A 48,983-nucleotide genomic window follows, 5' to 3' on the forward strand; every position below is an offset into this window, starting at 1 on the left:
CCTCAACGCCCACAAGGCCGGCACCATCAAGGGGCTCGCGGCGGAGGTCGGCAACTCCGTCACCTCCGGCGCGGCGATCTGCGAGATCAAGGACTGATTCCTCGCCGGCACCGTGGACCGCTGTTCCTCTGTCATTCTTCTGCAGAAAGCTGACGAGTTCTGACAATGCTCTGACATTGCGTCCGTTGAAACCGTCACCCGATGTTCTCGATAATTATCGTGAATCAAATGGTCAGCTTTCCGCGACCGGGTCGTGAGGAGAAAAACGTATGCACAGCACGCTGATCGTGGCTCGGATGGATCCCGGCTCGAATGTCGATGTCGCCAGGATCTTCGCCGAGTTCGACAGGACAGAGATGCCCCACCGAATGGGCACGCGCCGACGTCAGCTCTTTCAGTACCGGGGCCTTTATTTCCATATGCAGGACTTCGACTCCGACAACGGCGGCAAGCTGATCGAGGAGGCGAAGGCCGACCCGCGCTTCATACGCATCAGCGAAGATCTGAAGCCGTACATCGAGGCCTACGACCCCGCGACGTGGCGCTCCCCGGCCGACGCCATGGCCCAGCGCTTCTACACCTGGGAGGCCTCGGAGTGACCGCCCGACGCGTCGTCATCACCGGCATCGAGGTACTGGCCCCGGGCGGCGTCGGGGCGAAGGACTTCTGGAGCCTGCTGAGCGACGGCCGTACCGCGACCCGCGGCATCACCTTCTTCGACCCGACCCCCTTCCGTTCCCGGGTCGCCGCGGAGATCGACTTCGATCCCGAGTTCCACGGCCTGACTCCCCAGGAGATCCGCCGCATGGACCGCGCCGCGCAGTTCGCGGTGATAGCGGCCCGTGGCGCCGTCGCCGACAGCGGCATCAACCTGGACGCGCACGATCCCTACCGCGTGGGGGTCACCATCGGCAGCGCCGTGGGCGCCACCATGGGGCTGGACGAGGAGTACAACGTCGTCAGCGACAGCGGCAGGCTCCACCTGGTCGACCACGCCTACGCGGTGCCGCACCTGTACGGCTATCTGGTCCCCAGCTCCTTCGCGGCCGAGGTCGCGTGGGCGGTCGGCACGCAGGGGCCCTGCACCGTGGTCTCCACGGGGTGCACCTCCGGGATCGACTCCGTCGGGTACGCCGCCGAGCTGATCCGCGAGGGTTCCGCCGACGTCATGGTCGCCGGTTCCTCGGACGCTCCGATCTCGCCGATCACCATGGCGTGCTTCGACGCGATCAAGGCGACCACACCCCGGCACGACGAACCCGAACACGCCTCCCGGCCCTTCGACAGGACACGCAACGGCTTCGTACTCGGCGAGGGCTGCGCCGTCTTCGTCCTGGAGGAGCTGCACAGCGCCAGGAAGCGGGGCGCGCACATCTACGCGGAGATCGCCGGCTACGCGACGCGCTCCAACGCGTACCACATGACCGGTCTGCGACCGGACGGCGCGGAGATGGCCGAGGCCATCCGGGTGGCCCTCGACGAGGCGCGGATGAACCCCACCGAGATCGACTACGTCAACGCCCACGGCTCCGGCACCAAACAGAACGACCGCCACGAGACCGCGGCGTTCAAACGAAGCCTGGGCGACCACGCGTACCGCACGCCGGTCAGCTCCATCAAGTCGATGGTCGGACACTCCCTCGGTGCCATCGGCTCCATCGAGATCGCGGCGTCCGCGCTCGCCATGGAGTACAACGTCGTACCGCCCACGGCGAACCTGCACAACCCTGACCCGGAGTGCGACCTGGACTACGTCCCGTTGGCCGCCCGTGAGCAGCTCGTCGACGCGGTCCTGACCGTGGGCAGCGGTTTCGGTGGATTCCAAAGCGCCATGGTGCTGGCGCGGCCCGAGAGGAGCGGCGTATGACCGCGTCGGTGGTCGTGACCGGCCTGGGCATCGCCGCTCCCAACGGGCTGGGCACGGAGGACTTCTGGGCCGCGACCCTCACGGGCAAGAACGGAATCGGCCGCATCACCCGCTTCGACCCGTCGTCCTACCCGGCGACACTCGCCGGCGAGGTGCCCGGCTTCGTCGCCGAGGACCTGTTGCCCAGCCGGCTGCTTCCCCAGACCGACCGGATGACCAGGATCGCGCTGGTCGCCACCGACTGGGCGCTGGCCGACGCGGGCGTGAGCCCGAAGGACCTCGCCGAGTTCGACATGGGCGTGGTCACGGCCAGTTCGTCGGGCGGATTCGAGTTCGGCCAGGGCGAACTGGAGAAGCTGTGGAGCAGGGGCGGCCAGTACGTCAGTGCCTACCAGTCCTTCGCCTGGTTCTACGCCGTCAACAGTGGACAGATCTCGATCCGCAACGGCATGAAGGGCCCGAGTGGTGTCGTCGTCAGCGACCAGGCCGGCGGTCTGGACGCGGTGGCTCAGGCCCGCCGTCAGATCCGCAAGGGCACCGACCTCATCGTCTCCGGATCCATCGACGCCTCGATCTGCCCCTGGGGCTGGGTCGCTCAGCTGTCAAGCGGCCGGTTGAGCACCAGCGAGGAGCCCTCGAGCGCGTTCCTGCCCTTCGACGCCGATGCCGCAGGGCACGTGCCGGGTGAGGGCGGCGCCATCCTGATCCTGGAGTCCGGCGAGTCGGCCCGGAGGCGCGGCGCTCGTGTTTACGGTGAGGTGTCCGGGTACGGCGCGACATTCGACCCCCGTCCCGGGAGCGGACGTGAGCCCGGGCTGCGCAAGGCCGTCGAACTGGCCCTGGCCGACGCGGACGTCGAGCCCGCAGACGTCGACGTGGTGTTCGCGGACGCGGCGGCCGTGCCCGAGCTGGACCGCGTGGAGGCCGAAGCCATCACCGCCGTCTTCGGGCCCCACGGAGTTCCGGTCACGGCCCCGAAGACGATGACCGGGCGGCTGTACTCGGGCGCCGGCCCCCTCGACCTCGCGGCCGCGCTGCTGTCCGTCAAGGACAGCCGGATCCCCCCGACGGTCAACGTCGAACTCGCCGCCGAGTACCCCCTCGACCTGGTCGGCCCCCGGCCCCGCAGCGCCGCGGTGCGTACCGCGCTCGTACTCGCCCGCGGCCATGGCGGCTTCAACTCCGCCGTCGTCGTCCGGGCCGCCGGCTGACCACATCCGACCGGCGTCCCGCACAGACCTTCCTCCGGTGCGCGGGGCGCCGTCCGTCCCGAGAACGCGTCGCGCAGACGCAGAAAGTGAGACCCTTCCATGGCCACCCGGGAATTCACCGCCGACGACCTGAGGCGCATCCTGCTCGAGGGCGCGGGCGCGGACGAGGGCGTGGACCTCGACGGCGACATCCTCGACGTGCAGTTCGAGGCACTGGGCTATGAGTCGCTCGCGCTGCTGGAGACCGGCAGTCGCATCGAGCGCGAGTACGGCATCACCCTCGACGAGGACGCTCTCGCCATAGCGGACACGCCGCGTGCGCTCATCGCCACCGTCAACTCGCAGCTGCGCATGGCCACCGCCTGACCGGACCCGCCGCGGGCCGGGCCGGGACCTCGGCCGCCTCGCACGGATCCCACTCGCACCAACGCAGCTCCACGCACAGTGCCACCACCGACCAGTGGAGAAGGAACCATGTCGCAGCAGGACAATCGCGTCGCTCTGATCACGGGTGCGACCAGCGGAATCGGTCTCGCGGTCGCTCGGCTCCTGGCCGACCGGGGCCACCGGGTGTTCATCGGCGCGCGCAACGCGGAGAACGTCGCCAACACCGTGAAGCAGCTGCGAGAGGAGGGGTACGAGGTCGCCGGGACCACCGTGGACGTCCGGTCCGACGACGACGTCAAGACATTCGTGCACGCCGCCGTCGAAGCGTTCGGGACCATCGACGTCCTGGTCAACAACGCGGGCAGGTCCGGCGGTGGCGTCACCGCCGAGATCGCCGACGAGCTGTGGCACGACGTCATCGACACCAACCTCAACAGCGTCTTCCGACTGACCCGGGAAGTGCTCACCACCGGTGGCATGCGGGAGAAGGAGCGCGGACGCGTCATCAACATCGCCTCCACAGCGGGCAAGCAGGGCGTGGTGCTCGGTGCCCCGTACTCCGCCTCCAAGCACGGCGTGGTCGGCTTCACCAAGGCGCTCGGCAACGAGCTCGCCCCCACCGGCATCACCGTCAACGCAGTCTGCCCCGGCTACGTCGAGACCCCCATGGCCCAGCGGGTGAGGCAGGGCTACGCGGCCGCCTACGACACCACCGAGGAGGCGATCCTCGACAAGTTCCAGGCGAAGATCCCCCTCGGTCGCTACTCCACCCCCGAGGAGGTTGCCGGCCTGGTCGGCTACCTCGCCTCCGACTCCGCCGCCTCCATCACCGCGCAGGCCATGAACGTCTGCGGCGGCCTGGGCAACTTCTGAACCCCGACAGGAGGACCGACGATGACCGTGCGTGAAGTGGAGCACGAGATCACGATCGCGGCGCCGGCCGCCGCCGTCTACCGGCTGATCGCCGAGGTGGAGAACTGGCCTCGCATCTTCCCGCCCACCCTTTACGTCGACCACGTCGAGCGCCACGCGAACGAGGAACGCATCCGCATCTGGGCCACCGCCAACGAGACGGCCAAGAACTGGACCTCGCGCCGCACACTGGACCCCGAGGGACTGCGGATCACCTTCCGCCAGGAGGTGCCGGCGCCGCCGGTCGCCGCCATGGGCGGCACCTGGGTCATCGAGCCGCTGTCCGGCACACGGGCCCGGGTCCGGCTGCTGCACGACTACCGGGCGATCGACGACGACCCGGCCGGCCTGGCCTGGATCGACGAGGCCGTCGACCGCAACTCGCGCTCGGAACTCGCCGCGCTCAAGACCAATGTGGAGGCCGCGCACGCCGCCGAGGGGGTCACCTTCTCCTTCGAGGACACCGTGCAGATCGACGGCGCGGTGAAGGACGTGTACGACTTCGTCAACGAAGCGGGGCTCTGGGAGGAGCGGCTGCCGCACGTGGCCCGTGTGCGCCTGGAGGAGCTGTCACCTGGGCTGCAGAGCCTGGAGATGGACACCCGGGCCAAGGACGGCTCCACCCACACCACCAAGTCGTACCGGGTGTGCCTGCCGGTCCAGAAGATCGCGTACAAGCAGGTCACGCTTCCGGCGCTGATGACCCTGCACACCGGTTACTGGACCTTCCGGGAACACCAGGGCGGCGTCGCCGCCTCCTCCCAGCACACCGTAGTCCTCAACACCGCCAACATCGCCCGCGTCCTGGGCGAGAGCGCGACGGTCGAGGACGCCCGCGACTACGTGCGGACCGCGCTCAGTACCAACAGCCGCGCCACGCTCGGTCACGCCAAGAGCTATGCGGAGGGCCGGCGCTGACCCCGCTCGAAGGAACGAAGGAATTCCGTTCTCCGATGGGAGGGAGCCGGTCCATGTCCTCGCCGTCCGCTTCGCGCCGCTGGTTCCAGCGGCTGCCGGGGCTGCTGTCTGCCGTGGGGCCCGACGCACGCGCCGGGATCATCGAGCAGCACATCTGCCGCGCGCTGGGGGAGTTCCTGAGGGTGCCGCCGGGGCACCGGCTCAGCGCGAAGGAACCCCTGGGCCACCAAGGAGTGGACTTGGTCACCGCGCTGTTCCTCCAGCGCGGCCTGGAGCAGGCGCTGGGCGTCACCGTCCGCCCCGCGGACCTCCTGCGCGGCGAATCGGTCCGGGCACTGGCCGAGAACCTCGCGACGAGGATTCCGCCCGTGCCGTCCCCGGTGGCGGACGACGCGGCATGAGCGACGGCCCCGTCCTCTTGGAGGGGACTGCCCCGCTGCCCCTCGGTCCCGGGGAGGCGCACCTCTGGGTGGTGCGCGCTCCCCGGCCCGGCCGGGAACCACCGCCCGCGGTGATGGCGGAGCTCGACCAGCGGGAAAGGGAACGCGCCGCCTCGTACACGCGTCCGCGGGACCGGATGCTGTACCTGTCGGCGCATCTGGCGCTGCGCCGCGTCCTGGCCCTCTGCCTGGGCGTCGCGCCGGCCGAGGTGCGCTTCGGCCGTGCCCCCTGCCCGCGCTGCTCGGCACCGCACGGTCGGCCGGTGGTGCGGGACGCCGTGGCCCCGCCGCATTTCTCCCTCTCCCACAGCGGGGGCGTGGCCCTGGTCGCGCTGGCGGCGGTGCCGGTCGGCGTCGACGTCCAGGGCGTTGTGTCCTTGGAGACCGTCGAGCTGTGCGCACCGGGTCTGCACCCGGCGGAGCAGCGGGACCTGGCCGAACTGGCGCCAGGCGACCGCCCGTGGGGCTTCGCGCGGCTGTGGACACGCAAGGAGGCCTACCTCAAGGGCCTGGGCAGCGGGCTGCACCGGAACCTCGCAGCCGACTATCTCGGCGATCGCGAGGACGACCCCGCCCGGCCCGTCGGCTGGCTCGTGCACGACCTGCCGGGCGACCCCGGTCATGCCGCCGCGGTCGCCCTGCGCACCCAGGACGACCACCGCGTCACGCTCCGCGCGGTGCCGACCGGCTGTCTCTACGCGGAGGATGCCACGGTCCTCGTCACGAGGGCCGAGCCGGCCGGCGCGCTGACGCTGAGCGCTCGACGGACGACAGATGCACGGACGAGAGGAACGGACAACGTCATGCCAGGTGTGGCCCCATCGTCGGAAGGCTCCGGGCCCGGGTCCCTCGACCGGTTGGCAGAGCTGACCGAGTTGAAGGAGATGATCCGCGGCGGACCGGATCCCAAGGCCACCGAGCGCCAGCACGCCAAGGGCAAGCTGACCGCGCGGGAGCGCATCGAGCTCCTCCTCGACAAGGGGAGTTTCACCGAGGTGGAGCAGCTGCGCCGGCACCGGGCGACCGGGTTCGGCCTGGAGGCCAAGAAGCCCTACACCGACGGTGTCATCACCGGGTGGGGCACGGTGGAGGGCCGGACGGTCTTCGTCTACGCCCACGACTTCCGCATCTTCGGCGGCGCGCTGGGTGAGGCCCACGCCACGAAGATCCACAAGATCATGGACATGGCCATCGCGGCCGGGGCGCCCCTGGTGTCCCTCAACGACGGCGCGGGCGCCCGTATCCAGGAGGGCGTCTCGGCGCTGGCCGGCTACGGCGGCATCTTCCAGCGCAACACCAAGGCCTCCGGGGTCATCCCGCAGATCTCCGTGATGCTGGGCCCGTGCGCGGGCGGCGCGGCCTACAGCCCCGCCCTGACCGACTTCGTGTTCATGGTCCGCGACACCTCGCAGATGTTCATCACCGGCCCGGACGTGGTCAAGGCCGTCACCGGCGAGGAGATCACCCACAACGGCCTCGGCGGCGCCGACACACACGGCGGGATCTCCGGCGTCGCGCACTTCGTCCACGACGACGAGGAGACCTGCCTCGCAGAGGTGCGCTACCTGCTGTCGCTGCTTCCGTCCAACAACCGCGAACTCCCTCCGGCGGAGCGCGGGGACGACGCCGTCGATCGCCGTGGCGACGCGCTGCTCGACCTGGTCCCGGCCGACGGCAACCGCTCGTACGACATGCGGTCGGTGATCACCGAGCTCGTGGACGACGGCGACTTCATGGAGGTCCACGCGGCGTGGGCGACCAACCTCGTGTGCGCGCTGGCCCGGCTGGACGGGCAGGTCGTCGGCATCGTCGCCAACCAGCCGGCGTCCATGGCCGGCGTGCTGGACATCAGGGCCAGCGAGAAGGGCGCGCGGTTCGTGCAGTTCTGCGACTCCTTCAACATCCCGCTGGTCACGCTCGTCGACGTGCCCGGCTTCCTGCCCGGAGTGGACCAGGAACACGAGGGGGTCATCCGCCGCGGCGCGAAGCTGTTGTACGCGTACTGCAACGCCACCGTGCCCCGGGTGTCGGTGGTCCTGCGCAAGGCGTACGGGGGCGCGTACATCGTCATGGACTCGCGTTCCATCGGCGCGGACGTCGCGTTGGCCTGGCCGACGAACGAGATCGCGGTGATGGGTGCCGAAGGAGCGGCGGGTGTGGTCTTCCGCCGGGAGATCGCGGCGTCCGAGGATCCCGCGGCCATGCGCGCGCAGAAGATCGAGGAGTACCGGACGGAACTGGTCCACCCCTATTACGCGGCGGAGCGAGGGCTCGTCGACGACGTCATCGACCCGCGCGACACCCGCGCGGTGCTGATCCGCTCCCTCGCGATGCTGTGCGCCAAGGACGCCGGTCTGCCGCACCGCAAGCACGGAAACCCACCCCAGTGAGAAGGACAGGAGCGCGCATGAGTGACCCGCACACGAAGTACGTCCGCGTGGAGAAGGGCAACCCGAGCGAGGAGGAACTGGCCGCGCTCACCGCGGTCCTGCTCGCCCGTGCGGCCACGCTCGCCACCGCCACCGCGCCGGTGCCGATACGGGCCGTCGCCCGCTGGCGGCGCCTGGAACGCGCCCCCGGTTTCGGCGGGCCACGGACCTGGCGTCGTGCCGCATGACCCGGCCCTCGTTCTCCTTCGAGGTCTTCCCGCCCAGGACGGCCGCCGGTGAACGCCTCCTGTGGAACACCGTCCGCCGGATCGAGGCGCTGGCCCCGTCCTTCGTGTCCGTGACGTACGGCGCGGGCGGCTCCTCCCAGGACCGTACGGTCGAGGTGACCAGGCGCCTGGCCGCCGAGACGACGCTGCGCCCCGTAGCCCATCTCACCGCTGTCGGGCACTCGGTCGCCGAGCTGCGGCTGCTCATCGGCAGGTACGCGGACGCGGGCGTACGGGACGTGCTCGCCCTGCGCGGGGACCCGCCCGGAGACCCGAACGCACCGTGGGTGGCACACCCCCGGGGGCTGACGTACGCGCACGAGCTCGTCTCCCTGCTGCGGAGCTCGGGTGACTTCCGCATCGGGGTCGCGGCCTTCCCCGAAACGCATCCGCGCTCCCCGGACCGGGACACGGACATCCGGCACTTCGTCGCCAAGTGCCGGGCGGGCGCGGACTACGCGATCACCCAGATGTTCTTTCACGTCGAGGACTATCTGCGGCTACGCGACCGGGTGGCGGCCGCCGGCTGCCACATCCCGATCATCCCTGAGATCATGCCCGCGACGGACGTCCGCCAGATCAGCCGTTTCGCCGAGCTGAGCGGCGCGGCCTTCCCGGACCGGCTGGCCCACCGCCTCGAAGGGGCCCGCGGCAACCAGGCGGAAGGGCATCGCATCGGGGTCGAGTACGCCACCGCCATGGCGGAGCGGCTCCTCGCCGAGGGCGCCCCGGGCCTGCACTACATCACGCTCAACCGCTCGTCGGCGGCGCTTGAGATCCACCGGAACATCCGGGGCGCGAAGGCCGTGAGCGTGCCGGCCGCGAGCTGAGGCCCGGGCACGGAGCCGCCCGACGCCGCAGGCCGGACCGGTCACTCGGTCGCCGCGGACTCCGCGGCCCCTTATCCGGTCGACGACGCCGGCCGGACGCGCCCGGTCGTCCGGCGCGACGTGCTTGTCCAGGCGCCCAGACTGCAGTGTCCGCGTCCGACGTCCGCGAACAGGTGCGGGACCAGGTGGGACAGGGCGATGAGCGCAGGAGCCGGAGCCTCCGGGCGCCCCTCGACGACATCCACCGCACCCTCCGGTCCGCAGCCCACCGACGTGTGCCTCTCCGGGGCCCCGGGTTGTCCGTCGCACCCGGGCCAAAGGTGACGGGCGGCCACATACCGGTCGCAGGCGGGCTTTCGGCTCCCAGTACACACGGGGCGCGACGCTAACTGTTCACAGTACGAACTGAATCCGGGAGGATGCGATGACTGCGACCGTGGCCGTGATCGGCGGTGGATACGGGGGAGTCGCCGTGGCGAAAGCCCTGGACGATGTCGCCGACGTCATCCTGATCGAGCCGCGTGACGCGTTCGTCCACAACGTGGCCGCACTGCGTGGCGTCACGGACCAGAGCTGGACCGACAGGCTCTTCATCCCCTACGACAAACTCCTGACCCATGGCACGGTCCGCCGGGACCGGGCGGCCGAGGTCACGGCGAACACGGTCAGGCTCGCATCCGGCGACACGGTGGAGGCCGACTACATCGTCCTGGCCACTGGCTCGAACGCGCCCTACCCGGCGAACCTCGACACCCTCGACAGCCGGGCCGGGAGGGCGAAGCTCAACGCCACGCGCGCGGAGCTGGAACGCGCCTCGCGGGTCCTGCTGCTCGGCGCCGGACCGGTGGGCCTCGAGTTCGCCGGGGAGATCAAGGCTGCCTGGCCGGACAAGGCCGTCACGGTCGTCGAACCACAGTCCAGGCTGCTCGCCAACGGCGTGTTCCCAGAACACTTCCACGCCGAACTGCGCGCTCAACTGGAGCAGTTGGGCATCGAGCTGCTGCTTGGGACCTCGTTGCGCGAACTGCCGTCCTCCGCACCGGGTGTGGCCGGTGAGTTCACCGTCACCACGGACTCCGGCACCGACGTCACCGCCGACGTCTGGTTCGCCTGCTACGGAGTCACCGCCAACAGCGACGTCCTCGGCGAGGACCTGGGCGGTGCCCTGCGGCCCGACCGGCGGATCGCCGTCACCGCGGAACTGCGGGTTCAGGGGCAGGAGACCGTCTTCGCCGTCGGCGACATCACCGCCGTCCCCGAACTGAAGATGGCGCGGCTGGCGCAGAAGCACGCCGAGGTTGTCGCCGCCAATATCAGGACTCTGATCGAGGGTGCCGGCGAGCTCACCGCCTACGAGACGGAGGACACCGATTCCATCGTCCTGCCGCTCGGGCCCCAGGGCGGCGTCAGCTACGTCCCCGGCCTGGGCGTCCTCGGCGCGGCCGGGACGGCGGATATCAAGGGAACCTTCTTCCTCGACTCCTACCGCGAGTTGTTCAACCAGAAGTGACCTCGCCCAAGCGGAGAACAGCGCCCGGCCGTCCCCCGTGCCACCGGGGGACGGCCGGGCGCCCTCATGATTTTTCATTCGCCTGACATTTCTTGTGAATGTTCTGGAGTTGAGCCCTTGAATCGGGTTCGGAATCTCGTGAAAGATACTGGCCGAGGGTGATTCCGTAATTCTCTTTTTCGCTGCGGGTACGTCGGGAGAGGTGCATGGATCCGTCGGTGGTCATTGTCGGAGCAGGGCCCGCAGGGCTGATGCTCGCCGGGGAACTACGCCTCGCGGGAATTAGCGTGGTTGTTCTGGAACGCCATTCACGGCGCACCGGAGAATCCCGTGGAATAGGTCTGGCCACCCGTACCATGGAGATATTCGACCAGCGCGGACTGCTGCGCCGCCTCGGCGACTACCAGACGAGCGACATGGGCCACTTCGGCGGTCTGCCCCTCGATGTCGGCCTGCTCGGGGCCGCGCATCAGGCAGCCCGCACGGTGCCCCAGTCGGTCACCGAGGAGGCTCTGGAGGCCTGGGCGACCGAACTCGGCGCCGACATCCGTCGCGGAACCACCTTCCGGTCCCTGCGGGACACCGGGGAGTCGGTCACCGTACGGGTTGATGGAGAATTCGGCGAGGAGGACATCGAGGCCCGCTATCTCGTCGGCTGCGACGGCGGCCGCAGCACCGTTCGCAAGGCAGCCGGATTCGACTTCCCCGGCACCGCCGCGACGACCGAAATGCTGCTGGCCGACATCCGAGGTGTCGACCTGGAAGCCCGCATGACCGGCCAGCAGACCGGCGGCGGCTTCGTGATGGTCGCCAAGCTCGCCGGAGGGGTGCACCGCGTCATCGTCGGGGAGCGGGGCATCCCTCCGCAGCGGCGCACGTCCCCGCCCGCCTTCGCGGAGGTCGCCGACCTGTGGAAGCGGCTTACCGGAATCGACATCTCGCACGCCGAACCGGTCTGGGTCAGTGCCTTCGGCGACGCCACACGGCAGGTGACGGAGTACCGCCGCGGCCGGGTCCTGCTCGCCGGCGACGCCGCCCATGTGCATCTGCCCGCGGGCGGCCAGGGCATGAACACCAGCGTCCAGGACTCCTACAACCTCGGCTGGAAGCTCGCCGCCGTAGTGAAGGGCACCGCCGACGCGTCACTGCTCGACACCTACCACTCCGAACGCCACGAGGTCGGCCGCCGGATGCTGGCCAACACCCGGGCGCAGAGCCTGCTCGTCCTCGGTGGCACCGAGGTGCAGCCGCTGCGCGACGTGCTGTCCGAACTGATGGAGTATCCCGACGTGGCACGGCACCTGGCCGCCAAGGTCAGCGGCCTGGACATCCGCTACGACGTCGGCACGGGAACCCACCCCGTGCTCGGCAGGCGCATGCCCCACCTGCCCCTGACCGTCAACGCCCGCACCACCAGCAGCACGGAACTCCTGCGGCCCGGCCGCGGCGTACTGCTCGACCTCGCCGACAACGCCGTACTGCGCCGCCGTACCGAGGGCTGGCGCGCCCGCGTCGACATCGTGACCGCCACCCCCGGTGACCTGCCCGACGACAGCCCGCTGGCCGGCACCAGTGCCGTGTTGCTGCGCCCCGACGGTCACGTCGCCTGGGCCGCACCGGGCAGCCATCACGCGGTGGGCACGGCACTGCACCGCTGGTTCGGTCCTCCGAGCGCCGGGCGTCCCCGGGGGGCACGCCCGTGACGCGGCGTGCCGCGGCCCACGACGTCATCGTCGTCGGCGCCGGGCCGGTCGGGCTGCTGCTCGCCGCCGAACTGCACGCGAACGGTGCGCGCGCACTGGTCCTGGAGAAACTGTCCGAGCCGACCGGCGAATCGCGGGCATCCGTACTCCACACCCGCACCATGGAGATCTTCGCGGAGCGAGGCATCCTCGACCGGCTGGGCACCCTCCCTCCCCTCGGCCCCGGCCACTTCGGCGGCTTACGCTTCGACCTCGCCGCCGCCGACCCGGACCACCCGTACGCGGGACAGTGGGAATGCCTGCAGAACCGTCTCGAGGTCGTCCTCCAGCAGCACGCGGCCGACCTGGGCGCCGAGATCCGCCGAGGCCACACGGTGACCGGACTGACCGAGTCCGCGGACGGCGTACGGGTGCGCGTCCTCGGACCGGGCGAAGGGCCGTACGAGATCACGGCCGCCTACGTGGTGGGCTGCGACGGAGAACACAGCACCGTACGGTCACTCGCCGGGTTCGAGTTCGCGGGACGTGAGGCCGACAAGGAGATGCTGCGCGCCGACATCGCGGGCATCACCATCGACGACCGGCGTCTCAAGCGCTATCCGGGCGGGGTTGCCACCGCCTACCGCAGGCCCGACGGCACGACCCGCCTGATGATCCACCAGTACGGTGCCCCGCCGGTCGGCGAGCTGGACTTCGCCCACGTCGTCGCGGCCTGGGCCGCCGTCACCGGTGAGGACATCGGCCACGGCGAGCCGCTGTGGCTCAATCGGTTCGGCAACGCCTCCCGGCAGGTCACGCAGTACCGCCGCGGCCGGGTCCTGCTCGCCGGCGACGCCGCCCACACCCAGATGCCCGTCGGCGGTCAGGCCCTCAACCTCGGGCTCCAGGACGCGGCGGGCCTCGGCTGGAAACTCGCCCGCCAGGTCACCGGCGGAGCCCGGCCCGGTCTCCTCGACAGCTACCACGACGAGCGGTACCCCGTCGGCGCCCGCACGCTGACCAACATCCAGGCGCAGGCCCACCTGCTGTTCGGCGCCCAGGAGGTCACCGAACTGCGGGACGTCTTCGGCGAACTGCTCCGGACCGACGTCGTCCGGCGCCACCTCGCTCGCATGATCAGCGGCCTCGACGTCCACGAGCAGCCGCGCCCGCCCACCCGCCACACACCGACACCCGGAAGGTCACCTGTGGACAGGCTCACCGACAAGACCGCCCTCGTCACCGGCTCCAGCCGAGGGATCGGCAGGGCGACCGCCGTCAACTTCGCCCGCGAGGGCGCCCTGGTCGCCGTGCACTACACGGCCAACGAGGAGGCGGCGCAGGAGACCGTCGCCCTCATCGAGAAGGAGGGCGGCGCCGCCTTCGCGGTCCGCGCCGAACTGGGCGTCCCCGGCGACGTGCACGAGCTGTTCCTCGGCCTGGAACAGGGCCTGAAGGAACGCATCGGCGAGAGTCGGCTCGACATCCTCGTCAACAACGCGGGCGTCACCACGACCGGCCAGTCCTTCGAGGAGCTCGCTCCCGACGACTTCGACCGCTACATGGCGGTGAACGCCAGGGCTCCGTACTTCATCGTGCAGCGCGCCCTGCAGCTCATGCCCGACGGCGGCCGCATCATCAACATCTCCTCCGGCCTCACCCGCACAGCCAACCCCGACCAGCTCGCCTACGCGATGACCAAGGGAGCCGTGGAGCAGCTCACCCTGCACCTGGCCCGCCACCTCGCGCCCCGCGGAATCACCGTCAACACCGTGGCACCCGGCATCACCAACAACGGAGGCGCGGTCTTCGACATCCCCGAGGCAGTCGAGGCGATGGCCCAGCTGTCCGCCTTCAAGCGGGTCGGCGAGGCCGACGACGTGGCCGACGTGGTGACCTTCCTCGCGACCCACCAGGCCCGCTGGATCACCGGTGCCTTCGTCGACGCCACCGGCGGCACGCTGCTCGGCTGATGCCCGGATCCGCCGACCGCCCACGACCGAAGAAGGAAGCCATGCCCTCCGATACCGCCCGCGTCGCCGTCGTCACGGGAGCCAACAAGGGAATCGGCCGCGAGATCGCCCGCCAACTCGCCGAACGCGGCTTCGTCGTCCACCTCGGCTCCCGCGACCAGCAGCGTGGCCGCGCGGCCGAGGGGGCTCTGCGCGCCGACGGCCTGGACGTACGGTTCCTCCACCTCGACGTCACCGACGAGGCCTCGGTCGCGCTCGCCGCCAAACGCGTCGCGGACGAGACCGGCCCGCTGCGCGTCCTGGTCAACAACGCCGGCATCGGCCTCGCCGAGCAGGCCCCCAGCCAGACCTCGGCCGAACAGGTGCGCCATGTCTACGACACCAACGTGTTCGGCGTGATCACCGTCACCAACGCGTTCCTGCCGCTGTTGCGCCGCGCGGACTCCGCCCGGATCGTGAACGTCAGCAGCTCACTCGGCTCCCTCGCGGCCGCCGCCGCAAACGAGGACCCCTCGGGTGTGTTCCCGCCCGGTCAGTTCCCGACCCTGCTCGCCTACAGCACCTCGAAGGCCGCGCTCAACGCCGTCACCCTCACCTACGCCAACGAACTGCGCGGCACCGGCATCCTCGTCAACGCCGCCTCGCCCGGCTTCGTGGCCACCGACATCAACGGCCACAACGGCGTCCTCGACGTCGAGCAGGGCGCGCGCATCCCCGTGCTCCTGGCGACGCTGGACGACGACGGCCCCACCGCCGCCTTCCTCGGCGAGGACGGCACCCCCGGCGGCCAGGTACTGCCGTGGTGAGCCACACCGCGCGCCCTGCCGCCAGGGCCGCCGGCCCACCTGCGCGCCGGCCCCGGCGGCAGGCAGTCCTGCTGTTCGTGCTGAGCGGCAACATGCTCCTCGACGCCATCGAGGTGTCCGTCGTCCTGATGGCTCTGCCCACCGTCGGCAGCCGACTCGGGCTGTCCCCCTGGGGGGTTCAGTGGCTGATGAGCGGTTTCGCGCTCGGCTTCGCCGCGATGCTGCTGGGCGGACCGCGCATCGCCGCCCGCGCCGGACGGCGCCCGGTCTACCTGAGCGCGATGCTGGTGTTCGGCCTCGCTTCGGTGGCCGGAGGGCTGGTCAGCGGCCCGGCCGCGCTCGTCGCCGTCCGCGTCGTCAAGGGATGCTGCGCCGCGCTCACCGCGCCGGCCGGCCTGGCCATCATCAACGACACCTTCCCGGACGGCCCCGAGCGCCGCCGAGCGGTTTCGGTCTACGCGCTCTTCGGCGCCGCCGGTTTCACCGCGGGAATGCTGCTGGCAGGCCTGCTGGTCGAGGCGAGCTGGCGCTGGACGCTGCTGTTTCCGGCGCCGGTGGCGCTGGTGCTGCTGGTGTGCGGGCTGTACGTCCTGCCGTCCGGCCCAGCCGACGGGCCGACCCCCCGCATCCCGCGCCTCGCCCTGCTGCGGGACCGTGCCCTGCTGCGCTCAACGCTCGGCGCGGCCTCGCTCAACGGCACCTACCAGAGCCTGCTGGTCCTGATGACGTTCCAGGCTCAGCAGCGGCTCGGCTGGACGCCCTGGCAGACCGCGCTCGCCCTGCTGCCCGCATGTGTGCCGCTGGCGCTGACCGTACCGTTCGCGGGCCGGCTCGTGGCGAGGTACGGAACCGGACGGCTCATCGTCCTCGGCGCCCTGTTCCCGTTCCTGGGGTCCGCGCTGTACCTCGTGAACCCCGAGGGCAGCCCGTACGCGCTCGGCATGCTGCCCGCCCTGCTGCTGGTCGAGGCCGGTTTCTGCTGTGCCTTCACCGCCCTCAACATCCAGGCCACCGCGTCCGTCGGCGCGACAGACCGGGGGGCCGCGGTCTCCCTGTACCAGACGGGCGTCCAGCTGGGCGCGGGCGTCCTGCTGCCGCTGGTCGCCCTGCCGCTCACGTACGCGGACGGCTACCGCCCCGCACTGGCGATCGTCACCGCGGCCGCAGCGCTCGGACTGGCGGTCGCGGCCACCGGGCGGGGCACGCGTCCCGGAAGGACGGGCTATGCACGGCACTGAACAGCACGTGGACCGGGACGGCTTCCACCGCACCGGTGTGGCCGCCGCGTTCGTCACCATGCGATACGTACCCGACGCGGAGGCGGGCCGCACGTTCCTGGACGAGGTGCTCGGCCAGTGGGCGGCCGTGCCCAGGCCCGCGGAAGTCGTGTCTCTCGGCGCCTACCTGGACGTCGAGGGGCAGACCGTCCTCACCTGCGTACAGGTCTCGGCCCCGGACGCCTACGAGAGGTTCGCCGGAGCGCTGACGGGACCGGCCGCCGCCGAGGCGGTCGCCTACCGGCCGTACCGCAGTGTCGTGTTCGACCCGGCTCCCGTGGAGCCCGGCTGCGTGGTCGTTGCCACGTTCGACGTGGACGGGCCCCATCGGCAGCGGCTCATCGCCGACTCGCTCTGCGACGCGCTGGAGTCGCAGCCGCCCGGCGCGCACCCCGGCATGCTCTCCGCCAACTTCCATACGACGGCTGACGGCACCCGGGTACTGAACTTCGCCGAGTGGACCACCGACGAGGCGCACATCGCCTTCCTCGACGGAGCGGGCCGGGCCGGCACGTACCGCATCAGCACACGGATCCCCGGCGTGCGACCGATCGGCTTCAAGCGTTTCCACCGGCACGTCAGAACCACATGACGCCCCACCGCTCCCTTCCTCGTCACCTCTCCACGTCCCACCACGCGTCCCGAAACCGCCGTCAAAGGAGGCTTTCCGAAAATGACAGCTGAGTCGCCCGAGTCGTCTGTGAACCCCGGCCCGATCATGGGCATCATGGCCGGCTACTGGCAGACGAAGATCCTGCTGGCCGCCGTCGAGTCCGATGTCTTCACCGGGCTGTCGGACAAGCCCGCCACCTCTGCGGAACTGGCCGACCGCCTCGGCCTGACCCCGCTCGGAACGCAGTACCTCCTCGCCGGGCTCACCCACCTCGGCCTGCTGGAGGTGTCCGACGGCACGTACTCCAACTCACCCGTCGCCGAGCGCTTCCTGATACGCGGGCGCACCGAATACCTGGGCGGCTACCTCCAGTTCTGCGACCGTGAGCTGAATCCCGCGTGGGACGGCCTGGCGTCCACGCTGCGCACCGGCACACCGCACAACCGGGCCGCCGTGGTGGGCAACCCCTACGACACGCTCTACCAGGACGCGGAGGCCACCGACGGCTTCCTCGACAGCATGGATCTGCTCAACACGCCCGTCTCCCTGGCCATGAGCCGGCTCGACTGGAGCGGCTACACCTCCTTCGTCGACATCGGTGGCGCGCGCGGCAACTTCGCCCACCACGTGGTCTCGGAGAACCCGCACCTGACGGGCGCGGTCTTCGACCTGCCGCAGCTGGAGCCGGCCTTCAGCCGGCACATGGACCAGCTCGGCGACGCTGCCTCGGCGATCACCTTCCACGGCGGCGATTTCTTCAAGGACCCGCTCCCGCAGGCCGATGTCCTGGTCTTCGGCCACGTCCTGCACAACTGGAACACCGAGGACCGCCTCCGGCTGCTCAAGAGCGCCTACGACGCGGTCGAACCCGGCGGAGCGGTGTTCGTCTACGACCCGATGGCCGGTGGGGACAAGCCGCCGATGCACGCGGTGCTGGCCAGTCTGGCCATGCTCGTCTGGTCCCGCGGCGGTCACGAGTACACCGTGCCCGAGCTGCACGGCTGGCTGACGGAGGTGGGCTTCACCCCCGAGACCGCGGAGGTCCCCGGCCTCCACGACGACGTCCTGGTCATCGGCCGCAAGAACCGCTGAATCCCATGACGTCACGGTCCAGGACGTCACTGTCCGGGACACGGCGTCCGTCCACCCCGAAGGAGTCGAAGATGCCCCGCGCGTCCGGCGTCCGGCCGGTCATCGACCGCCCGAACGTCTCCATCGCCGTCGTCGAGGAAGTCGTCACCGGCGACGCACGACGGCAGCGCGCCACCGCGGCCGCAGTGGTGGCGCACTGGGAGTCGGCCCCCTGGCCGGCCGGCCTGGTGTCCCAGTCGCTGTTCACCAGCACTGACGGCGACTCGCTGCTGACGTACGCCCAGTGGTCCTCGGCCGAGGCGCTCGACGCGGCGGGAAGCGTGCCGCGCCCCGACTGGCGGGCGCTCGGCGTCGAGCCCGGAACGCCCACGGCGTACGAGCTCTACCGCGTCGTACGGCCCACCGCGCTGCCGGATCCGCCGCCACTGCCCCAGTGCTACCCCGCCGCGGTCTTCGCGATGGACAGCCATGACGCGGCCCGCAAGTGGGTCGACGGTCTCCTCGACAACGAGGAGCAGAACGAGGGCCAGGACCGCGCCTACCCGGGGGCGCTCGCCGCCAACTTCCACATCGCGGCCGACGGCGCCGGCATCTTCCTGCTCTCCGAGTGGGTGTCCGAGGCGGAGGCGGTCGCGCACATCGAGGAAGTGATCGTGCCGCTGCTGGAGTACATGGGCCAGGGCGAGGCGGGCGCCGGGACCCGTTACAGCTTCCACGCGTCCCTCCACGCGCCCTGAGAACCCCGGCGCGCGTACTGAGAAGCCGAGGCCCGCGTCCGGACGACCGGTTCGCCGACTGCGCGAGCGACCACGGGGGATCACCACATGAGCAGGCTGCGGACCAGGACGGCGCTGGTCACCGGCGCGAGCCGGGGGATCGGCCGCGGCATCGCGCTGCGGCTCGCCCGGGACGGTGCGCTCGTCGCCGTGAACTACGCGAACGACGACACCGCGGCGCGCAAGACCGTGGCGCTGATCGAGGAAGCCGGCGGGCGCGCCTTCCCCGTGCGGGCCCGGCTGGGCGCGCCTGGCTCGGTGGAGCACCTGGTGACGGCGGTCGAGCAGGGGCTGCTGAAGCGCACGGGTGCCACGACGCTCGACATCCTGGTGAACAACGCGGCAGCCACGGGCTTCACGGGCACCATGCCGGACGCGGTCACCGAGGAGACCCTCGACCACTGCTATCTCCTCAACGCCAAGGCGCCCTTCTTCCTGATCCAGCGGTCACTGGAGCTCATCCCGGACGGCGGCCGCATCGTCAACATCTCCTCCGGCGTCACGCACTCCGCCGTCCCGGAGCAGATCGCGTACGCGATGGGCAAGGGCGCCCTGGAGCAGATCACCCTGCACATGGCTCCGGTCCTCGCGTCCCGTGGAATCACCATCAACACGGTCGCCCCGGGCGTCACCGACAACGGTGACCCGGTGTTCGAGGACCCGGAGGCGCTGAAGCGCATGTCGGCGCTGTCGGTGTTCCACCGCGTCGGCACGGCCTCCGAGATCGCCGACGTCGTCGCCTTCGTAGCCTCCGGCGATTCCCGTTGGATCACCGGCGCCTTCATCGACGCGACCGGCGGAACACTGCTCCGCTGACCAGGCGGGGAGAGGAAGGAAGACGACAAAGCATGCACGACAAGACGCTCTCCGCGGTCGGCTTCGCCCGGGCCAGGCGCCACCGGGCCGCCGAGCTGGGCGACATCCTGGTGGCAATCGCCGAGCGCTCACGCACCGAAGAGGGCTGCCTGGAGTCGCTCGTCCACCAGGATCTGGCGGACCCCGACCTGTTCGTCTGCTACGAGAGGTGGGCATCCGAGGAGGCCGTGGCGCGGCATCTCGCCCAGCCGTACCTCAAGGAGTTCCTGGACCGGCTGCGGGACTGTCTGGAACAGGACCTCGACGTGCACCGGTTGAGTCTCGCGGGACCGGCCCCGGCATCCGACGCGTCCGACGTACGGGACGTACGCGGCGGGCCGGACGACCCCGCAGAGCCGGACGACCCCGCAGAGCTGAATACCCGCTACGTGGCGGCCTACAACGCACGCGACATCGACGCGGTCATGGCGGTCTACGCGCCGGGCGCGTTCGCGGTCCGGGGACCCGGCACGGCGGTGACCGGCGCCGCGCACCGGCAGGCCGTGCTGGAGTTCTTCGACAACCAGCCGAGGCTGTCGGCCGAGGTGCGGGAACGGTACGTCGTCGGCGACATCGCCTCGCTCGTCGTCGACTGGAGTATCGAGGTGCCCGGCGCCCCGCAGATGTCCGGTTCCGGCCGTGGCCTCGACGTCCTGCGGAGGAACGACCGGGGCCAGTGGCGCTACGTCGTCACCAACCCCTTCGGGACCGTATGACGCAACGCGCGAGACAGCGGCGAGTGACCGGCCCGCCTCGTACCTCCAGCGCGCCACCCGCACGTCCCGTACGAGATCCCACCCATGACCACCCACCCACGACGTGAGGATGCCCGTGCCCCTGCGCCTGTTCACCTCCGAGTCCGTGACCGAGGGTCACCCCGACAAGATCGCCGACCAGATCAGCGACACCGTCCTCGACGCGCTGCTCCGCGCGGACCCGGCCTCACGGGTCGCCGTCGAGACCCTGGTCACCACCGGGCAGGTCCACATCGCCGGTGAGGTGACGACGAAGGCCTACGCGCCGATCGCCCAACTGGTCCGCGAAAAGATCCTGGAGATCGGCTACGACTCCTCCAGCAAGGGTTTCGACGGCGCCTCCTGCGGTGTGTCGGTGTCCATCGGCGCTCAGTCCCCGGACATTGCTCAGGGTGTCGACACGGGCGGCGCGGGCGACCAGGGTCTGATGTTCGGCTACGCGACCGATGAGACGCCCACTCTGATGCCCCTGCCGGTCTTCCTGGCGCACCGCCTGTCGAAGCGCCTCTCCGAGGTCCGCAAGAACGGCACGATCCCGTACCTGCGCCCGGACGGCAAGACGCAGGTCACCATCGAGTACGACGGCGACAAGGCGGTCCGTCTCGACACGGTGGTGGTCTCCTCGCAGCACGCCTCGGACATCGACCTGGACTCCCTCCTCGCCCCCGACATCCGGGAGTTCGTGGTCGAGCCGGAGCTGAAGGCGTTGCTGGACGACGGCATCAAGCTGGACACCGAGGGCTACCGCCTGCTGGTGAACCCGACCGGCCGTTTCGAGATCGGCGGCCCGATGGGCGACGCCGGTCTGACCGGCCGCAAGATCATCATCGACACGTACGGCGGCATGGCCCGCCACGGCGGTGGCGCCTTCTCCGGCAAGGACCCGTCCAAGGTGGACCGTTCGGCGGCGTACGCGATGCGCTGGGTCGCCAAGAACGTGGTCGCGGCGGGCCTGGCCTCCCGCTGCGAGGTCCAGGTCGCCTACGCCATCGGCAAGGCCGAGCCCGTCGGTCTCTTCATCGAGACCTTCGGTACGGCCAAGGTCGACGCGGAGAAGATCGAGACCGCCATTTCCGAGGTCTTCGACCTCCGCCCGGCCGCCATCATCCGCGACCTCGACCTGCTGCGCCCGATCTACGCCCAGACCGCGGCGTACGGTCACTTCGGCCGTGAGCTCCCCGACTTCACGTGGGAGCGGACGGACCGGGTCGAAGCGCTGCGGAACGCGGCCGGGGCCTGAGATGCGCATCGCTGTCACCGGTTCCATAGCCACCGACCATCTGATGGCCTATCCGGGGCGATTCGCCGATCAGCTGATCGCCGACCGCCTCGACCGGGTTTCGCTCTCCTTCCTCGCGGACGATCTGGAGGTGCGCTACGGAGGCGTGGCGGCGAACATCGCCCTGGGACTCTCCCGCCTCGGCCTCAGCTCCGTACTCGTCGGAGCAGTCGGCAAGGACTTCGCCGAGTACGGTGCCTGGCTGCGCGACAACGGCGTCGACACCGGTTCGGTGTACGTGAGTGACGCGCTGCACACGGCCCGCTTCGTGTGCACCACCGACCTCGACCTCAACCAGATCGCCACCTTCTACGCCGGTGCGATGGCCGAGGCCGGACGGATCACGCTGGCCTCCGTGCGGGAGCGGACCGGGGAGCTGGGGCTGGCCGTGGTCGCCCCCAACGACCCGCAGGCCATGCTGAGCCTCACCGCCGAGTGCCGGCGCCTGGGTATCCCGTTCGCCGCCGACCCGTCCCAGCAACTGGCCCGGCTGGACGGCCCGCAGACCCGCCATCTGGTGGAGGGCTCCCGCTTCCTGTTCACCAACGAGTACGAAGCGGCGCTGCTCCAGGAACGCACAGGATGGACGCGCCAACAGGTTCTGGAGCGGACCGGCGCCTGGATCATCACCCGCGGCGCCGCGGGTGCGGACATCGGCCGGACGGGAGAGCCTTGGCTGCACGTCGACGCGGTGTCCACGGATGCCGTGGCCGATCCCACTGGGGTGGGCGACGCCTTCCGTGCCGGGTTCCTGGCGGCCGTCGTCCGGGGCCTGCCGTACCGCGAGGCCGGCCGCCTGGGCAGCGCGCTGGCCGCCGTGGTGCTCCAGTCCGTCGGCACCCAGACCTACAAACTCACCTCGACCGACCTCCTGCTGAGCCTTGAGCGGGCCTACGGCGCGGACGCGGCCCTGGCGTTCACATCGCACCTGGCCCGTTGACCACGGCCGCCGAAGCCACCACCCGGAGGAGAACGACCATGACCGCACCAACCCACCAACCCTCGCGCGGGGTGCGTCGGATCACCCTGGGTGCCGCTGGGGTACCGCTGTCCGCACTGCTCAGCGAGCCCGTCGGCTCCCCGCGTGCCGTCGTGGTCGCCGTGCACGGCGGCGGCATGAACGCGGGCTACTTCGACTGCCGGGCTCATCCCCTGCAGTCGCTGCTGACGCTGGGGGCGGACCTCGGCTACACCGTCCTGGCCGTGGACCGGCCGGGCTACCGCCACTCCGCCGCCCGGCTGCCCCAGGGGCAGGACCTGGCGGAGCAGGCCGTCTCGCTGCGCCTGGCCCTGCGCGACTTCACCTCCCGTCACGCCACGGGCGCGGGCCTGTTCCTGCTCGCCCACTCCTACGGAGGCAAGGTGGCGCTCACGGTCGCCGCGGACCCAGGGTTGCCGCACCTGCTCGGGCTGGACATCTCCGGCTGCGGCCACGTGTACGCCGTCGAGCCGCACGAACTGCCCACCACCCACGACGACAGCGGCCGGCTGCGCAGGAGCTGGGGGCCGCTGCGCCTCTATCCGCCGGACACCTTCCAGGCGAGCGGCTCGATCGTCGAGCCTGTGCCCGCCCTGGAGCGGGCGGAGCTGCCCCGCTGGCCGCAGGCGTTCCGGGCCACGGCGCCACGCGTCCGCGTGCCCGTCCGGCTGACCTTCGCCGAGCACGAGGTGTGGTGGCGCCACGACGACGCGGCTCTCACCGACATGGCCGCGCACTTCACGTCCGCCCCGCGCGTGAGCGTCGACCGGCAGCCCGGAGCGGGGCACAACATCAGCCTCGGCTGGGCTGCCCGCTCCTACCATCTGCGTGCCCTCGCCTTCCTCGAAGATTGCCTGGTCTCCCGTGAAACGACCCTCGCGCCGCCCCCTGCGGTCCGCTCCCTGCCGTCCGCGGCGGTCTCCTGACCATGCTCGGTGTGCTCGGGACGGCCTTCCGGTCGCTGTCGGTCCGCAACTTCCGGCTCTTCGCGTTCGGCCAGGTGCTCTCGGTGTCCGGAACGTGGATGATGGTCGTCGCCCAGGACTGGCTCGTGCTCTCCCTTACCGGGGACTCCGGCACGGCTCTGGCAGCGGTCACCGCCGTGCAGTTCGTCCCGATGCTGCTGCTCACGCTCTACGGCGGTCGGATCGCCGACCGGTACGACAAGCGCCGGTCGCTGATGGCGTGCAACCTGGTCTCCGGCGCCTGCGCACTCGGGCTCGCCGTGCTGGACCTCGGCGGGTCGGTACGGCTGTGGCACGTGTTCCTGTTCGCCCTCTGCCTGGGCATCGTCAACGCCGTCGAGGTCCCCACCCGTATGTCGTTCGTGAGCGAACTGGTCGGCACAGACCTGCTGCCGAACGCGTCGGCACTGAGCGCCGTCTACTTCAACGTCGCCCGTGTCCTGGGCCCGGCCGCCGCCGGTCTGCTCATCGCCGGCTTCGGCACCGGGGCCGTCATGGTGCTGAACGCCGCGAGCTACCTGGCCGTCGTGGTCGGCCTGCGCATGATGCGCCCCGGTGAACTGCGACGCGTCACACCCGACGGCCGGGCCCGGGTCACCGACGGGCTGCGCCACCTCGCATCGCGCCCGGACCTCGTGGCGCCCATGGCGATGGTGCTGTTCATCGGCGTGTTCGGACTGAACTTCCAGCTCACGCTGCCGCTGCTGGCCAAGACGGTCTTCCACGCGGATGCCACGTCGTTCGGTCTGCTCACCACCGCTTTCGCGGCCGGCTCCCTCCTCGCCGGGCTCGCGGGCACGGCCCGCCGGGGGCGGCCGTCCGCCCGTACGGTGACCGCGGCCGCGCTCGCGTTCGGCGCGCTCGAAACGGCGGCGGGCTGGGCTCCGAGCTACGCGTCCGCGACGGTTCTGCTGGGGGGGACGGGGTTCGCGGCGATCTACTTCGCACAGGCCGCCAACCACCGGATCCAGTTGGGCAGCGATCCCCGGTACCGCGGCCGGGTGCTCGCCGTGTACACCCTCATCATGCAGGGGTCCACGCCGCTGGGCGCCCTCCTGATCGGCTGGCTCACCGCACACCTGGGCGCGCGGAGCGGCCTGTACCTGGGCGGCCTGGTCTCCATGGCCGCGACAGCAGGTGTTCTGCTCGTCGACCGCCTCCGTACCCGCCAGCGGACGGTGCGGTCGGCACATCGGCACCACGACAGCGATCCGGAACGGCCTCGCGCCGCCGGAAGGACCCGTTCGCGGAGCAGGTAGAAGTCCGGCCCGGCCGAGCATCCTGCCGAGCTGCCGGGCCTCGCCTCACCGAGGACGCCGGTGCGACCCGCCGCCCGGCCATGAGTTCGTCCGCAGTGGCCGCACGGGCGAGGCGGCGGGCCGTGTTCGGGGGTCCGGACGGGACCGGGCGATTCCTCGACCGTCCCGTTGCCCGCGGACCACTCGGTGCGTCCAGCCACCCGTCCGATCGCCTCCGCTCTCGGGCCTCCCCGTGGCGTCGACTGGCGGAAGTGCGGCCCTCCTCCAGGAGGGCGATGCGCTCGGCGTACAGGCGATGCCGCAGCCTCGTAAGGCGCCCGCGACGCCACCCGGAACGGCTCGCTCGCCCTGCTCGCCGTCGGCGGGCGGTTCGGCCGGGTCGCGGACCCCGCGCGTTGGGCGCCCGAGATCAGTTCGCTGGTCTTGGGGTCGGGCATCGCCCGCCGCACCCGCAATTCCACGATCCGGACACCGCCCGCGGCAGCGCGGAACGCCACACGGCGGAACGCCGCGGGCGGACTCACTCGCCGCGCAGCGCGTCGATGACCGGCGCGAACACCTCCATGTTCGGCTCCAGCACCGTCAGGTACGAGATCCCGTACCGCTCGCGCTGTGCCCGCACCTGGTCGACGATCTCCTTCAGTGTCCCCACCAGCACGATCGGCAGCCGCAGCACCTGCTCCTCCGTGAGGTTCGGGATACGGGGCAGCCACTCCTGGACGGCCGCGCTCCGGTCGTCGGTGACGACGACCACCTGGAGGAGCAGATTGAGTTCGGCGGGTTCCTTCCGCCCGGCCGCCAGCCGCTGGTACAGGGCAACCCGTTCGTCGAGCTCCTCGGCCGTGATCGGTTCCAGTACGCCGCCCGCCCGCGTCCGGGCGCCCGTGAACGCCGCGATGTCCGCGTGCTCGGCGGCGAGCCGCAGCATCCGGTCGCCGTTGGCGCCGATCAGCAGCGGCACACGGGGCTGCTGCACGGGCCGGGGCTGGTGCTCCTCGGAGCCGAGGAGCCGCTCCAGTTCCTCGATCGTGCGCCGCAGATGGTCCACGCGCTCGCCCGGCGAACCCCATGGAAGGCCGGCGCTCTCGTGCTCCGCCTCCACGTACCCGGTGCCGAGCCCGAGTTCGAGGCGGCCGTCCGTGAGCGCGTCCGTGGTGGCCACCTCGCGGGCCAGCAGCGCGGGGTTCCAGAAGCCCGCGTTGAGCACGAACGTGCCGACGCGTGGCCGCTCGGTCGCCCCGGCCGCCGCCACCAGGGCCGGGAACGGGGCCGGCATGCCGAGGTGGTCCGGGACCAGGATCACGTCGTACCCGAGTTCCTCGGCCCTGCGGCACTTCGCGCGCCACTCCTCCGTGGTCGTGGACTGCAGCAGGTTGACCCCGAAGCGGAACGGCCGTGGCATGAACTCTCCTCACCCTCACGGGACTTGAGTACGCCAGGCGAGTACATCACTCGTGCGCGATCGCCGCCAGTACGTTCATCCGCGAGGCACGCAGCGCGGGGAGCAGCGCCGCCGCGACGCCCACGAGGGCCGATCCGATCACCACCGCGATCACCGTGCCCCAGGGGATGGCCAGCGCCCTCATTCCCTGCAGTGCCAGCACCTGCTGGACGCACACGCCCCACACCAGCCCCAGCGCCAGTCCGAGGACCGCGCCGAACACGGCGATCACCACCGACTCCAGCCGGATCATCCGCCGCAGCTGGCGCCGGGCGAGCCCGATCGCCCGCAGCAGCCCGATCTCGCGGGTGCGCTCGACCACCGAAAGAGCCAGGGTGTTGACCACGCCGAGCACCGCGATGATGATCGCCAGGCCGAGCAGCGCGTAGACGAGGTAGAGCAGCACGGCGATCTGGCCCCGGATCAGCTCCTTGTAGTCGGCCTGGTCGCGGACCTGCACCTGCGGATACGGGTCGAGGGTCTTCTCCAGGCGTGAGCGGAGCTGGTCGACGCTCGTTCCGGAGGCGGCGTTCACGTACAGCGCCGAGTCCTGGCCGCCCGGCACGTACTTCTCCATGGTGGCGAAGCCGAAGTACAGCCCGCCCTGCGTGCCGAAGCCGTCGCCGGTGTCCTGGTCGGTGAGCGCGGCCACCTCCAGCTCGGCCCGCCGGCCGGCCGGGAACTCCACCGGGACCGTGGTGCCGATCCTCACGCCGTGGTCCTTCGCGAACTCCGCGTCCATGGCGAGGTGCCCGTCCGCGAGGGCGGCGGCGGTGTCGCCCTCGGCGTACGCGACGTGGGCGACCTCGTCGAGCCGGGGGTCGTACCCGGCAGCCGTCGTCTCGACCCGCTTGCCGTCCGGCAGCCGTACCGCGACCGGCGAGAACCGTTGCCGCACGACCAGCCCGGCCCCCTCGGTGGCGCGGATCCTGTCGGTGACCTCCTGCGGGAACGGCTGGAAGTTCTGGTTCTGGACGACGAAGTCGGCGCCCAGCGTCTTGTCGATCTGCTGGTCGAACGACTTGGTCATGGAGGCGCTGGCCACGGACATCCCGCCGACCAGCGCGAGCCCCACCATCAGCGCGGCCGCGGTGGCACCCGTGCGCCGCGGGTTGCGCAGGGCGTTGCGCTGGCTCATCCGCCCGACCGAGCCGAACAGCACGGGGAAGGCCCCGCCCAGCACCCGGATCACCGGCCGCACCAGGAGCGGTCCCGCGATCACGGTCGCGACGAGCGTCAGAACCACGCCGAGGCCCAGCAGCGAGGCCGCCGACCCGGTGTCCGTCGAGACCGCGCACCCGGCCAGTGCGGCGGCACCGGCCGCGCCGACGACCGCACCGGCCACCGCGCGGACCCGCAGCGGCCGCCCCACCCCGGCGATCTCGGCGTCGGCGAGCGCCGCCATCGGCGACACCGCCGCCGCCCGCCGCGCCGGAAGGTACGCCGCGACGAACGTGACGCCGACGCCGACGACGTACGCCGAGACCGGAGTGGCCCAGCCGATCACGATCTCCGTGGACTTGAGGTTCATCCCGAACGCGCCCATGAGCTCGATCAGCCCGAAGGCCAGCCCGATGCCCGCCGCGAGCCCCAGCGTCGAACCGACCAGGCCGAGCAGCGTCGCCTCGGTGAGTACGGACCGGCGCACCTGCCGCCGGTCGGCGCCGAGGGCCCGCAGCAGTCCCAGCTCACGGGTGCGCTGGGCGATCAGCATCGAGAACGTGTTGACGATCAGGAAGATGCCGACGAGGACGGCGATGCCCGCGAAGCCGAGCATGACGTACTTGATCACGTCGAGGAAGCCGCCGAGCGAGGCCGCGGACGACTCCGCCTGCTCGTCGGCGGTCTGGTACTCGTACGTGCCGCGACCGAGCTCGGCGGCGATGCGCTGCTTGAGCACGGAGTCGCTGACCCCGGACGCGGCGGTCACCGAGATCCCGGTGGCGGCGTCGGGCGAACCGAGCAGTTCGCTCTGCGCCGTACGCGTGTCGAGGAAGACGAGCACGGCGCCCGGATTGGTGGCGGTGAAGGTGGCGATGCCGACGATCTCCACCTTGAAGGAGCCCGGCTGGGCGAGCACCGTCAGGGTGTCGCCGATCGTCACGTCCTTCTTCTTCGCGGTGTCCGCGTCGAGGAGCGCCTGGCCGGGCCCTTCCGGCGCGTGCCCGGAGGTGAGCTTCACCGGGCTGCGGTCGGTGACGTACCAGTTGGTGGCGATGGTGGGGGCGCCCGTCGTCGGGCCCACGGACTCGTTGTCGCGGTCGACGACCGTGATGTTCTCCACGGAGACGTCGACATGCGTGTCCGCGACGCCGTCGATCCCGGTGATCCGCCGGGCCAGCGACGCGGGCACGGTCGGCGTCGCACCCGACGGGATCTGTGACGTGAGGTCCTCCTTGGGGGTCACGGTCACGTCGGCCGAGGTGGAGGCGAACAGCCGGTCGAAGGTGCGGGTGACCGTGTCCGAGAAGATCAGGCTTCCCGCGACGAAGGCCACGGACAGCAGAACGGCCAGTGCGGACAGCAGCAGCCGGCCCTTGTGTGCGAGAAAGCTCCGCAGCGTCGCCTTGAGCACGGCCTCAGTCCTTGTCGGGGGAGCCTTCGGGGGATATCGCGGGGCGTACGTCGTGCGGGGCGGCGCCCGGGGGCGGACCCGAGGTGGCACCTTCGCCGTCAGTGGCCGCCCGGGTGGTGTCGAATCCGGGGGTCTGGGGGTTCCCCCCAGCAAAGAGGCGCATGCGCTCCAGCACGGCCTCCGCGGTGGGGCGCTCCATCTCGTCCACGATGCGCCCGTCCGCCAGGAAGAGCACCAGGTCGGAGTGGGCGGCGGCGCCGGGGTCGTGGGTGACCATCACGACGGTCTGGCCGAGGTCGTCGACCGCCTGGCGCAGGAAGCCGAGCACTTCGAGGCCGGCCCGTGAGTCGAGGTTGCCGGTCGGCTCGTCGGCGAAGATCAGCTCGGGGCGGGAGGCGAGTGCCCGGGCGCAGGCCACGCGCTGCTGCTGCCCGCCGGAGAGCTGGGAGGGCCGGTGCCCCAGGCGGGCGCGCAGCCCCAGGGTGTCGATGACCTCGTCCAGCCACTTCTGGTCGGGCTTCTGGCCCGCGATGTCCATGGGGAGGGTGATGTTCTCGGCCGCGTTCAGCGTCGGTATCAGGTTGAACGACTGGAACATGAACCCGATCCGGTCCCGCCTGAGCCGGGTCAGGTCCCGCTCCTTCAGCCCGGTGATCTCGGTGTCACCGAGCCACACCTGACCGGCCGAGACGGTGTCGAGCCCCGCCAGGCAGTGCATCAAGGTGGACTTGCCCGAGCCGGACGGGCCCATGACGGCGGTGAAACGACCGCGCGCGATGTCCACATCCACCGCGTCGAGGGCGAGCACGGTCGTCTCGCCCGAGCCGTACGCCTTCGTCAGGCCCCGCGCGCGGGCGGCGATCCCGTGGGCCTCCGCGCGGCCGGGGGCGTGCTCCGGAGCAGCTGTCGGCAAGGCGGCCTCCTAGGTCGGGCCAGGTCGAATGCGGTGTTATGGGGACGGACCCTGGTGTCCCGGCCCGAGCGTAGTGTGATCCAACGCACACCTGGAATCCTCCGGAAGGCCCAGACGTCCTCCGTCGCAGGTCGGTTCCCTGATAAGCATGTAAGGGGCACTCAAAGTGGGTGCACACCGGCTACGGTTCCCCTTGCCGTTGCTAGCAATCCGGCGCTAGCTTCGAGGTATGGCCAAGACCCAGCTGAACGTGCGGGTGGACGAGGACACGGCCCGCGCCGCCCGAGAGCGAGCCCTGGAGCGTGGGATGAGCGTCAACCGCTACATCGAGGAGCTGGTGCGACAGGACACCGGCGAGGTGGGACACACCTTCGTCGAAGCCGCCGCCGACTTCATGAAGCAGTACGAGAGTGTCTTCGCCGACGAATTCGGAGCGGAGCGCGAAGGCCGCCGAGGACAGCACTGAACCCTTGAGCAATCTCAGCATCGACCTCGCCTGGCTCCTGATGATCGCCGAACAGAAGACGCCCGGAGACCCCCAGGTCACCGACTGGGGCGCCCTCGTCGCGGCCGTCGCCCGGCACCAGGCGGAAATCTTCGACGTCCCTGTCTACGACACTCCGCACGCCCGCGCCGCCGCCCTGCTGCAACTCCTCTTACACGTCCCGGCCCTCGAACGCTCCAACGCCCTGTTCGCCTCCGCGGTCGCGTACGCCTACCTCGTCGCCAGCGGAGTGAAGGTCACCACGTCGCCCGTCCAGGTACGGGACCTGGCCCGACTGGTGAAGAGCGGCGAGGCGACCCTGGGCGACATCGCGGCCGAGCTCAGGCGGTGGAGCGCCCCGTAAGGGGTGCGCCCGAAGGGGCGCGGGGCTGTGTCGATATGCGGCTCCGCCGCGTGGGCGCGAGCAACCACAGACGACAGGCCGTCTCGAAACAAGGCTCAGCCACCCCTTTCGTCGAGTTCAGCCCGCCGAGCCGCACCAAGCACGCAGTACGACGTAGGCACACGAGGCCCCTTCTCGGGCACCACGAAACTCCGGTACACCCCCACCTCGAACCCCGCGGAGCGCACCGCCCCGAGAGGGTCCCGTGCCGTATGGCACCCCCCGAACAGCAGCGGCCACACCGTACGGTCCAGCACTCGCTGAGTCGTCCTCATCGCACGCCCGCCCCCCGCGCCGTGCTCGAAGAACCGGAGCTCCCCGCCGGGCCGCAGCACACGCCGTACCTCCGACAGGGCCCGGCGCACGTCCCGCACACTGCACAGCACCAGCGACATCACGGCCGCGTCGAAGGCCTCGCTCTTGACCGGCAGAGCCTCCGCCGCCCCCGGCACGACGTCGACCGGGACCTCGGCGCGCCGGGCCGCGTCCACGGCCAGTCGGCGCAGCACGCGCTCCGGTTCGATCGCCACGACCTCGGAGACGGTGGCCGGGTAGTGCGTGAAGTTCAGTCCGTTGCCCGCCCCGATCTCGATGACCCGTCCCGAGAGACCGGCGAGCAACTCCCCGCGGTAGGGGCCCACCTGTTTCTCGGCCGCCTCGCTGAAACGGGCGTAGAACCGGGCGAAGAGGGGGTGGTGCACGGCGTCCTTGGCGGCGCGGGCCATGGCGGACCTCCTGAGGAGGGCGGCAGTTACCGCGATTGTCCCCCGCCGCGACCCGGCTCACCCGTCGTGCCTGTGTGCCGGGAACACGCGACCGCCCGCGCCGCCGGGCCCGGCACCGTCAGAGGCCGGACCCGGCAGCGCGCTCCCGCGAGGGGGCCGATCAGGCGACGAAGTTCCGCACCTGCTCGTAGATCCCGTGGTCGTTGTTCATGTCCGTGTGCGAGACGCAGCCGACCTCGACGTTCGTCGCCCCGCTGAGGATGGCCGTGGTGTCCGGGGTGAGCGCGTCGTCGCAGTTCGACCAGTAGCTCGCGTACGAGACGCTGCCCGGCGTCTCGTCACCGGAGTTGAGCGCGGTCAGGAAGGAACTGCCGGTGTACATCTCGTTGCAGGACGTGTAGAGCCACCGGCACCAGCCCGCCACGGTCGTGCCGTGGTTCACCCCGGCGGTGGAGACGAAGTCGTCGACGTACGCGGTCCCGCCGAGGTTCTTGAGGTAGTACCGGGCACTGAGCGCGCCCATCGAGTGGACGACCAGGTCGACCTTCGAGGCACCGGTCCGGGCGAGCACGTTCTTGATCTCGGTGGACAACTGCTGTGCCGTGGTGGCGTTGGACTGGCTCCAGTCGTACGACCAGGCGTCCAGCTCCGACGACGTGTAGCCGTCGGCCAGGAAGTAGCCGCGCCACTCGTCCCAGCTGCTCGCGGAACTGCTGAGGCCGTGGACGAAGACGACGGGGTTGTGGGCCGCGGCACGGGCGGGGGCCGCGGAGAAGGTGAGTGACAGAAGGAGCGTTGAGGCCACGGTCGCGAGGGCCGTGGCGATGCGACGCATGCGGCGTTGCATGAAGCCTCCTGAAACGGGTGGGGTTGCCTGGAGTGTCAGGCGGGTCTACGCGCGCCGCATCGGTGAAATCGCCGGTCTTTACCTGTCGGTTAACTCGCAAGTAACGTGATGAGCGTGGTGACTCCGGTGAACCGCCCACGCCTTCCGCATCCCTCGCCACCGCCCCCCGTGACCGCGTGGCCGAGTCCGGACGCCCCGCTGTCCGAGGGCGTCCGTGTCCGTGTCCTGCGCGCCGCCCACGGAGACCCCCGCGCGGCCGTCGAACTCGCCTCCGTGCTGACCGACCGCCAGTTGACGGGCCTCGACCCGCTCCCCGCCGAACCCGCCGCCCTCGCGCCCGCGCTGCTGCGGGCCCACCGGCAGGAGATCCGGGCCCTGCCCGACGACACCCGGTTCCTGCTGCTGCTCGCCGCGGCCGACCAGTACCCCGTCGCCACCCACGCCTTCCCGCGGGCCGTCACCGCCGCCCGGCTCGACACCCGCCCCCTCGACGAGGCAGAGGCGGCGGGGCTCGCCCACACCACGGCCGGCGGCGTCGTCTTCCGGGACCCGTGGACCCGTATCGCCGCGTACGAGACCGCCTCCGCCAACGACCGCCGGGAAGCCCACCAGCTCCTCGCCCGCGTCCTGGGCGGCGAGAGCGAGGGCCCCCGCCGCTCCTGGCACCGGGGCGCCGCGGCCCTCGGCCCCAGCCGCCGACTGGCCGCCGAACTGGGCCAGGCGGCGGGCGACGCGCGCGAGTCCGGCGAACCAGCCCTGGCCTGCGCCCTCGCCGAACGCGCCGCCGCCCTCTCGCCCGAACCGGCCGAGCGTGCCCGGCTCCTGGCCCGCGCCGCCGCCGACGCCTGGCGGTCGGGGGACGGCGACCGCGCCCGCCGCCTCGTGGCCGCCACCGACGACGGCGCCCTCGGCGGACTGCTCGCCCTCCGCGCGGGAAACGCGGCCGAGGCCTTCGACGCGCTGCTCACGGCCACTGTGGCGCGGGGCCGGGAGAACCCCTCCGGTGCCGCCGCGCACCTGCTGGCACGTGCCACCGAGGCCGCCATCTACACGGGTGACCTGCGCCGCTGCCGGGAGGCCGCCGCCGTCGCCGACCACCTCGGGATCGTGGCGCCCGGCACGCTGGAGGGACTGGCCGCCGCGTTCGAAGGGCGGTACGACGACGCACGCGACGCACTCAAGGCCGCCGCGGGCCGCTGCGGACCCGGTGGCGACCCCACCCTGCTGATCCACACCGGGATCGCCGCGCTGCTCCTCGGCGACCACACGCAGGCCGCGACCGCCACCGTCCGTGCCGCCGCCTCCGCCCGGAGCAGGGGCGAGGAGATCACCGTCCCGCAGGCCATGGAGTTCCGGGCGTACGCCGACTTCTGGACCGGGCGCCCACGGGCCGCCGAAGCCGGAGCGGTCGAGTCGCTGCGGCAGGCGTACGCCACCGGACAGGACAACGGCGCCTGTCATCTCCAGGCCGCCCTCGCGATGTTCGCCGCCGTCACCGGGGACGAGGAGGTCTGCCGCGAGCGCGCCGAGGCCGCCCGCTCCTACGCCCTGGGCCGCGGGCTCGGGCTCCCCGCCGCCCTGGCCATGTACGCGCTCGCCTTCCTGGACCTCAGCACCGGCCGCTACGAGGCCTCGGCCGCCCGGCTGCGCGCTCTCGCCGGGTTCGGGCCCGGCCACGGCCACCGGGCGATCCGGCACATCGCGACCCCGCACTACGTCGAGGCCGCCGTCCGTACCGGCGACACCCGGGTGGCCCGTGCCGCGCACGCCGACTACGACCACTGGGCGCGCACCGTCCGCAGCCCGGACGATCTGGCCCTGAGCGCCCGTTGCCGTGCCCTGCTGGCCACGGGGGAGGAGGCAGTCGAGCACTACCGGGCGGCCCTCGACCTGCATGCCTCCGGCACCCGTGACTTCGAACGTGCCCGCACCGAGCTGCTGTTCGGGGGTGCGCTGCGGCGGCTGCGCCACCGGGCCCTGGCCCGCGACCGGCTGCACAGCGCGCTGGAGGCCTTCGAGCACTTCGGCTCTCCGCACTGCGCCGCGCAGGCCAGGGCGGAGCTCCGTGCCCTCGGCGAGCGCGCGCCGTCCACGCCCGGGCCCGACGATCTCGCCGCCCGGCTGACCGCTCAGCAGCTGATGGTGGCCCGTATGGCGGCCGACGGGGCCACGAACCGGGAGATCGCCGCGCGGCTGCTGCTGAGTCCGCGGACCATCGATCACCATCTGCGGGGGGTGTTCTCCCGGTTGGGGATCCGGTCGCGGATCGAGCTGGTGCGGTTGCTGGGGGAGGACGACGGCTGAGGTGGTGGGGGTGGGTTTTCTCGCCCCCGCCGCCCCTACCCGTCCCATCCTGTCCCTGGGGGCTGCGCCCCCAGACCCCCGCATCGGCCTTCGGCCTCGTCCTCAAACGCCGGACGGGCTGGATATGCCTGGCACCACCCAGCCCACGGCACCATCCAGCCCCGCCGCGCACCATCCAGCCCCTCCGGCGTTTGAGGAGCGGGGTTCCGGGGGCCGGCACCCGATCGCAGTCCGGGGCGGAGCCCCGAAAGGACGGGGGCCAGGGGGCGGCCCCGCAACCGGGTCCGGGGCGGAGCCCCGAAAGGATGGGGATCCGGGGGCGGCCCCGCAACCGGGTCCGGGGCGGAGCCCCGAAAGGATGGGGATCCGGGGGCGGCCCCCGCAACCGGGTCCGGGGCGGAGCCCCGAAAGGATGGGGATCCGGGGGCGGCCCCCGCAACCGGGTCCGGGGCGGAGCCCCGAAAGGACGGGGGTCCGGGGGCGGCCCCCGCAACCAGGTCCGGGGCGGAGCCCCGAAAAAGGATGGGGGTCCAGGGGGCGCAGCCCCCTTGGCGGGGTCGAAGGGGCGGAGCCCCTGGGGATGGGACGGGTAGGGGCGGCGGGGGCGCTTGCCGGCTTGGGCGGTCGCCTCGTCACACGCCGGACGGACCCGGGCCCGCCTCCCGTGTCGTGAAGGTCTCGCCGTCCCACACCCCGCCCAAGGCAGGTGCCAACCAGTTCCGTGCCTCCGTGCGGAAGTCGTCCGGATCACACGCGCCCACCCCCGCGGGCACCGCACCCAGCAACGGAGCCCCCGCCACCACCGGCAGGTCCGCGAGGTTGCAACGGGACGCCAGGTCCGGGGCGGCGGGCCAGCTGCCGATCACCACGCCCGTCAGATCGAGGCCCCGGGACCGCAGTTCGCGTGCTGTCAGCTCGGTCGTGTTCAGCGTGCCGAGGCCCGCCGAGGCGACGACCAGGACGGGGGCGTCCAGCAGGCGGGCCGTGTCCGCGAGGGTTCCGCCCGTCTCGTCGAACCGTACGAGCAGGCCGCCCGCGCCCTCGACCAGCACCAGGTCGTGGTCCGCGGCGAGCTTGGCCGCGGCCTGGGCCGCCTCCTCCGGACGGACCGGGGGAAGCCCGGACCGCCGCGCGGCCGTCGCCGGGGCCAACGGCTCGGGGTAACGGGCCAGTTCGAGCGTCGTCACGGTGCCCGCGAGCCGGGCCACCTCGTCGGCGTCGCCGCGTTCGCCGGGCCGCACGCCGGTTTGGGCGGGCTTGAGGACGGCGACCGATCGCCCGGCCGCGACGGCCACCGCGGCGACCGCGGCCGTGGTGACCGTCTTGCCGACCTCCGTGCCCGTGCCCGTGATCAGCAGGATCGGCATGCTCATCCTTCCCGTGCGGCCGCGCACACCGCGCGCGCGATCCGTGCCACGTCCGCGTCGCCGGTCACGTACGGCGGCATCGTGTAGACGAGGTCGCGGAACGGCCGCAGCCACACGCCCTCCCGCACCGCGGCCCGCGTCGCCGCCTTCATGTCCACCTCGTGGTCGAGCTGCACCACGCCGATGGCCCCGAGGACACGGACGTCCCGGACGCCCTCGATCCGCGCCGCCGGGGCGAGCCCGTCCCGCAGGCCCTCCTCGATCCGCTTCACCTCGGTCCGCCAGTCCTGCCCGAGGAGCAGGTCGATCGAGGCACACGCCACGGCCGCGGCAAGGGGATTGGCCATGAAGGTGGGGCCGTGCGCGAGCACCGGCACCTCACCCCGCGAGATGCCCTCGGCCACCCGCGTGGTGCACAGCGTCGCCGCCATCGTCATGTAGCCGCCGGTCAGCGCCTTGCCCACGCACATCACGTCCGGGGTCACGGCCGCGTGCTCCGCCGCGAACAACGCGCCCGTACGGCCGAAACCGGTCGCGATCTCGTCGAACACCAGCAGCACGTCGTGCGCGTCGCACGCCTCGCGCAGCACCCGCAGATAGGCGGGTGAGTGGAAGCGCATCCCACCCGCGCCCTGCACCACCGGTTCGACGATCACCGCGGCCAGCTCGCCGGCGTGCCGCCCGATCAGCGTGCGCAACTGCTCGGCGTACGGCTCCTCGTACGTGGCCGGAGGCGGGTCCGCGAACACCTGACGCGGCAGCACGCCCTGCCACAGCTCGTGCATCCCGCCCTCGGGATCGCACACCGACATCGGCTGCCAGGTGTCGCCGTGGTAGCCGCCGCGCCAGGTCAGCAGCCGCTGCTTGCCGGGGTGGCCGAGCGAACGCCAGTACTGCAGGCACATCTTGACCGCCACCTCGACCGACACCGAGCCGGAGTCGGCGAGGAAGACGTGTTCGAGGCCCTCCGGGGAGATGTCGACGAGCCGCTTGGCCAGCCGTACGGCGGGCTCGTGCGTGAGCCCGCCGAACATCACGTGGCTCATCCGCGCGAGCTGCTCGTGTGCCGCCTCGTTGAGCACCGGGTGGTTGTAGCCGTGGATGGCCGACCACCAGGACGACATCCCGTCCACCAACTCGCCCGAGCCGTCCGCCAGTCGCAGCCGCACCCCGCTCGCCGACTCCACGACGAGCGGCTCCTGCCGGCCGGGCATCGGGCCGTACGGGTGCCAGACGTGCCGCCGGTCGAGGGCCAGCAGTTCCGGTACGGGCAGGTCAGGCATTGGGCGCGAGATCCGTTCCGGCACCCCGGCGGCGTACGGCGACCAGGTCCGTACGGGCCTCCTGGACCGTGGGCGTGGTCGTCGTCCCAGGAGTGGAACCGCACACTCCCTGCGAGCCGCAGCCACCCTCGGTCTCGTGCGAGCCGCAGCCGCCCCCGGCCTGCGCCCGGTGCTCCGGCAGCGTCACCTGGTCCGTGCCCTCGACCTCGAAACCGGCGTCCGCGATCATCTCCAGGTCGGCCTTGCCGGCCTGGCCCTCGGTGGTCAGATAGTCACCGAGGAAGATCGAGTTGGCCAGGTTCAGGGCCAGCGGCTGCATCGTGCGCAGATGGACCTCGCGGCCGCCCGCGATCCGCACCTCGATGTCCGGGCAGACGAACCGCACCATCGCCAGGATGCGCAGACAGCGCTGCGGGGTGAGGTTCCACTCCTTGGCCAGCGGCGTGCCCTCCACCGGGATCAGGAAGTTGACCGGCACCGAGTCCGGGTCCAGCCGGCGGAGCGAGAACACCACGTCCACCAGGTCCTCGTCGCTCTCGCCCATGCCCGCGATGAGGCCGGAGCAGGCGGACAGACCGGCCGCGTGCGCCTTGTTCACGGTGTCGACACGGTCGGCGTAGGTGTGCGTGGTGGTGATGTCGCCGTACGTCGCCTCGGACGTGTTGAGGTTGTGGTTGTAGGCGTCCGCGCCCGCCTCGCGCAGCCGCTCGGCCTGGCCGTCGGAGAGCAGGCCGAGGCAGGCGCACACCTCGACGCCCTCGTTCTCGTCCTTGATCGCCTTGATGGTGGCGGAGACCCGGTCGACGTCCCGATCCGTCGGGCCCCGGCCACTGGCGACCAGGCAGACCCGCTTGGCGCCACCCGCCAAACCGGCGGCCGCCGCCTTCGAGGCCTCGTCCGGCTTGAGCCAGGTGTACTTGAGGATGCCGGCGGTGGAGCCGAGGCGCTGCGAGCAGTAGGAGCAGTCCTCCGGACACAGGCCCGATTTGAGGTTGACCAGGTAGTTGAGCTTCACCCGGCGGCCGAACCAGTGGCGGCGCACCTTGCCGGCCGCGGCCACCACGTCGAGCAGGTCGTCGTCGGAGGTGGCCAGTACGGCCAGCGCTTCCTCGCGGGTCGGCATCTCGCGCCGAAGCCCCTTGTCCACCAGCGTCGTCAGCAGGTCCATGAGAGCCGATCCTGTCCTACGGGTGCGCTCCGGGCCAAGGAGAGTTTGCACAACAGAGACGGTTCGACGTGTGGGTATTGCCACATCCTGCGTCGCTCGCCGCCCCGCTAGGGTCTGTGCACTGCCTACAAAGACACACGCCCGCACAGAGGCACGCCCGCTCGGAGGAACCATGGCGTTCGGCTGGATCGACGAACAGGCGGACGCGCGCCACCGTGCCGGACTGGTACGGACGTTGCGCCCGCGGCCCGCCGACTCACCGCTCCTCGACCTCGCGAGCAACGACTACCTGGGCCTGGCCCGGCACCCCGAGGTCGTCGAGGGCGCCGCCGAGGCCGCGCGGCGGTGGGGTGGCGGCTCGACCGGCTCCCGGCTCGTCACCGGCACGACCGAGCTGCACGGCGAGCTGGAGCGCGAGCTGGCCGGCTTCTGCGGCTTCGAGGCGGCCCTGGTCTTCTCCTCCGGGTACGCGGCCAACCTCGCCGCCGTCACCGCGCTGGCCCCGCACGGCTCGCTGATCGTCTCGGACGCGGGCAACCACGCCTCCCTCATCGACGGGTGCCGGCTGGCCCGGGGCACCACGCAGGTGGTGGGGCACGCCGACCCGGAGACCGTCCGCAAGGCGCTCGGTACTGGGGGCGGGCGTGCGCTGGTCGTGTCCGACACGGTGTTCTCGGTGGACGGCGACGCCGCCCCGCTGGACGAACTCGCCGTCGTCTGCCGGGAGTTCGGAGCCGGGCTGCTGGTGGACGACGCGCACGGGCTCGGCGTCCTGGGCGACGGAGGCCGGGGTGCTCCGTACGCGGCGGGGCTCGCGGGCGCGGAGGACGTCGTCGTGACGGTCACGCTGTCCAAGTCGCTGGGCAGTCAGGGCGGTGCCGTCCTCGGCCCGGCGCGGGTGATCGACCATCTGGTCAACGCGGCCCGCACCTTCATCTTCGACACCGGTCTGGCCCCGGCCGCCACCGGAGCGGCCCTCGCGGCGCTGCGGCTGCTGCGCCGGGAGCCGGAGCGCGCCGCGCGGGCGCGCACGGTGGCGACCGAGCTCCACACACGGCTGACGGCGTCGGGCCTTGAAGCGGTGCGGCCCGACGCCGCCGTGGTCTCCGTGCGCGCGCCGTCCCCCGAACAGGCGGTGCGGTGGGCGGCGGACTGCCGCACGGCCGGTCTCGCCGTCGGCTGCTTCCGCCCACCGTCCGTGCCCGACGGCATCTCAAGGCTGCGGCTGACCGCCCGCGGGGATCTCACCGACGGGCAACTCGACCGAGCCGTACGGGTGATCGGCGAGACGCGACCGTGAGTCGGCGTGCCACGGCCGTGCGTCGCGATCGGCGGGAGTGATCACGCGGACCTGAACGTGACCGTTGTCGTGGACGTGGTGGCCGGCGCGGTCACCGGAGTGCCGCGATGAACTCCTCCCAGGCCTCGGGGGCGAACAGCAGGGCGGGCCCGGCCGTGTTCTTCGAGTCGCGCACGGCGACCTGTCCGGCCCAGGGGCCGGGGCCCGGACGGGCCGTCTCGACGCAGTTGTTCATTCCGGTACTGCGGCTGCTGCGCAGCCACCGCACGTCGTGCAACGCGGTGCTTGAGGGGATGTTCCGAGGCGGTGGCAGTGCGGACATGGGTGCCTCCTTACGCGCCGGCGGCTATCCCGGCGATGTAATCCAACGATTCCTCGGGCGAAAGGGCGTGGATCTGAAGGGCGTTGAAGGCCTCGACATACGCCTGGAGTTCTTCTTTCCGCTCGAGGTAGAGGCTACTCGTCAGGTTGTCGAGAACAACCACGTCCAGATCAGTTGTGCTCGAAAATGAGAAGATGACGAAAGGACCGGTGATGCCCACATGCGCCCCAGCGGTGAACGGCAGCACCTGGAGTCGCACCTGGGGGAGAGCGGCCGCCTCCCTCAGCCGTCGCAACTGCCGCGCCATCACCTCTGGTCCGCCGACCTCCCGGCGCAGCACGGCCTCGTCCAGCAGCGCGTTCAGCTCCAGCGGAGGGTCCCCGTGCAGCACCTCCTGCCGCGCGATGCGCACCTCCACCAGCGTGTCCAGCTTGTCCTCGGGCAGGCCCTCCACCGCGGCACGGGTCACCGCCCGGGCGTACTCCGGGGTCTGGAGCAGCCCCGGCACCACCGAGGTCTCCAGCGTGCGCATGCCGCTGGCCTGGGATTCCAGGCTGATGAAGTCCCGGTAGGCGGGAGGCAGTACCCCGCGGTAGGCGTGCCACCAGTTCTGCCGTACGCCACCGCCGTCCTCGCTGCCCGCCAGGACCAGCAGCAGCTCCCGTAGCTCCGGATCCCGTACGTCGTACGCGTCGAGCAGCCGGCGTACGTCGGCCGGTTTCACTCCACTGGAGCCGGTCTCGATGCGGCTCACCTTCGACTGGTGCCAGCCGACGAGGCGCGCGGCCTCGACGCTGGTGAGGCCGACGCGGGTGCGCAGATCACGCAATTCGGCTCCCAGCTTGCGCCGGCGCACCGCCGGACCGTACTGCATGGGTCGTCTCCTTCCGCCCGGCCGCGGTGCCGGGGGCGACGGTAGAGGATGCACCGAAAGGCCCGCCCAAATACGGTCGGTCGTCGGAGAGTTCACCGCTTCGAGCGACAGATATATGCATATCTCGGTGGATCGGCACCGCGACGGCCCTGGTGATGGCAATCTGGCGCGAAGCACCAGTCCGGGACCGTACTCGAATCCATCCGCTCCGTGTCGGACTCCGGTCCCGTGGGAAAGGGACGACGTCGCCATGGCAGACCACCAGGAAGCATCCGTCACTCTGCCGAGCGATCCAGCCTCGGTCTCCGCGGCTCGCACATACGTCGCCACCGTGCTGGCCGAATGGGGCCTGCCGAGCGACACCGAAGTCGCGGACACCGTCCGGCTGATCGTGTCCGAACTCGCCACCAACGCCGTCCAGCACACGTTCGGGCTGTCACCCACGTTCACCGTGGACATCGCGCTCGACCGTGACGAGCAGCTGCGGATCGGCGTCACCGACAGCCACCCGCGCTTTCCGAAGCGCCTGCCCGCGGCCGTCCAGCAGGACAACGGCCGAGGCCTGGTCATCATCCGCTGGCTGACCGCCGAGTGCGGCGGCAGACTCAGCGTCAGACCCACCCGGGAGGGCGGCAAGACAGTGGCCATCGAACTGCCGTGGACGATCCCCGCCCAGCCGGTCACCGCCGCCGGGCAGAAGGAACCCTGAGGTCGCGCAGCGGCCGCCTCGCCCTTCTCGGCCGCTCACCGGCGTCCGGGCGGCGCCGCTTCCGGAGAGCGGGTGGGGGTGACGTCGGGACCCCGGCCGAGGCCTGACCGCCGGACGAAGCGGGGCAGCACCCACCACAGCGCGACACAGACGCCGAAGGCGCCGGCTCCCGCGGCGGCACCGGCACCCCGGTTCAGGGTCACGTCCACGACGAGCAGCACCGACCCCGTGAACGCCAGCGTGAGCACCATCAGGCCGACGCTGGCCAGCCGGGAGGAGACCTGGACGATGAGCGGCTTGGCGTTCTGCTGGAAGAGCGAGCGGTGCAGCGCGGCCGGGGCCGTGAAGAGCGCGGCCGCGAGGACCGCCAGCAGCAGTGTGGTGACGTAGGTGACGCGCTGCACCGTGTCGAGCGACGGGAAGCGCGGGGTGAACGCCAGGGTCAGCAGGAAGGCGAAGAGGATCTGGACACCGGTCTGGGTGACGCGCAGCTCCTGCAGGAGCTCGACGAAGTTGCGGTCGGCTCTCTCCAGGGGTGTCTCGTTGCGTCCCCAGTGCGCACTCTGGTGGTCGGACATGGATGAACGAGTAACCATCCCGGGCCGTGTCACGCACCGCGAGCCGCCGGCCAGGCACATCACAGCCCTGCGCGTCGCGGGCGGGCACGTCTCGGTCCGGCGCGTCGCGGGCGGGCCCCGAGGGGCGACGGCTGCCCTCACCGCCGTCGCCCCTCGGCCGGATCAGCGGACCCGGCCGTACCAGACGCTCTTCGTCCAGATCTTCTCCTTCTTCACGACCTCCCCGCTCTTCGGCGAGTGCCAGATCTTGCCCTTACCGGCGTAGATACCGACGTGGTAGACGTTCGAGCCCGAGTGGAAGAAGACGAGGTCTCCGGCCTTGCGGCTCTTGGCGGAGATGTGCTTCGTCTTGTTGTACTGCGCCTGCGCCGTACGGGGGAGCTTCTTGCCCGCCTTCTTGAACGAGTACAGCGTCAGCCCGGAGCAGTCGAACCTCTTGGGGCCCGCGGCGCCCCACTTGTAGGGGGAGCCCTTCTTCGAAGCCGCGACCTGCAGCGCCTTGGCCGCCGGTGTGGCCGCCTCGGCGTCCGACGCGATGCCGGGGGCCACGATGGTGCCGCCCACCGCGGCGATGGTGAGAGCCGAGGCCGTACCGGCCCGGGCCATGAGCGACGGGACACGATTGAGCGCAGTCATGCGCAACCCTTCGTCAGCCGCCTGTGAAGGATGACCTGTCGGATTCGGGCTGGCGAAGTTGCCCGGCCGCGTTGCCGCGGCTTCACCCCAAGGACTGCTCGGAACTGACGCTCCGGCGGCCCGTCGTGCTTGGGTCCTCCACTCCTGCCGATCCACTCCTGTCGACCGGTCACCCGGGCGGCGGCAGGACTCGGCGTCCGCCCGGATCGCCCCGCCGCGGTGGCGGGGGCTTGTCGTCAGGTACGGATCTTGACGCACGAATGTTGGAAACCGCGAACGGAATCGGCAGTTTGTGGGGTTACTCACCACTCGCCCGTTCGGGTGGACAGGCATCCGCGCACCCGGGAGTCAAGGAGGCCGACGAGCGCCGGACCAGCGGAGAAACGGTTGATTCCGCTGTTGTGGTACGCGTGTTGCGCAACTTTCCTGGGCCTGAGGAGGGATCGAAATCTGCCCCGTTCGCAGGTACGTCCTCTGGTCCGTTCGAGAACCGGGCCGGACGTCTCGTCAGTTCGTCGTGCGGCCCGGGCTCGTGCCGTCACGTCAGCTGCCGGGGCCGGGAGGCAGGGCGACGCGTGCCGCCCGGCGTTCCCCGTCGAGGACCCGCAGGGCCCGCGCGAGGGTCGTCGCGTGCATCTCGTTCTCACCTCGGGTGTGCATCAGTTCGAGTGCGTCGCGCAGGGCCGTCGCCTTGGGGACCAGGGCCTGGGCGGCGCGCAGCCCGCGGTAGGTGTCGCCGGGGCGGGCCGGGTTGATCCGGCCGAGCAGGTCGACCACGTCGAGGTAGCGGTCGATCAGCTCGGCCTCGGCGCGGGTCAGCGCGGGCAGTGGCGGCAGGTCGGGTGGGAGCATCGGCGGTTCACCTCGCGCCGGGCAGGGTGCTCGACGGCTTCCGGCTGGGCACGATCCGGTCCACCAGGCCGTACTCCACGGCTGCCCGGGCGTCCAGGATCTTGTCCCGCTCCATGTCGTCGCGCACCCGCTCGGCGCTCCGGCCGGTGTGCCGGGCGAGCATCTCCTCCAGCGTCCGGCGGTTGCGCATCAACTCGGCGGCCTGAATGGCCAGGTCGGACGCCTGCCCCTCGACCGGCTCGTGCAGCGCGGGTTGCTGGAGCAGCACACGGGCCCCCGGCAGTGCCGACCGCTTGCCCGGGGTGCCGGCGGCCAGCAGCACCGCGGCGACCGACGCCGCCTGCCCGAGACAGACGGTCTCCACGTCGCAGGTGACGAACTGGATCATGTCGTAGACGGCCGTCATCGCGCTGAACGAGCCACCCGGAGAGTTGATGTAGAGCGCGATGTCCCGGTCCGGCGACGCGTACTCGAGGTGCATGAACTGCGCCATCACGTCGTTCGCCGAGGTGTCGTCGATCGCCGTCCCGAGGAACACGATGCGCCCCTCCAGCAGCTTCGAGTACGGGTCCATCGTCCTGTGGCCCTCAGTCGTGCGTTCGGTGAACTCCGGCAGGACGTAGCGGGCGGACGGTCGGGTCATGGTGTACCCCTCCTCGCGGCAGAGCCGTGGTCCAGCACAGCGGTCTCTGTAAAAAATGTACAGGACGTACGTTGTCATCTCCGCTGTCGGGGCGAAACTCAAACCTGGCGTGGCCGGAGGTGGTGCGGTCGGCGTCGTGGTGGCGGTGGGTCGCCCTGCGCGACGCCAGGCCGGCCACCGTATGAGCACCCCGTTCGCCCTGGAGGGCGCCGGACCGCCGACCCGGCGGCGCCGCCTCGCCGCGCGGTGCGCCGTCGCTCTCGCCCGGCCGCCCGCCGCGCCGGATCCGTACGTCCTGTGCCTGGTCGGGGCCGGGCCGCTCCGGCGGCGCCGCGCAGGCGCGGGCGGCACGGGACGCCGTCGTCGCGGTCGGCACCCGCCGCGCCGGTCAGGGCTGTCCGCAGCGGTCCCTCACGACCGCGCTGCTGTGCCGGTTCGGCGGGGCGTGGCCGGTGTGGTGCACGGGCGTGCGCGCCGCGCCGTTCCGGGCCCATGCGCGGGTCGAGGCGGACGGAGCCCTCGTCGACGAACCGGAGCCGGCCGGCTACTGCACCTCCACGATGACGGTGCCGCCGCGCCGAGCCGCTCCACAGCGCTCCTGACCTGGGTGTTCGGTTCCTTCCACCGTCCGTACCCCGCGGGCGCCCCGTAAGCTGGGGGACATGGCCTACGAGATTCCGGTGACGCAAGCCAGGGCTGAACTCGCCGACCTGATCAACCGCGTGGTCTACGGCGGCGAGCGCGTCGTCGTGACGCGGCACGGGAAGCCCCTCGTCGCACTGGTCTCCGCCGCCGACCTGGAACGGCTGGAGGAGTCCGCAGCGACGGAGGAGCCGATGATCAGCTCGGTCTCCAGCGTCCGTGACGCCGGATCGCCCGCAGGGGAACGCCGGCGGTTCGGGATCGCGGCGGAGCATCGCGGGACCGGCGCCTCCTGACGGGCCCGGCCCCCGCCCGGCGCGCCCCGCTCGCCACCTCGCGGCGGCGCGCGGCCCACCGCGGGCCGGTTAACGTCGTTGAAACGCCACCCAACTAGCCTGCGCCCACGCCACCAGCGACTTTGCCCGGTGGCCGCGGCAACCGGACCCCGCACGGTCCGGAGCGAGGACTGTGAGGTGGGACGCCGTGCAACTGACCCCGCACGAGCAAGAGAGGCTGCTGATCCACGTGGCGGCCGATGTCGCCGAGAAGCGCCGGGCCCGCGGACTGAAGCTGAACCACCCCGAGGCAGTCGCACTCATCACGTCGCACATCCTCGAAGGCGCCCGTGACGGCCGTACAGTGGCCGAACTCATGGCGTCCGGGCGCAAGCTGCTCACCCGGGACGACGTCATGGAGGGCATCCCCGAGATGATCCACGACGTCCAGGTCGAGGCGACCTTCCCGGACGGCACCAAGCTCGTCACCGTCCACGACCCGATCGTCTGACGGGGGAGGGGCAGCTCATGATTCCCGGAGAGATCCTGTTCGACGACACCCCGATCGTCTACAACGAGGGTCGCGAGGTCACCCGGCTCACCGTCCTCAACGCCGCCGACCGCCCCGTCCAGGTCGGCTCCCACTACCACTTCGCCGAGGCCAACCCCGGCCTGGAGTTCGACCGCGCGGCGGCCCGCGGCAAGCGGCTGAACGTCGCCGCCGGCACCGCCGTGCGCTTCGAACCCGGAATCCCCGTCGACGTCGAACTCGTCCCGCTCACCGGCGCCCGCATCGTGCCCGGCCTGCGCGGTGAGACCGGAGGTGCCCTCGATGCCTGAGATCTCCCGCGCCGCGTACGCCGACCTGTTCGGCCCCACGACCGGCGACCGCATCCGGCTCGCCGACACCGATCTGCTGATCGAGATCGAGGAGGACCGCAGCGGCGGCCCCGGACTCGCCGGTGACGAGGCGGTGTTCGGCGGTGGCAAGGTCATCCGCGAATCCATGGGCCAGGCGCGCGCTACGCGCGCAGACGGCACCCCGGACACCGTCATCACCGGTGTCGTCATCGTCGACCACTGGGGCATCGTCAAGGCCGACGTCGGCATCCGCGACGGCCGGATCACCGGCATCGGCAAGGCCGGCAACCCCGACACCATGGACGGCGTGCACCCGGACCTGGTCATCGGCCCGGAGACCGAGGTCATCGCGGGCAACGGGCGCATCCTGACCGCCGGCGCGATCGACGCGCACGTGCACTTCATCTGCCCGCAGATCGCCGACGAGGCACTGTCGGCGGGTGTCACGACGCTGGTCGGCGGTGGCACGGGCCCGGCCGAGGGATCCAAGGCCACGACGGTGACGCCCGGTCCGTGGCATCTGGCGCGGATGCTGGAGGCGATGGAGCAGTACCCGCTCAACATCGGTTTCCTCGGCAAGGGCAACACCGTCTCGCACGAGGCGATGCTCTCGCAGATCCGCGGGGGCGCGCTGGGGCTGAAGCTGCACGAGGACTGGGGCTCGACCCCGGCCGTCATCGACGCGTCCCTGACCGTCGCCGAGCGGACCGGCATCCAGGTCGCCATCCACACCGACACGCTGAACGAGGCCGGGTTCGTCGGTGACACGTTGGCCGCCATCGCCGGCCGCGGCATCCACGCCTACCACACGGAGGGCGCGGGCGGCGGGCACGCGCCCGACATCATGACCGTGGTCTCCGAGCCGTACGTGCTGCCGAGTTCCACCAACCCGACCCGGCCGTACACCGTCAACACCGCCGAGGAACACCTCGACATGCTGATGGTGTGCCACCACCTCAACCCCGCCGTGCCGGAGGACCTGGCCTTCGCCGAGTCGCGGATCCGGCCGTCCACCATCGGGGCGGAGGACATACTCCACGACCTCGGCGCCATCTCGATCATTTCGTCCGACTCCCAGGCCATGGGGCGTGTGGGTGAGGTCGTCCTGCGGACCTGGCAGACCGCGCACGTGATGAAGGGGCGGCGGGGCGCGCTGCCCGGTGACGGGCGTGCGGACAACCGCCGGGTGCGTCGCTATGTCGCCAAGTACACGATCAACCCGGCGCTCGCGCAGGGGCTCGCGGGCGAGGTCGGTTCCGTGGAGACCGGCAAGCTCGCCGACCTGGTGCTGTGGGAGCCCGCGTTCTTCGGGGTCAAGCCGCATCTCGTCCTCAAGGGCGGCCAGATCGCGTACGCGCAGATGGGCGACGCCAACGCCTCGATCCCGACGCCGCAGCCGATCCTCCCGCGGCCCATGTACGGGGCGATCGGGCGGGCACCCGCCGCCAACTCGTTCAACTTCGTGGCGCCGCTCGCCATCGAGGACGGGCTGCCGGAGCGGCTCGCGCTCGGCAAGCGGTTCGTCGCGATCGAGTCGACGCGGGGGGTCACCAAGGCCGACATGCGGGAGAACGACGCGCGGCCCGACGTACGGGTCGACCCCGACAGCTTCGCCGTGCACATCGACGGAGAGCTGGTGGAGGCGACGCCCGCCGCCGAACTGCCCATGGCCCAGCGGTACTTCCTCTTCTGAGGCCGGACCAGGGCGAGGTGGATGACGGATGGCGATGTCACGGGCCGCACTGCTCGTTCTGGCCGACGGTCGGTTTCCCGCCGGAGGGCACGCGCACTCCGGCGGGGCCGAGGCGGCCGTCAAGGCGGGGCGGATCACCGGTGCCTCGGGGGCGGCGGAGCTGGAGGAGTTCTGCCGGGGGCGGCTGCACACGGCCGGACTGGTCTCGGCGGGACTGGCCGCGGCGGCCGCGCTCGGAGTCGATCCGGTGGAGCTGGACGGCGCCGCGGACGCGCGTACGCCGTCCGCCGCGCTGCGGGGTGCCGCGCGGAAGCTGGGGCGGCAGTTGATGCGGGCGGCTCGTGCCACGTGGCCCTCCGCCGAACTCGACGCGCTCGCAAGGGAGTTTCCGAAGGGGGCGCATCAGCCCGTGGTGCTCGGGGTGACAGCGCGGGCCGCGGGGCTGGGGGCGGAGGACGCGGCGTACTGCTCCGTGTACGAGTGTGTGAGCGGGCCGGCCACCGCGACGGTGCGGTTGCTCAGTCTTGATCCGTTCGAAGCGACGGGGGTGCTGGCTCGGTTGGCTCCTGAGATGGATCTAGTGGTGCGGCAGGCGGTGGAGGCGGCCCGGAGGGTGGTGGGTGAGGGGGTTGACGCCTTGCCTGCGGCTTCGGGTCCGTTGCTGGAGATCAGTGCGGAGGTGCATGCGGGGTGGCCCGTGCGGTTGTTCGCCTCGTAGGGTTCTCGCCCCCGCCGCCCCCACCCGTCCCGTCCCCTGGGGGCTGCGCCCCCAGACCCCCCTGTCGGCCTTCGGCCTCGTCCTCAAACGCCGGACGGGCTGGATGCACCTGGCCTCGCCTGAAATCCCAGCCCCGGCCGGGAAACCCCAGCCCCGGCGGGCAAATCCCAGCCGCGGCCGGGGGCCCAGCCCTGGCGGGGAGATCCGAGCCGCGGTCGGGGGCCCAGCCGTGGCGGGGAGATCCGAGCCGCGGTCGGGGGCCCAGCCGTGGCGGGGAGATCCGAGCCGCGGTCGGGGGCCCAGCCGTGGCGGGGAGATCCGAGCCGCG

49 protein-coding genes, 1 pseudogene and 1 riboswitch are annotated in these 48,983 nt (G+C 71.4%); of the genes and pseudogenes, 36 read left to right on the top strand and 14 right to left on the bottom strand.

The genetic code is table 11. The annotated features are described in order from the left end of the window. Positions 1–269: 269 nt before the first annotated feature. The 25 genes and pseudogenes from ACZ49J_RS12950 (at position 270) to ACZ49J_RS13070 (ending at position 25,042) form a co-directional block, all read left to right on the top strand. On the top strand, positions 270–599 hold the full coding sequence (locus ACZ49J_RS12950; RefSeq protein ID WP_467457519.1) for a TcmI family type II polyketide cyclase: 330 nt from the start codon (positions 270–272) through the stop codon (positions 597–599). After that, positions 596–1,867 (top strand): beta-ketoacyl-[acyl-carrier-protein] synthase family protein, encoded by a 1,272-nt coding sequence (locus ACZ49J_RS12955; RefSeq protein WP_467457521.1) that lies wholly within the window; start codon positions 596–598, stop codon positions 1,865–1,867. Before ACZ49J_RS12950 ends, ACZ49J_RS12955 begins: the two co-directional genes overlap by 4 nt. Further along, on the top strand, positions 1,864–3,078 hold the full coding sequence (locus tag ACZ49J_RS12960; RefSeq protein WP_467457522.1) for a ketosynthase chain-length factor: 1,215 nt from the start codon (positions 1,864–1,866) through the stop codon (positions 3,076–3,078). Before ACZ49J_RS12955 ends, ACZ49J_RS12960 begins: the two co-directional genes overlap by 4 nt. Positions 3,079–3,177: 99 nt before the next feature. After that, positions 3,178–3,444 (top strand): acyl carrier protein, encoded by a 267-nt coding sequence (locus ACZ49J_RS12965; protein ID WP_467457524.1) that lies wholly within the window; start codon positions 3,178–3,180, stop codon positions 3,442–3,444. A 108-nt stretch (positions 3,445–3,552) separates the two neighbouring features. Continuing rightward, complete coding sequence (gene fabG, locus ACZ49J_RS12970; protein ID WP_467457525.1) at positions 3,553–4,338, top strand: 3-oxoacyl-ACP reductase FabG; 786 nt, start codon at positions 3,553–3,555, stop codon at positions 4,336–4,338. Positions 4,339–4,359: 21 nt separating this feature from the next. Continuing rightward, a complete protein-coding gene (locus tag ACZ49J_RS12975) occupies positions 4,360–5,295 on the top strand; it encodes an aromatase/cyclase (RefSeq protein ID WP_467457526.1) in 936 nt (311 codons plus the stop codon). A 53-nt stretch (positions 5,296–5,348) separates the two neighbouring features. Then, the gene (locus ACZ49J_RS12980; RefSeq protein WP_467457527.1) at positions 5,349–5,696 is read left to right on the top strand and encodes an acyl carrier protein; all 348 of its coding nucleotides are present in this window, start codon (positions 5,349–5,351) and stop codon (positions 5,694–5,696) included. A gap of 176 nt (positions 5,697–5,872) precedes the next feature. Continuing rightward, positions 5,873–6,259: pseudogene (locus tag ACZ49J_RS12985) on the top strand (4'-phosphopantetheinyl transferase family protein); the annotation flags it as partial. 279 nt (positions 6,260–6,538) lie between these two features. Continuing rightward, a complete protein-coding gene (locus tag ACZ49J_RS12990; RefSeq protein WP_467457573.1) occupies positions 6,539–8,125 on the top strand; it encodes an acyl-CoA carboxylase subunit beta in 1,587 nt (528 codons plus the stop codon). 17 nt (positions 8,126–8,142) lie between these two features. After that, on the top strand, positions 8,143–8,352 hold the full coding sequence (locus tag ACZ49J_RS12995) for an acyl-CoA carboxylase epsilon subunit (protein ID WP_467457528.1): 210 nt from the start codon (positions 8,143–8,145) through the stop codon (positions 8,350–8,352). Next, positions 8,349–9,221: a methylenetetrahydrofolate reductase [NAD(P)H] gene (gene metF / locus ACZ49J_RS13000; protein ID WP_467457529.1), complete on the top strand. Its 873-nt coding sequence runs from the start codon at positions 8,349–8,351 to the stop codon at positions 9,219–9,221. Before ACZ49J_RS12995 ends, metF begins: the two co-directional genes overlap by 4 nt. A gap of 424 nt (positions 9,222–9,645) precedes the next feature. After that, the gene (locus ACZ49J_RS13005) at positions 9,646–10,731 is read left to right on the top strand and encodes an NAD(P)/FAD-dependent oxidoreductase (protein WP_467457530.1); all 1,086 of its coding nucleotides are present in this window, start codon (positions 9,646–9,648) and stop codon (positions 10,729–10,731) included. A gap of 206 nt (positions 10,732–10,937) precedes the next feature. Next, positions 10,938–12,434 (top strand): FAD-dependent monooxygenase, encoded by a 1,497-nt coding sequence (locus ACZ49J_RS13010; RefSeq protein ID WP_467457531.1) that lies wholly within the window; start codon positions 10,938–10,940, stop codon positions 12,432–12,434. Continuing rightward, positions 12,431–14,386, top strand: a complete 1,956-nt coding sequence (locus ACZ49J_RS13015) for an SDR family oxidoreductase (protein WP_467457533.1) — start codon at positions 12,431–12,433, stop codon at positions 14,384–14,386. Before ACZ49J_RS13010 ends, ACZ49J_RS13015 begins: the two co-directional genes overlap by 4 nt. Before the next feature lie 41 nt (positions 14,387–14,427). Next, positions 14,428–15,192 carry an SDR family oxidoreductase gene (locus tag ACZ49J_RS13020; protein ID WP_467457534.1) on the top strand — a complete coding sequence of 255 codons (765 nt, stop codon included), beginning with the start codon at positions 14,428–14,430 and terminating at the stop codon, positions 15,190–15,192. Further along, entirely contained in the window at positions 15,189–16,430 is a 1,242-nt protein-coding gene (locus ACZ49J_RS13025) for an MFS transporter (protein ID WP_467457535.1), read from the top strand. The genes ACZ49J_RS13020 and ACZ49J_RS13025 overlap by 4 nt, the downstream gene beginning before the upstream one ends. Next, positions 16,417–17,061 (top strand): hypothetical protein, encoded by a 645-nt coding sequence (locus tag ACZ49J_RS13030; protein ID WP_467457536.1) that lies wholly within the window; start codon positions 16,417–16,419, stop codon positions 17,059–17,061. Before ACZ49J_RS13025 ends, ACZ49J_RS13030 begins: the two co-directional genes overlap by 14 nt. 81 nt (positions 17,062–17,142) lie before the next feature. After that, on the top strand, positions 17,143–18,174 hold the full coding sequence (locus ACZ49J_RS13035; RefSeq protein ID WP_467457538.1) for a methyltransferase: 1,032 nt from the start codon (positions 17,143–17,145) through the stop codon (positions 18,172–18,174). Between the two features lie 71 nt (positions 18,175–18,245). Then, the gene (locus ACZ49J_RS13040; RefSeq protein ID WP_467457540.1) at positions 18,246–18,911 is read left to right on the top strand and encodes a hypothetical protein; all 666 of its coding nucleotides are present in this window, start codon (positions 18,246–18,248) and stop codon (positions 18,909–18,911) included. A gap of 87 nt (positions 18,912–18,998) precedes the next feature. Continuing rightward, complete coding sequence (locus tag ACZ49J_RS13045; RefSeq protein WP_467457541.1) at positions 18,999–19,766, top strand: SDR family NAD(P)-dependent oxidoreductase; 768 nt, start codon at positions 18,999–19,001, stop codon at positions 19,764–19,766. A 32-nt stretch (positions 19,767–19,798) separates the two neighbouring features. After that, the gene (locus ACZ49J_RS13050) at positions 19,799–20,521 is read left to right on the top strand and encodes an antibiotic biosynthesis monooxygenase (protein ID WP_467457542.1); all 723 of its coding nucleotides are present in this window, start codon (positions 19,799–19,801) and stop codon (positions 20,519–20,521) included. 115 nt (positions 20,522–20,636) lie between these two features. Beyond that, positions 20,637–21,800 carry a methionine adenosyltransferase gene (metK, locus tag ACZ49J_RS13055; protein WP_468349157.1) on the top strand — a complete coding sequence of 388 codons (1,164 nt, stop codon included), beginning with the start codon at positions 20,637–20,639 and terminating at the stop codon, positions 21,798–21,800. A 1-nt stretch (position 21,801) separates the two neighbouring features. Continuing rightward, positions 21,802–22,779 (top strand): carbohydrate kinase family protein, encoded by a 978-nt coding sequence (locus ACZ49J_RS13060; protein WP_467457543.1) that lies wholly within the window; start codon positions 21,802–21,804, stop codon positions 22,777–22,779. Positions 22,780–22,817: 38 nt separating this feature from the next. After that, positions 22,818–23,744, top strand: coding sequence for an alpha/beta fold hydrolase (locus ACZ49J_RS13065; RefSeq protein WP_467457544.1), 927 nt, complete (start codon positions 22,818–22,820; stop codon positions 23,742–23,744). A gap of 2 nt (positions 23,745–23,746) precedes the next feature. Beyond that, positions 23,747–25,042 (top strand): MFS transporter, encoded by a 1,296-nt coding sequence (locus tag ACZ49J_RS13070; RefSeq protein WP_467457545.1) that lies wholly within the window; start codon positions 23,747–23,749, stop codon positions 25,040–25,042. A gap of 520 nt (positions 25,043–25,562) precedes the next feature. Here the strand turns inward: ACZ49J_RS13070 and ACZ49J_RS13075 are convergent. Genes ACZ49J_RS13075 through ACZ49J_RS13085 form a run of 3 tightly spaced genes read right to left on the bottom strand, consistent with a single transcriptional unit; the run spans position 25,563 to position 29,971 of the window. Then, positions 25,563–26,444 carry an LLM class F420-dependent oxidoreductase gene (locus tag ACZ49J_RS13075; protein ID WP_467457546.1) on the bottom strand — a complete coding sequence of 294 codons (882 nt, stop codon included), beginning with the start codon at positions 26,442–26,444 and terminating at the stop codon, positions 25,563–25,565. A gap of 46 nt (positions 26,445–26,490) precedes the next feature. Further along, the gene (locus ACZ49J_RS13080; protein ID WP_467457547.1) at positions 26,491–29,058 is read right to left on the bottom strand and encodes an FtsX-like permease family protein; all 2,568 of its coding nucleotides are present in this window, start codon (positions 29,056–29,058) and stop codon (positions 26,491–26,493) included. 4 nt (positions 29,059–29,062) lie between these two features. Then, complete coding sequence (locus ACZ49J_RS13085) at positions 29,063–29,971, bottom strand: ABC transporter ATP-binding protein (protein ID WP_467457549.1); 909 nt, start codon at positions 29,969–29,971, stop codon at positions 29,063–29,065. Between the two features lie 229 nt (positions 29,972–30,200). On the opposite strand from ACZ49J_RS13085, the gene ACZ49J_RS13090 reads away from it, so the two are divergent. Both ACZ49J_RS13090 and ACZ49J_RS13095 read left to right on the top strand, forming a co-directional pair. Beyond that, positions 30,201–30,437 carry an antitoxin gene (locus tag ACZ49J_RS13090; RefSeq protein ID WP_467457550.1) on the top strand — a complete coding sequence of 79 codons (237 nt, stop codon included), beginning with the start codon at positions 30,201–30,203 and terminating at the stop codon, positions 30,435–30,437. Between the two features lie 4 nt (positions 30,438–30,441). After that, positions 30,442–30,819, top strand: a complete 378-nt coding sequence (locus tag ACZ49J_RS13095; RefSeq protein ID WP_467457552.1) for a fic family toxin-antitoxin system, toxin component — start codon at positions 30,442–30,444, stop codon at positions 30,817–30,819. A gap of 95 nt (positions 30,820–30,914) precedes the next feature. Here the strand turns inward: ACZ49J_RS13095 and ACZ49J_RS13100 are convergent, their stop codons facing one another. Next, positions 30,915–31,583 carry a class I SAM-dependent methyltransferase gene (locus tag ACZ49J_RS13100; RefSeq protein ID WP_467457553.1) on the bottom strand — a complete coding sequence of 223 codons (669 nt, stop codon included), beginning with the start codon at positions 31,581–31,583 and terminating at the stop codon, positions 30,915–30,917. 160 nt (positions 31,584–31,743) lie between these two features. After that, entirely contained in the window at positions 31,744–32,430 is a 687-nt protein-coding gene (locus tag ACZ49J_RS13105; RefSeq protein ID WP_467457554.1) for an esterase/lipase family protein, read from the bottom strand. 108 nt (positions 32,431–32,538) lie between these two features. Between ACZ49J_RS13105 and ACZ49J_RS13110 the strand changes: the two genes are divergently transcribed. After that, positions 32,539–34,734 carry a helix-turn-helix transcriptional regulator gene (locus tag ACZ49J_RS13110; protein ID WP_467457556.1) on the top strand — a complete coding sequence of 732 codons (2,196 nt, stop codon included), beginning with the start codon at positions 32,539–32,541 and terminating at the stop codon, positions 34,732–34,734. Positions 34,735–35,366: 632 nt separating this feature from the next. Here the strand turns inward: ACZ49J_RS13110 and bioD are convergent. The 3 genes from bioD to bioB are packed head-to-tail and all read right to left on the bottom strand — an operon-like array spanning position 35,367 to position 38,552. Next, positions 35,367–36,101 carry a dethiobiotin synthase gene (bioD, locus tag ACZ49J_RS13115; protein WP_467457557.1) on the bottom strand — a complete coding sequence of 245 codons (735 nt, stop codon included), beginning with the start codon at positions 36,099–36,101 and terminating at the stop codon, positions 35,367–35,369. A gap of 2 nt (positions 36,102–36,103) precedes the next feature. Beyond that, positions 36,104–37,384: an adenosylmethionine--8-amino-7-oxononanoate transaminase gene (locus tag ACZ49J_RS13120; RefSeq protein WP_467457558.1), complete on the bottom strand. Its 1,281-nt coding sequence runs from the start codon at positions 37,382–37,384 to the stop codon at positions 36,104–36,106. After that, a complete protein-coding gene (bioB, locus tag ACZ49J_RS13125; protein ID WP_467457559.1) occupies positions 37,377–38,552 on the bottom strand; it encodes a biotin synthase BioB in 1,176 nt (391 codons plus the stop codon). The genes ACZ49J_RS13120 and bioB overlap by 8 nt, the downstream gene beginning before the upstream one ends. Before the next feature lie 172 nt (positions 38,553–38,724). On the opposite strand from bioB, the gene ACZ49J_RS13130 reads away from it, so the two are divergent. Beyond that, complete coding sequence (locus ACZ49J_RS13130; protein ID WP_467457560.1) at positions 38,725–39,852, top strand: 8-amino-7-oxononanoate synthase; 1,128 nt, start codon at positions 38,725–38,727, stop codon at positions 39,850–39,852. Between the two features lie 91 nt (positions 39,853–39,943). Here the strand turns inward: ACZ49J_RS13130 and ACZ49J_RS13135 are convergent, their stop codons facing one another. After that, entirely contained in the window at positions 39,944–40,174 is a 231-nt protein-coding gene (locus ACZ49J_RS13135; RefSeq protein ID WP_467457561.1) for a DUF397 domain-containing protein, read from the bottom strand. A 10-nt stretch (positions 40,175–40,184) separates the two neighbouring features. Further along, positions 40,185–41,048 carry a helix-turn-helix domain-containing protein gene (locus ACZ49J_RS13140; protein ID WP_467457563.1) on the bottom strand — a complete coding sequence of 288 codons (864 nt, stop codon included), beginning with the start codon at positions 41,046–41,048 and terminating at the stop codon, positions 40,185–40,187. Between the two features lie 250 nt (positions 41,049–41,298). Here ACZ49J_RS13140 and ACZ49J_RS13145 point away from each other — a divergent pair, with 250 nt between their 5' ends. After that, positions 41,299–41,757, top strand: a complete 459-nt coding sequence (locus ACZ49J_RS13145) for an ATP-binding protein (RefSeq protein ID WP_467457564.1) — start codon at positions 41,299–41,301, stop codon at positions 41,755–41,757. A gap of 35 nt (positions 41,758–41,792) precedes the next feature. Here the strand turns inward: ACZ49J_RS13145 and ACZ49J_RS13150 are convergent, their stop codons facing one another. The 4 genes from ACZ49J_RS13150 to ACZ49J_RS13165 all read right to left on the bottom strand — a co-directional run bounded on the left by ACZ49J_RS13150 (position 41,793) and on the right by ACZ49J_RS13165 (position 44,466). Next, complete coding sequence (locus ACZ49J_RS13150) at positions 41,793–42,335, bottom strand: DUF6328 family protein (protein WP_467457565.1); 543 nt, start codon at positions 42,333–42,335, stop codon at positions 41,793–41,795. 162 nt (positions 42,336–42,497) lie between these two features. Continuing rightward, a complete protein-coding gene (locus tag ACZ49J_RS13155; protein ID WP_467457566.1) occupies positions 42,498–42,971 on the bottom strand; it encodes a C40 family peptidase in 474 nt (157 codons plus the stop codon). Between the two features lie 3 nt (positions 42,972–42,974). Beyond that, positions 42,975–43,177: riboswitch (cyclic di-AMP (ydaO/yuaA leader) on the bottom strand. Positions 43,178–43,514: 337 nt separating this feature from the next. Then, complete coding sequence (locus ACZ49J_RS13160) at positions 43,515–43,823, bottom strand: hypothetical protein (RefSeq protein ID WP_467457567.1); 309 nt, start codon at positions 43,821–43,823, stop codon at positions 43,515–43,517. Positions 43,824–43,830: 7 nt separating this feature from the next. Continuing rightward, positions 43,831–44,466 carry an ATP-dependent Clp protease proteolytic subunit gene (locus ACZ49J_RS13165; protein ID WP_467457569.1) on the bottom strand — a complete coding sequence of 212 codons (636 nt, stop codon included), beginning with the start codon at positions 44,464–44,466 and terminating at the stop codon, positions 43,831–43,833. 284 nt (positions 44,467–44,750) lie between these two features. Here ACZ49J_RS13165 and ACZ49J_RS13170 point away from each other — a divergent pair, with 284 nt between their 5' ends. From ACZ49J_RS13170 to ACZ49J_RS13195, 6 genes are all read left to right on the top strand, one after another. Beyond that, the gene (locus ACZ49J_RS13170; RefSeq protein WP_467457576.1) at positions 44,751–45,068 is read left to right on the top strand and encodes a lasso peptide biosynthesis B2 protein; all 318 of its coding nucleotides are present in this window, start codon (positions 44,751–44,753) and stop codon (positions 45,066–45,068) included. 60 nt (positions 45,069–45,128) lie between these two features. Further along, positions 45,129–45,404 carry a type II toxin-antitoxin system Phd/YefM family antitoxin gene (locus tag ACZ49J_RS13175; protein WP_467457570.1) on the top strand — a complete coding sequence of 92 codons (276 nt, stop codon included), beginning with the start codon at positions 45,129–45,131 and terminating at the stop codon, positions 45,402–45,404. A gap of 187 nt (positions 45,405–45,591) precedes the next feature. Next, entirely contained in the window at positions 45,592–45,894 is a 303-nt protein-coding gene (locus ACZ49J_RS13180; protein WP_010355509.1) for an urease subunit gamma, read from the top strand. Between the two features lie 17 nt (positions 45,895–45,911). Further along, positions 45,912–46,223, top strand: coding sequence for an urease subunit beta (locus ACZ49J_RS13185; protein WP_467457571.1), 312 nt, complete (start codon positions 45,912–45,914; stop codon positions 46,221–46,223). Further along, a complete protein-coding gene (locus ACZ49J_RS13190) occupies positions 46,216–47,937 on the top strand; it encodes an urease subunit alpha (protein WP_467457572.1) in 1,722 nt (573 codons plus the stop codon). Before ACZ49J_RS13185 ends, ACZ49J_RS13190 begins: the two co-directional genes overlap by 8 nt. Before the next feature lie 34 nt (positions 47,938–47,971). Continuing rightward, positions 47,972–48,655: an urease accessory protein UreF gene (locus ACZ49J_RS13195; protein ID WP_467457578.1), complete on the top strand. Its 684-nt coding sequence runs from the start codon at positions 47,972–47,974 to the stop codon at positions 48,653–48,655. The last annotated feature ends 328 nt before the right edge of the window (positions 48,656–48,983 follow it).

This window comes from Streptomyces sp. NPDC030840, assembly GCF_055572015.1.

Bases quoted from the DNA above. Each gene is read 5' to 3' on its own strand.
- metF (WP_467457529.1), top strand. From the start codon at position 8,349: ATGACCCGGCCCTCGTTCTCCTTCGAGGTCTTCCCGCCCAGGACGGCC.
- ACZ49J_RS13140 (WP_467457563.1), bottom strand. From the start codon at position 41,048: ATGCAGTACGGTCCGGCGGTGCGCCGGCGCAAGCTGGGAGCCGAATTG.
- ACZ49J_RS13160 (WP_467457567.1), bottom strand. From the start codon at position 43,823: ATGCTCCCACCCGACCTGCCGCCACTGCCCGCGCTGACCCGCGCCGAG.
- ACZ49J_RS13030 (WP_467457536.1), top strand. From the start codon at position 16,417: ATGCACGGCACTGAACAGCACGTGGACCGGGACGGCTTCCACCGCACC.
- ACZ49J_RS13045 (WP_467457541.1), top strand. From the start codon at position 18,999: ATGAGCAGGCTGCGGACCAGGACGGCGCTGGTCACCGGCGCGAGCCGG.
- bioD (WP_467457557.1), bottom strand. From the start codon at position 36,101: ATGCCGATCCTGCTGATCACGGGCACGGGCACGGAGGTCGGCAAGACG.
- ACZ49J_RS13135 (WP_467457561.1), bottom strand. From the start codon at position 40,174: ATGTCCGCACTGCCACCGCCTCGGAACATCCCCTCAAGCACCGCGTTG.
- ACZ49J_RS13070 (WP_467457545.1), top strand. From the start codon at position 23,747: ATGCTCGGTGTGCTCGGGACGGCCTTCCGGTCGCTGTCGGTCCGCAAC.
- ACZ49J_RS13020 (WP_467457534.1), top strand. From the start codon at position 14,428: ATGCCCTCCGATACCGCCCGCGTCGCCGTCGTCACGGGAGCCAACAAG.
- bioB (WP_467457559.1), bottom strand. From the start codon at position 38,552: ATGGACCTGCTGACGACGCTGGTGGACAAGGGGCTTCGGCGCGAGATG.
- ACZ49J_RS13190 (WP_467457572.1), top strand. From the start codon at position 46,216: ATGCCTGAGATCTCCCGCGCCGCGTACGCCGACCTGTTCGGCCCCACG.
- ACZ49J_RS13060 (WP_467457543.1), top strand. From the start codon at position 21,802: ATGCGCATCGCTGTCACCGGTTCCATAGCCACCGACCATCTGATGGCC.
- ACZ49J_RS13100 (WP_467457553.1), bottom strand. From the start codon at position 31,583: ATGGCCCGCGCCGCCAAGGACGCCGTGCACCACCCCCTCTTCGCCCGG.
- ACZ49J_RS13005 (WP_467457530.1), top strand. From the start codon at position 9,646: ATGACTGCGACCGTGGCCGTGATCGGCGGTGGATACGGGGGAGTCGCC.
- ACZ49J_RS12965 (WP_467457524.1), top strand. From the start codon at position 3,178: ATGGCCACCCGGGAATTCACCGCCGACGACCTGAGGCGCATCCTGCTC.
- ACZ49J_RS12980 (WP_467457527.1), top strand. From the start codon at position 5,349: ATGTCCTCGCCGTCCGCTTCGCGCCGCTGGTTCCAGCGGCTGCCGGGG.
- ACZ49J_RS13110 (WP_467457556.1), top strand. From the start codon at position 32,539: ATGAGCGTGGTGACTCCGGTGAACCGCCCACGCCTTCCGCATCCCTCG.
- ACZ49J_RS13175 (WP_467457570.1), top strand. From the start codon at position 45,129: ATGGCCTACGAGATTCCGGTGACGCAAGCCAGGGCTGAACTCGCCGAC.
- ACZ49J_RS13120 (WP_467457558.1), bottom strand. From the start codon at position 37,384: ATGCCTGACCTGCCCGTACCGGAACTGCTGGCCCTCGACCGGCGGCAC.
- ACZ49J_RS13090 (WP_467457550.1), top strand. From the start codon at position 30,201: ATGGCCAAGACCCAGCTGAACGTGCGGGTGGACGAGGACACGGCCCGC.
- ACZ49J_RS13185 (WP_467457571.1), top strand. From the start codon at position 45,912: ATGATTCCCGGAGAGATCCTGTTCGACGACACCCCGATCGTCTACAAC.
- ACZ49J_RS12990 (WP_467457573.1), top strand. From the start codon at position 6,539: ATGCCAGGTGTGGCCCCATCGTCGGAAGGCTCCGGGCCCGGGTCCCTC.
- ACZ49J_RS13130 (WP_467457560.1), top strand. From the start codon at position 38,725: ATGGCGTTCGGCTGGATCGACGAACAGGCGGACGCGCGCCACCGTGCC.
- ACZ49J_RS13075 (WP_467457546.1), bottom strand. From the start codon at position 26,444: ATGCCACGGCCGTTCCGCTTCGGGGTCAACCTGCTGCAGTCCACGACC.
- ACZ49J_RS13155 (WP_467457566.1), bottom strand. From the start codon at position 42,971: ATGACTGCGCTCAATCGTGTCCCGTCGCTCATGGCCCGGGCCGGTACG.
- ACZ49J_RS13105 (WP_467457554.1), bottom strand. From the start codon at position 32,430: ATGCAACGCCGCATGCGTCGCATCGCCACGGCCCTCGCGACCGTGGCC.
- ACZ49J_RS13195 (WP_467457578.1), top strand. From the start codon at position 47,972: ATGTCACGGGCCGCACTGCTCGTTCTGGCCGACGGTCGGTTTCCCGCC.
- ACZ49J_RS12960 (WP_467457522.1), top strand. From the start codon at position 1,864: ATGACCGCGTCGGTGGTCGTGACCGGCCTGGGCATCGCCGCTCCCAAC.
- fabG (WP_467457525.1), top strand. From the start codon at position 3,553: ATGTCGCAGCAGGACAATCGCGTCGCTCTGATCACGGGTGCGACCAGC.
- ACZ49J_RS13150 (WP_467457565.1), bottom strand. From the start codon at position 42,335: ATGTCCGACCACCAGAGTGCGCACTGGGGACGCAACGAGACACCCCTG.
- ACZ49J_RS13040 (WP_467457540.1), top strand. From the start codon at position 18,246: ATGCCCCGCGCGTCCGGCGTCCGGCCGGTCATCGACCGCCCGAACGTC.
- ACZ49J_RS13035 (WP_467457538.1), top strand. From the start codon at position 17,143: ATGACAGCTGAGTCGCCCGAGTCGTCTGTGAACCCCGGCCCGATCATG.
- ACZ49J_RS12975 (WP_467457526.1), top strand. From the start codon at position 4,360: ATGACCGTGCGTGAAGTGGAGCACGAGATCACGATCGCGGCGCCGGCC.
- ACZ49J_RS13010 (WP_467457531.1), top strand. From the start codon at position 10,938: ATGGATCCGTCGGTGGTCATTGTCGGAGCAGGGCCCGCAGGGCTGATG.
- ACZ49J_RS13145 (WP_467457564.1), top strand. From the start codon at position 41,299: ATGGCAGACCACCAGGAAGCATCCGTCACTCTGCCGAGCGATCCAGCC.
- ACZ49J_RS13050 (WP_467457542.1), top strand. From the start codon at position 19,799: ATGCACGACAAGACGCTCTCCGCGGTCGGCTTCGCCCGGGCCAGGCGC.
- ACZ49J_RS12950 (WP_467457519.1), top strand. From the start codon at position 270: ATGCACAGCACGCTGATCGTGGCTCGGATGGATCCCGGCTCGAATGTC.
- ACZ49J_RS13065 (WP_467457544.1), top strand. From the start codon at position 22,818: ATGACCGCACCAACCCACCAACCCTCGCGCGGGGTGCGTCGGATCACC.
- ACZ49J_RS13165 (WP_467457569.1), bottom strand. From the start codon at position 44,466: ATGACCCGACCGTCCGCCCGCTACGTCCTGCCGGAGTTCACCGAACGC.
- ACZ49J_RS12995 (WP_467457528.1), top strand. From the start codon at position 8,143: ATGAGTGACCCGCACACGAAGTACGTCCGCGTGGAGAAGGGCAACCCG.